48 protein-coding genes, 1 tRNA gene and 2 pseudogenes (1 of these 51 running past the window's edge) are annotated in these 57,671 nt (G+C 72.4%); 31 read left to right on the top strand and 20 right to left on the bottom strand.

Annotated elements, in window-relative coordinates; genetic code table 11:
• From ACZ5Y0_RS21060 to ACZ5Y0_RS21020, 9 genes are all read left to right on the top strand, one after another.
• A protein-coding gene (locus tag ACZ5Y0_RS21060; RefSeq protein ID WP_469130205.1) for a LamG domain-containing protein crosses the window boundary here: on the top strand, positions 1-198 show its final stretch. The gene continues 282 nt to the left of window position 1, outside the view; only the last 198 of its 480 coding nucleotides appear in the window; the start codon falls outside the window, past its left edge; it ends in the stop codon at positions 196-198.
• Positions 199-413: 215 nt separating this feature from the next.
• Positions 414-1,544: an inositol-3-phosphate synthase gene (locus ACZ5Y0_RS21055; RefSeq protein WP_469130204.1), complete on the top strand. Its 1,131-nt coding sequence runs from the start codon at positions 414-416 to the stop codon at positions 1,542-1,544.
• Positions 1,541-2,530, top strand: a complete 990-nt coding sequence (locus ACZ5Y0_RS21050) for an SCO3242 family prenyltransferase (RefSeq protein ID WP_469130203.1) — start codon at positions 1,541-1,543, stop codon at positions 2,528-2,530. Before ACZ5Y0_RS21055 ends, ACZ5Y0_RS21050 begins: the two co-directional genes overlap by 4 nt.
• The gene (locus tag ACZ5Y0_RS21045; protein WP_469130202.1) at positions 2,527-3,615 is read left to right on the top strand and encodes a sugar phosphate isomerase/epimerase family protein; all 1,089 of its coding nucleotides are present in this window, start codon (positions 2,527-2,529) and stop codon (positions 3,613-3,615) included. The genes ACZ5Y0_RS21050 and ACZ5Y0_RS21045 overlap by 4 nt, the downstream gene beginning before the upstream one ends.
• The gene (locus ACZ5Y0_RS21040; RefSeq protein ID WP_469130201.1) at positions 3,612-4,379 is read left to right on the top strand and encodes an EboA domain-containing protein; all 768 of its coding nucleotides are present in this window, start codon (positions 3,612-3,614) and stop codon (positions 4,377-4,379) included. The genes ACZ5Y0_RS21045 and ACZ5Y0_RS21040 overlap by 4 nt, the downstream gene beginning before the upstream one ends.
• The gene (locus ACZ5Y0_RS21035) at positions 4,379-5,227 is read left to right on the top strand and encodes a TatD family hydrolase (RefSeq protein WP_469130200.1); all 849 of its coding nucleotides are present in this window, start codon (positions 4,379-4,381) and stop codon (positions 5,225-5,227) included. The genes ACZ5Y0_RS21040 and ACZ5Y0_RS21035 overlap by 1 nt, the downstream gene beginning before the upstream one ends.
• A gap of 3 nt (positions 5,228-5,230) precedes the next feature.
• Positions 5,231-6,436, top strand: coding sequence for a metabolite traffic protein EboE (gene eboE, locus ACZ5Y0_RS21030; protein ID WP_469130199.1), 1,206 nt, complete (start codon positions 5,231-5,233; stop codon positions 6,434-6,436).
• Positions 6,433-7,881 carry a nucleotide pyrophosphatase/phosphodiesterase family protein gene (locus ACZ5Y0_RS21025; RefSeq protein ID WP_469130198.1) on the top strand — a complete coding sequence of 483 codons (1,449 nt, stop codon included), beginning with the start codon at positions 6,433-6,435 and terminating at the stop codon, positions 7,879-7,881. Before eboE ends, ACZ5Y0_RS21025 begins: the two co-directional genes overlap by 4 nt.
• 101 nt (positions 7,882-7,982) lie before the next feature.
• On the top strand, positions 7,983-9,179 hold the full coding sequence (locus ACZ5Y0_RS21020) for a sugar phosphate isomerase/epimerase family protein (protein WP_469130197.1): 1,197 nt from the start codon (positions 7,983-7,985) through the stop codon (positions 9,177-9,179).
• Between the two features lie 93 nt (positions 9,180-9,272).
• On the opposite strand, the gene ACZ5Y0_RS21015 is transcribed toward ACZ5Y0_RS21020, so the two are convergent.
• The 4 genes from ACZ5Y0_RS21015 to ACZ5Y0_RS21000 all read right to left on the bottom strand — a co-directional run bounded on the left by ACZ5Y0_RS21015 (position 9,273) and on the right by ACZ5Y0_RS21000 (position 15,855).
• Entirely contained in the window at positions 9,273-10,661 is a 1,389-nt protein-coding gene (locus tag ACZ5Y0_RS21015) for an OFA family MFS transporter (protein ID WP_469130196.1), read from the bottom strand.
• Between the two features lie 120 nt (positions 10,662-10,781).
• Positions 10,782-12,926: an acetate--CoA ligase family protein gene (locus ACZ5Y0_RS21010; RefSeq protein WP_469130195.1), complete on the bottom strand. Its 2,145-nt coding sequence runs from the start codon at positions 12,924-12,926 to the stop codon at positions 10,782-10,784.
• Between the two features lie 4 nt (positions 12,927-12,930).
• Entirely contained in the window at positions 12,931-14,160 is a 1,230-nt protein-coding gene (gene frc, locus ACZ5Y0_RS21005) for a formyl-CoA transferase (protein WP_469130194.1), read from the bottom strand.
• 12 nt (positions 14,161-14,172) lie between these two features.
• Positions 14,173-15,855: a thiamine pyrophosphate-binding protein gene (locus ACZ5Y0_RS21000; protein ID WP_469130193.1), complete on the bottom strand. Its 1,683-nt coding sequence runs from the start codon at positions 15,853-15,855 to the stop codon at positions 14,173-14,175.
• A 176-nt stretch (positions 15,856-16,031) separates the two neighbouring features.
• On the opposite strand from ACZ5Y0_RS21000, the gene sucC reads away from it, so the two are divergent.
• From sucC to ACZ5Y0_RS20950, 10 genes are all read left to right on the top strand, one after another.
• Positions 16,032-17,162, top strand: a complete 1,131-nt coding sequence (sucC, locus tag ACZ5Y0_RS20995) for an ADP-forming succinate--CoA ligase subunit beta (RefSeq protein WP_469130192.1) — start codon at positions 16,032-16,034, stop codon at positions 17,160-17,162.
• Between the two features lie 9 nt (positions 17,163-17,171).
• The gene (sucD, locus tag ACZ5Y0_RS20990) at positions 17,172-18,089 is read left to right on the top strand and encodes a succinate--CoA ligase subunit alpha (protein WP_469130191.1); all 918 of its coding nucleotides are present in this window, start codon (positions 17,172-17,174) and stop codon (positions 18,087-18,089) included.
• A 131-nt stretch (positions 18,090-18,220) separates the two neighbouring features.
• Positions 18,221-19,762, top strand: coding sequence for an aldehyde dehydrogenase family protein (locus tag ACZ5Y0_RS20985; RefSeq protein WP_469130190.1), 1,542 nt, complete (start codon positions 18,221-18,223; stop codon positions 19,760-19,762).
• Positions 19,763-20,447: 685 nt separating this feature from the next.
• Positions 20,448-20,532 (top strand) — tRNA-Leu (locus ACZ5Y0_RS20980).
• Between the two features lie 441 nt (positions 20,533-20,973).
• Complete coding sequence (locus ACZ5Y0_RS20975; protein ID WP_469130189.1) at positions 20,974-22,146, top strand: ATP-binding protein; 1,173 nt, start codon at positions 20,974-20,976, stop codon at positions 22,144-22,146.
• Complete coding sequence (locus ACZ5Y0_RS20970) at positions 22,143-22,544, top strand: roadblock/LC7 domain-containing protein (protein WP_469130188.1); 402 nt, start codon at positions 22,143-22,145, stop codon at positions 22,542-22,544. Before ACZ5Y0_RS20975 ends, ACZ5Y0_RS20970 begins: the two co-directional genes overlap by 4 nt.
• The gene (locus tag ACZ5Y0_RS20965) at positions 22,541-22,918 is read left to right on the top strand and encodes a DUF742 domain-containing protein (RefSeq protein WP_469130187.1); all 378 of its coding nucleotides are present in this window, start codon (positions 22,541-22,543) and stop codon (positions 22,916-22,918) included. The genes ACZ5Y0_RS20970 and ACZ5Y0_RS20965 overlap by 4 nt, the downstream gene beginning before the upstream one ends.
• Entirely contained in the window at positions 22,893-23,486 is a 594-nt protein-coding gene (locus ACZ5Y0_RS20960; protein ID WP_469130186.1) for a GTP-binding protein, read from the top strand. Before ACZ5Y0_RS20965 ends, ACZ5Y0_RS20960 begins: the two co-directional genes overlap by 26 nt.
• An 8-nt stretch (positions 23,487-23,494) precedes the next feature.
• Positions 23,495-24,838 carry a cytochrome P450 gene (locus tag ACZ5Y0_RS20955; RefSeq protein ID WP_469130185.1) on the top strand — a complete coding sequence of 448 codons (1,344 nt, stop codon included), beginning with the start codon at positions 23,495-23,497 and terminating at the stop codon, positions 24,836-24,838.
• Positions 24,839-25,144: 306 nt separating this feature from the next.
• Positions 25,145-26,296 (top strand): tryptophan dimethylallyltransferase family protein, encoded by a 1,152-nt coding sequence (locus tag ACZ5Y0_RS20950; protein WP_469130184.1) that lies wholly within the window; start codon positions 25,145-25,147, stop codon positions 26,294-26,296.
• A gap of 237 nt (positions 26,297-26,533) precedes the next feature.
• Here ACZ5Y0_RS20950 and ACZ5Y0_RS20945 read toward each other — a convergent pair whose 3' ends face one another.
• The 8 genes from ACZ5Y0_RS20945 to ACZ5Y0_RS20910 form a co-directional block, all read right to left on the bottom strand.
• Entirely contained in the window at positions 26,534-27,823 is a 1,290-nt protein-coding gene (locus tag ACZ5Y0_RS20945; protein ID WP_469130360.1) for a flavin-containing monooxygenase, read from the bottom strand.
• Between the two features lie 168 nt (positions 27,824-27,991).
• On the bottom strand, positions 27,992-28,690 hold the full coding sequence (locus tag ACZ5Y0_RS20940; protein WP_469130183.1) for a GntR family transcriptional regulator: 699 nt from the start codon (positions 28,688-28,690) through the stop codon (positions 27,992-27,994).
• 114 nt (positions 28,691-28,804) lie between these two features.
• Entirely contained in the window at positions 28,805-29,806 is a 1,002-nt protein-coding gene (locus ACZ5Y0_RS20935) for a proline racemase family protein (protein WP_469130182.1), read from the bottom strand.
• 59 nt (positions 29,807-29,865) lie between these two features.
• Positions 29,866-30,756: a dihydrodipicolinate synthase family protein gene (locus tag ACZ5Y0_RS20930; protein ID WP_469130181.1), complete on the bottom strand. Its 891-nt coding sequence runs from the start codon at positions 30,754-30,756 to the stop codon at positions 29,866-29,868.
• A gap of 123 nt (positions 30,757-30,879) precedes the next feature.
• Positions 30,880-32,325 (bottom strand): FAD-dependent oxidoreductase, encoded by a 1,446-nt coding sequence (locus ACZ5Y0_RS20925; RefSeq protein ID WP_469130180.1) that lies wholly within the window; start codon positions 32,323-32,325, stop codon positions 30,880-30,882.
• Entirely contained in the window at positions 32,318-32,617 is a 300-nt protein-coding gene (locus tag ACZ5Y0_RS20920) for a (2Fe-2S)-binding protein (protein ID WP_469130179.1), read from the bottom strand. Before ACZ5Y0_RS20920 ends, ACZ5Y0_RS20925 begins: the two co-directional genes overlap by 8 nt.
• A complete protein-coding gene (locus ACZ5Y0_RS20915; protein WP_469130359.1) occupies positions 32,614-33,792 on the bottom strand; it encodes an NAD(P)/FAD-dependent oxidoreductase in 1,179 nt (392 codons plus the stop codon). Before ACZ5Y0_RS20915 ends, ACZ5Y0_RS20920 begins: the two co-directional genes overlap by 4 nt.
• 171 nt (positions 33,793-33,963) lie before the next feature.
• Positions 33,964-34,839 (bottom strand): hypothetical protein, encoded by an 876-nt coding sequence (locus tag ACZ5Y0_RS20910; RefSeq protein ID WP_469130358.1) that lies wholly within the window; start codon positions 34,837-34,839, stop codon positions 33,964-33,966.
• Positions 34,840-35,318: 479 nt separating this feature from the next.
• Here ACZ5Y0_RS20910 and ACZ5Y0_RS20905 point away from each other — a divergent pair, with 479 nt between their 5' ends.
• The 6 genes from ACZ5Y0_RS20905 (at position 35,319) to ACZ5Y0_RS20880 (ending at position 43,227) form a co-directional block, all read left to right on the top strand.
• Complete coding sequence (locus ACZ5Y0_RS20905; protein ID WP_469130178.1) at positions 35,319-36,005, top strand: nucleotidyltransferase domain-containing protein; 687 nt, start codon at positions 35,319-35,321, stop codon at positions 36,003-36,005.
• A 380-nt stretch (positions 36,006-36,385) separates the two neighbouring features.
• Positions 36,386-38,431 carry an elongation factor G gene (gene fusA / locus ACZ5Y0_RS20900; protein ID WP_469130177.1) on the top strand — a complete coding sequence of 682 codons (2,046 nt, stop codon included), beginning with the start codon at positions 36,386-36,388 and terminating at the stop codon, positions 38,429-38,431.
• Positions 38,432-38,656: 225 nt separating this feature from the next.
• Positions 38,657-39,976 (top strand): ABC transporter substrate-binding protein, encoded by a 1,320-nt coding sequence (locus tag ACZ5Y0_RS20895; protein WP_469130176.1) that lies wholly within the window; start codon positions 38,657-38,659, stop codon positions 39,974-39,976.
• 5 nt (positions 39,977-39,981) lie between these two features.
• Positions 39,982-40,971, top strand: coding sequence for a carbohydrate ABC transporter permease (locus ACZ5Y0_RS20890; RefSeq protein ID WP_469130175.1), 990 nt, complete (start codon positions 39,982-39,984; stop codon positions 40,969-40,971).
• Between the two features lie 28 nt (positions 40,972-40,999).
• Complete coding sequence (locus ACZ5Y0_RS20885) at positions 41,000-41,839, top strand: carbohydrate ABC transporter permease (protein ID WP_469130357.1); 840 nt, start codon at positions 41,000-41,002, stop codon at positions 41,837-41,839.
• Between the two features lie 29 nt (positions 41,840-41,868).
• On the top strand, positions 41,869-43,227 hold the full coding sequence (locus ACZ5Y0_RS20880; RefSeq protein WP_469130174.1) for a GH1 family beta-glucosidase: 1,359 nt from the start codon (positions 41,869-41,871) through the stop codon (positions 43,225-43,227).
• 177 nt (positions 43,228-43,404) lie between these two features.
• Here the strand turns inward: ACZ5Y0_RS20880 and ACZ5Y0_RS20875 are convergent, their stop codons facing one another.
• Positions 43,405-44,484: a DnaJ-like cysteine-rich domain-containing protein gene (locus tag ACZ5Y0_RS20875; RefSeq protein WP_469130173.1), complete on the bottom strand. Its 1,080-nt coding sequence runs from the start codon at positions 44,482-44,484 to the stop codon at positions 43,405-43,407.
• A 922-nt stretch (positions 44,485-45,406) separates the two neighbouring features.
• Positions 45,407-46,249 (bottom strand): CDP-alcohol phosphatidyltransferase family protein, encoded by an 843-nt coding sequence (locus ACZ5Y0_RS20870; protein ID WP_469130172.1) that lies wholly within the window; start codon positions 46,247-46,249, stop codon positions 45,407-45,409.
• Positions 46,250-46,356: 107 nt separating this feature from the next.
• Here ACZ5Y0_RS20870 and ACZ5Y0_RS20865 point away from each other — a divergent pair, with 107 nt between their 5' ends.
• From ACZ5Y0_RS20865 to ACZ5Y0_RS20845, 5 genes and pseudogenes are all read left to right on the top strand, one after another.
• A complete protein-coding gene (locus tag ACZ5Y0_RS20865) occupies positions 46,357-47,337 on the top strand; it encodes a zinc-dependent alcohol dehydrogenase (RefSeq protein ID WP_469130171.1) in 981 nt (326 codons plus the stop codon).
• A gap of 116 nt (positions 47,338-47,453) precedes the next feature.
• Positions 47,454-47,852: a 6-pyruvoyl trahydropterin synthase family protein gene (locus ACZ5Y0_RS20860; RefSeq protein ID WP_467518441.1), complete on the top strand. Its 399-nt coding sequence runs from the start codon at positions 47,454-47,456 to the stop codon at positions 47,850-47,852.
• Entirely contained in the window at positions 47,849-49,033 is a 1,185-nt protein-coding gene (locus ACZ5Y0_RS20855; RefSeq protein ID WP_469130170.1) for a glycosyltransferase family 4 protein, read from the top strand. Before ACZ5Y0_RS20860 ends, ACZ5Y0_RS20855 begins: the two co-directional genes overlap by 4 nt.
• Positions 49,030-50,052, top strand: coding sequence for a class I SAM-dependent methyltransferase (locus ACZ5Y0_RS20850; RefSeq protein ID WP_469130169.1), 1,023 nt, complete (start codon positions 49,030-49,032; stop codon positions 50,050-50,052). Before ACZ5Y0_RS20855 ends, ACZ5Y0_RS20850 begins: the two co-directional genes overlap by 4 nt.
• Positions 50,052-51,128: pseudogene (locus ACZ5Y0_RS20845) on the top strand (lysylphosphatidylglycerol synthase transmembrane domain-containing protein); the annotation flags it as partial. The gene ACZ5Y0_RS20850 and the pseudogene ACZ5Y0_RS20845, both read left to right, overlap by 1 nt.
• A gap of 125 nt (positions 51,129-51,253) precedes the next feature.
• On the opposite strand, the gene ACZ5Y0_RS20840 reads toward ACZ5Y0_RS20845, so the two are convergent.
• Complete coding sequence (locus ACZ5Y0_RS20840; RefSeq protein ID WP_469130168.1) at positions 51,254-52,039, bottom strand: creatininase family protein; 786 nt, start codon at positions 52,037-52,039, stop codon at positions 51,254-51,256.
• Between the two features lie 38 nt (positions 52,040-52,077).
• Here ACZ5Y0_RS20840 and ribA point away from each other — a divergent pair, with 38 nt between their 5' ends.
• Positions 52,078-52,737, top strand: coding sequence for a GTP cyclohydrolase II (gene ribA / locus ACZ5Y0_RS20835; protein WP_469130167.1), 660 nt, complete (start codon positions 52,078-52,080; stop codon positions 52,735-52,737).
• 167 nt (positions 52,738-52,904) lie between these two features.
• Here the strand turns inward: ribA and ACZ5Y0_RS20830 are convergent, their stop codons facing one another.
• The 5 genes and pseudogenes from ACZ5Y0_RS20830 to ACZ5Y0_RS20810 form a co-directional block, all read right to left on the bottom strand.
• Entirely contained in the window at positions 52,905-54,134 is a 1,230-nt protein-coding gene (locus ACZ5Y0_RS20830; RefSeq protein WP_469130166.1) for a serine hydrolase domain-containing protein, read from the bottom strand.
• A 58-nt stretch (positions 54,135-54,192) separates the two neighbouring features.
• Positions 54,193-55,644, bottom strand: coding sequence for an MFS transporter (locus ACZ5Y0_RS20825; protein ID WP_469130165.1), 1,452 nt, complete (start codon positions 55,642-55,644; stop codon positions 54,193-54,195).
• A complete protein-coding gene (locus tag ACZ5Y0_RS20820; RefSeq protein ID WP_469130164.1) occupies positions 55,641-56,231 on the bottom strand; it encodes a TetR/AcrR family transcriptional regulator in 591 nt (196 codons plus the stop codon). Before ACZ5Y0_RS20820 ends, ACZ5Y0_RS20825 begins: the two co-directional genes overlap by 4 nt.
• Positions 56,232-56,404: 173 nt before the next feature.
• The gene (gene gnd, locus ACZ5Y0_RS20815; RefSeq protein ID WP_469130163.1) at positions 56,405-57,286 is read right to left on the bottom strand and encodes a phosphogluconate dehydrogenase (NAD(+)-dependent, decarboxylating); all 882 of its coding nucleotides are present in this window, start codon (positions 57,284-57,286) and stop codon (positions 56,405-56,407) included.
• Between the two features lies 1 nt (position 57,287).
• A pseudogene (locus ACZ5Y0_RS20810) lies at positions 57,288-57,671 on the bottom strand (glucose-6-phosphate isomerase); the annotation flags it as partial.

The following is a 57,671-nucleotide window of genomic DNA, read 5'->3' as shown; positions in this document are numbered from 1 at the left end:
GGGAACACGTACGTGGTCCGGGCGGAGGGGGAACGCCTGCACGGGTGGCGGAACGGCGTGAAGACCGACGACCGCACCGACACCGGCCCGGTCCGGGATCCGCGCGACGGTCATCCGGGCCGCCACGACCACGGAGCCGACGACCAGGTGTCCTTGTGCGACGCCCGGATCGAGGAACCGCCCGTCAGGGGCTCCTGAACGGCGGCGGGCGGAGGACGCCGGACCTCCGCCCGCCGTCCCCCCTCTCTCCGCCTCTCACTTGCTTCCCTTTCGTTCACCTGTCCGCGTTCACCTGTCCGCGTTCATCTGTCCACCCTCGACCTTCGACGCCGCCCGCCGCTCGCTGCTCCTCGCCCACCTTCTTCGCGTTCACCTCATCGCGCCCGGCTCCGCCCACGACAAGGAGGCCGCACATGTCCGCGTCCCGCCCAGTCCCCCCTCGCGTCGGCGTCTGGCTGATCGGGGCCCGTGGCTCCGTCGCCACCACCGTCGTGGCGGGCTGCGCCGCCCTGACCGCCGGACTGCGCCCGCCGACGGGCCTGGTCACCGAGACCCCCGCCTTCGCCGACAGCGCACTGCCCGCCCTGTCCTCCCTCGTGTTCGGCGGACACGACACGATCGGCTGTCCCTTGCCCAAGCGAGCCGAACAGCTCGTTGCCGGGGGAGTGCTGCCGCCCGGCCTCCCTTCCGCCGTCGGGACCGAACTCGTCGCCGCCGACCGGGAGATCAGACCGGGCGGCCCCCTCCCCGGCGACGCCCGCGACCAGGAGCAGCTGATCACCGCCTTCACCACCGACCTGCGCGACTTCGTGCGACGGCACGGCCTGGCTCGTGCGGTCGTGGTGAACGTGGCCTCCACCGAACCCGTGTCCACCGGCCCCGCCCTTCCCGCCAGCTCCCTCTACGCCGCGGCGGCCCTGCGCGCCGGCTGCCCCTACGTCAACTTCACTCCCTCGACCGGCCTGCACCACCCCGGCCTCGCCACCCTCGCCGCGTCGAGCGGCCTGCCGTACGCCGGCCGCGACGGCAAGACCGGGCAGACCCTCCTGCGGTCCGTCCTCGGGCCGATGTTCGCCCAGCGGGCCCTCGCCGTGCGCGCCTGGTCCGGCACCAATCTCCTGGGCGGCGGTGACGGAGCCGCCCTGGCCGACCCGGCGGCCGCCGCGGCCAAGAACGCCGGCAAGGAACGCGTCCTCGCCGACACGCTCGGCACGGTCCCCGAGGGCCAGGTGCACATCGACGACGTGCCCGCCCTCGGCGACTGGAAGACCGCCTGGGACCACATCGCCTTCGACGGTTTCCTCGGCACCCGCATGGTTCTCCAGACCATCTGGCAGGGATGCGACTCCGCCCTCGCGGCCCCGCTCGTCCTGGACCTGGCCCGCCTCCTCGCCCGCGCCCACGAGCGCGGCCTGTCGGGCCCCCGGCCCGAACTCGCCTTCTTCTTCAAGGACCCCGTGGGAGACGCGCCGGCGTCCCTTGCGGAGCAGTACGCGGAACTGCGGAGGTTCGCCCGACGGCTGAGCGACGAGGACGGACGATGAGCGCAGCACAGGCGGTCACCCACCGTGCCCCCGACCCGCGCGCGTGGGTGGAACTCCTGCGCCTGCCCGCCCTCCTCACCGTGCCCGGTGACGCTCTCGCCGGGGCGGCCGCCACCACCGCCCGTCCCGACCGCCGCACGGTCCTCGCGATCGCCTCCTCCCTCTGTCTCTACGAGGCCGGCATGGCCCTCAACGACTGGGCGGACCGCGCGGAGGACGCCGCCGAGCGCCCGCACCGGCCCTTGCCCTCCGGCCGGGTCCGGCCCGCCGCAGCGCTCGGCGCGGCCTGCGCCCTCACCGCCGCCGGCCTCGCCCTGGCGGCCCGAGCGGGCCGCCCCGCCCTGACGATCGCGGCCCCGCTCGCGGCGACCGTCTGGTCCTACGATCTCTTCCTGAAGCGCACCCCCGCCGGCCCGTTCGCCATGGCCGCCGCGCGCGGCCTGGACCTCCTTCTCGGAGCAGCGGCCACCGGCGGCCGGGTCCGCCCGGCCCTCCCCTCGGCAGCGCTCCTGAGCACGCACACCCTCGCGGTCACGACGGTCTCCCGTCACGAGACCCGCGACGGCACACCCGCCGCCCCCTTCGCCGCCCTGGCCACCACCGGCGTCCTGACCTGGCTGCTGCACCGCCGCCCGCCCCGCGACGGTCGCCCGCCCCGCGACGGTTCACCGCCGCTACGACGGCACCTCCGCCGCCCTGCCGGTGCGAGCACGGGCCGCCCCGCCACCGCGTCCACGGCTCTCCCCGCCGCGACGACCACCGTCCTCACCGTCGCCTACGCCGTGACGGTCGCCCGCCCCTACGTCCACGCCGTCCTCAACCCGTCACCCCCTCTCACCCAACGGGCCGTGGGAGCCGGCATCCGCGCCACGATCCCCCTCCAGTCCGTCCTCGCGGCCCGCGCCGGAGCCACCGTCACAGCGCTGTGCACGGTCGCCCTCGCCCCGGTCGCCCGGTGGTTCGCGAAGCGGGTGAGCGTCACATGAGCGCCCGCCGCCCGGCCCCCGCCGTCCCTGCGGCGGATGTCCCGGAGGGGATCCCACGCCCCCTCCGCTTCGGCTACGGCACCAACGGTCTGGCCGATCTCCGCCTCGACGACGCCCTCGCCCTCCTCGCCGACCTCGGCTACGACGGCGTCGGGCTGACCCTCGACCACATGCACCTCGATCCGCTCGCGTCCGACCTCGCCACCCGCACCCGGCATCTGGCACAGCGGCTGGACGCGCTCGGGCTCGCCGTCACCGTGGAGACCGGAGCCCGCTATGTCCTCGACCCACGCCGCAAGCACGGACCCTCCCTCCTGGACGCCGATCCGGAGGACCGTGCCCGCCGAGTCGACCTCCTGCTCCGCGCCGTCCACATCGCCGCCGACCTCGGCGCCCACGCCGTGCACTGCTTCAGCGGCACCCTGCCGCCCGGCACGGACCGGGACACCGCCTGGCGGCGCCTCGCGGAGGCCCTCGCCCCCGTACTGGAGGCCGCCGCCACCGCCGGCGTGCCCCTGGCCGTCGAACCCGAGCCGGGGCATCTCCTCGCCACCGTCGCCGACTTCCACCGTCTGCGTCTCCTTCTCGGTGATCCCGAGCCGCTCGGCCTCACCCTCGACATCGGTCATTGCCAGTGCCTCGAACCGCTCCCTCCCGCCGACTGTGTGCGTGCCGCGGCGCCCTGGCTGCGCCACGTGCAGATCGAGGACATGCGCCGAGGCGTCCACGAGCACCTCCCCTTCGGGGACGGCGAGATCGACTTCCCGTCCGTCCTCGCCGCGCTCCGCGCCACCGGCTACCGGGGCCTGACGGTCGTCGAGCTGCCCCGGCACTCCCACGCCGGACCCCGGCAGGCCGAACTTTCCCTCCCCTTCCTCCGCCGCGCGGCGACACCCGCCCCACCTGACGGCCGCGCGGCCGAGGCCGGGGAGGTCGGCCACGGCACGTCCGCTCCCGAAGAGGCCGGACACCGCCCCGAGCACAGTGAACCGCCGCCCACTCACTCACCGCGCCTGCCGCCCCCGCCCCTCTCTCCCGTACCACCCGGCGATCCTTCCGCCGTCCAGGAAGGGAGCACTGCATGACCCACCGCCACACCACCCCGGCCACCCCCGAGCGGTCACACCGGGGCACCACCCCCGCCCCCGGCAGGACGTCCCCGGCCCCGGCCCTCACCTCCCTCGACGCCCTCCAGGGCGACCTGGAGTCCGAGCTGCCCGAACCGGCACGCGCCTGGTTCCTCCAAGCCCTCGACGAGGCCGCCGCCCACCCCGGTACCCACGGTCCGATCTCCGCGTGGGAGCTGCGTCTCGCCGAGGCCGGCCGTCGCTGCGGCAGCCGGTACGCGGACGCCGCCCGGATGCTCATCCTGCGCGCCGCCCGCGCCGACCCGGCCGCTCTCAGCCGGGTCTACTTCCAGGGCACCGCCGACGAACGCCGCGCCGTGCTGCACGCTCTGCCGCACCTCGTGTCCGGCCCGGACGCCCTGCCGCTGGTGGAGGACGCCCTGCGCACCAACGACACCCGGCTCCTGACGGCCGCCGTCGGCCCCTACGCCGCCCGCCACCTCGACGCGCACGGTTGGCGCCACGCCGTCCTGAAGTGTCTGTTCACGGGAGTGCCCGTCGACGAGGTGGCGGACCTGGCGCACCGGGCCCGCGGCGACACGGAACTCGCCCGCATGCTCGGCGACTACGCCGCCGAACGCACGGCCGCGGACCGTCCCGTACCCGCTGACCTGCACCGCGTTCTCGCCCTGACCGACTCGGCCGGCCCCGCTGGTCCCGTGCCCCCGCCGCACGCGACGCGTCCCCACGGCACGGGCCACCCCCACGGCAAGGAGTCCTGATGCGCATCTTCGACCCCCACATCCACATGACCTCCCGGACCACCGACGACTACGAGGCCATGTACAGGGCCGGTGTCCGCGCCGTCGTCGAGCCGTCCTTCTGGCTCGGCCAGCCCCGCACCTCGCCCGCCTCCTTCCTCGACTACTTCGACTCCCTCCTCGGCTGGGAACCCTTCCGGGCCGCCCAGTACGGCATCGCCCACCACTGCACCCTCGCCCTCAACCCCAAGGAGGCGAACGACCCGCGCTGCGTCCCCGTCCTCGGCGAACTGCCCCGGTATCTCGTCAAGGACCAGGTCGTGGCCGTCGGCGAGATCGGCTACGACTCGATGACCCCCGCCGAGGACACCGCCCTCGCCGCACAGCTCCAGCTCGCCGCCGACCACGGGCTGCCCGCGCTGGTGCACACCCCGCACCGCGACAAGCTCGCCGGGCTGCGCCGCACCCTCGACGTCGTCCGGGAGTCCGCGCTGCCCGAGGAGCACGTCCTGATCGACCACCTCAACGAGACCACCGTGAAGGAGGCCCGGGACAGCGGCTGCTGGCTGGGCTTCTCCGTGTATCCGGACACCAAGATGGACGAGCGCCGCATGGTGGGGATCCTGCGCGCCCACGGGCCGGAGCGGATCCTGGTGAACTCCGCCGCGGACTGGGGCCGCAGTGATCCCCTCAAGACCCGCCGCGTGGCGGACCTGATGCTCGCCGAGGGCTTCACCGAGGACGACGTCGACCGGGTCCTGTGGCGCAACCCCGTCGCCTTCTACGGCCTCAGCGGCCGGCTGAACGTCGAGGTGAGCGCTCCCGGCGCCACCCACGAGGGCAACTCCGTGCTGCGCGGCGGGGAGTGAACGATGCGCTTCCGCCACCCCGACGGCACCGTCGTCCACCTCGCCTACTGCACGAACGTGCATCCCGCCGAGACCCTCGACGGCGTGCTCGCGCAACTGCGGGACCACTGCGAGCCCGTCCGCCGTCGCCTGGGCCGCGACCGGCTCGGCATCGGCCTCTGGCTCGCCAGGGACGCCGCGCACGCCCTCGACACCGACCCGTCCGCCCTGCGCGGCCTGCGCGCCGAACTCGACCGGCGGGGCCTGGAGGTCGTCACCCTCAACGGCTTCCCCTACGAGGGCTTCGGCGCCCAGCAGGTCAAGTACCGCGTGTACAAGCCCGACTGGGCCGACCGTGAGCGCCTGGACCACACCACGGCCCTGGCCCGTGTCCTCACCGGTCTCCTGCCCGACGACCTCACCGAGGGCAGCATCTCCACCCTGCCCCTCGGCTGGCGCACCGCCTGGAGCCCCGCCCGCGCCGATGCCGCGCACGCCGCCCTGCTCACGCTCGCCGAACGCCTGGACGCCCTCGCCGACCTCACCGGCCACTCCGTCCGCGTCGGCCTCGAACCGGAGCCCGGCTGCATCGTCGAGACCACCGGTGACGCCCTCGCCCCGCTCACCGCCGTCGGCCACCCCCGCATCGGCGTCTGCGTCGACACCTGTCACCTCGCCACCTCCTTCGAAGACCCGCACACGGCCCTGGACGCGCTCACCGCGGCCCACGTCCCCGTCGTCAAGTCCCAGCTGTCGGCAGCCCTGCACGCCGAACACCCCCACCTCCCCGCCGTCCGCGCGGCCCTCGCCGCCTTCGACGAACCCCGGTTCCTGCACCAGACCCGGACCTGCCCCACTCCCCACTCCGCTCGAACGGGAGGGCCGCCCGTCCCCACCGGCCGGCAGGGCACCGACGACCTGGGCGAGGCCCTCGCCGGCGACGTCCTGCCCGACGGCACGCCGTGGCGCGCGCACTTCCACGTCCCGCTGCACGCGCCCCCCGCCGCACCCCTCACCTCCACCCTCCCCGTCCTGAAGGGCGCCCTGACCCGCCTCGTCGGCGGACCGCACCCGCTCACCCGTCACCTCGAGGTCGAGACCTACACCTGGCAGGCACTCCCGCCCGAGCTGCGCCCCCGTGGCCGCGCCCAGCTCGCCGACGGCATTGCCGCCGAACTCGCCCTGGCACGGGACCTGTTGACCGACCTCGGCCTGAAGGAGCTGCCATGACCTTCGCCACCTGGCAGGCCGCCCCGGAGGCGGGCCAGGAGGCCACCGCGGAGGCCGCCGCCGACCCGGAACGACCCGTGCCGCTGCTCGTCCTCGACGTCGTCGGTCTCACCCCCCGTCTCCTCGACCACATGCCTCACCTCAAGTCCCTGGCCTCGAGCGGCTCGCGTGCCCCCCTCGGCACCGTCCTGCCCGCCGTCACCTGCGCCGCCCAGTCCACCTTCCTCACCGGCACGCATCCGTCCGAGCACGGCATCGTCGGCAACGGCTGGTACTTCCGCGAGCTCGGCGACGTCCTCCTGTGGCGCCAGCACAACGGTCTCGTCGCCGGCGACAAGCTGTGGGACGCCGCCCGACGGGCGTATCCCGGCTACACGGTCGCCAACGTCTGCTGGTGGTACGCCATGGGCGCCGACACCGACATCACCGTCACCCCCCGCCCCGTCTACTACGCCGACGGCCGCAAGGAGCCCGACTGCTACACCCGGCCACCGGCCCTGCACGACGAACTCACCGAGAAGCTCGGCACCTTTCCCCTCTTCCACTTCTGGGGCCCCGGCGCGGACCTCGTCTCCAGCCGCTGGATCATCGACGCCACCCGGCACATCCTGCGCACCCGCCGGCCCGACCTGGCCCTGTGCTACCTCCCTCACCTCGACTACGACCTCCAGCGCTTCGGCCCCGACGACCCGCGCTCGTTGCGGGCGGCCTCCGACCTCGACGCCGCCGTGGCACCGCTGCTGGAGGAGGCGCGCGCCGAGGGCCGTACCGTCGTCGCGCTGTCCGAGTACGGCATCACCCCGGTGAGCCGGCCCGTCGACATCAACCGTGCCCTGCGTCGCGCCGGACTGCTGGAGGTGCACACCCAGGACGGCATGGAGTACCTCGACCCGATGGCGTCCCGTGCCTTCGCGGTCGCGGACCACCAGATCGCCCACGTCTACGTGCGCCGCCCCGAGGACCTGGACGCCACCCGTGCAGCCCTCGCCGGCCTACCCGGCATCGGGGAACTCCTCGACGACCAGGGCAAGAAGGCGCACCACCTCGACCATCAGCGCTCGGGCGAACTCGTCGCCGTCGCGGAGCCGGACGCCTGGTTCACCTACTACTACTGGCTCGACGACGCCCGCGCACCCGACTTCGCCCGGCTCGTCGAGATCCACCGCAAACCGGGATACGACCCGGTCGAGCTGTTCATGGACCCGCTCGACCCCTACGTGAAGGTCAAGGCGGCCACCGCCCTGGCGCGCAAGAAGCTGGGCATGCGCTACCGCATGGCGGTCGTGCCCCTCGATCCGTCACCTGTTCGGGGCAGCCACGGCCGCCCACCCGCGAGCGACGACGACGGTCCGCTCCTCATCTGCTCCACCCCCCGCGCCGTCGGTGACCGGGTCGCGGCCACCGATGTCAAGCAACTCCTGCTCCATCTCGCCGGACTCGGCTGACGCACGGCCGCCGAGATCCAGCCGCATTCAGTGAAGCACGCACCACTGACAACGGCCCGCCCCGCGTCCTCGGGGCGGGCCACGACAGAAGGCAGGCATCCGTGACCCCGTACTCCGACACGTCCCGCACCGACGCCACCGAGGGCCCCGACGAGGCCCTGCGCCGCAGCCTGGGTATCGGCCGCCGCCGCTTCCTCAGCACCTGCACCGCTGTCGCCGGCGGGGCGATCGCCGCCCCCGTCCTCGGCGCCTCACCGGCCTTCGCCCAGGACCGGGACGGAGGAACCCACGGCCACGGCGGCCACGGACACGGCCGTGACGCTCTCGTGCCGGCCCACAAGCGCGGCATCATCCTCTACACCGTCCGCGACGCGACCGGCCGAGACCCTCTCTCCACCGACCTGCCCTCGGGCTTCCGCGAGGTCTTCGGGCAACTGGCCCGCTTCGGCTACCGCCAGGTCGAGTTCGCCGGCTACGGCCAGCACCCCGACGCGCCCGGCGGCGCCGCACTGGAGTCCGTGGAGGGCGCCAGGCTCCTGCGGCGCTGGCTGGACGAGTACGGCCTGCGCGCCCAGGGCAACCACGGCTTCATACCGCCCTCCTGGCCGTTGACCACCGCCGACCTGGACACCTTCAAGAAGCACCTGGAGATCGCCAACATCCTGGGCATGGACCACATGGGCACCGGCGCCGACCCCACCAACAGCTCCTACCGGGCGGACTGGGACGTCGCCGCCGACAAGTGGAACGTCCTCGGGAAGATCGCCCACCGCGAGGGCGTCAAGCTCTACACCCACAACCACGACGCCGCCTACGGTTTCCTCCTCGACGGCGGTCCGCTGGACGACCGGGGCCGGCCCACCCGCAGCTCCGGCATCCGCAGGCTGGAGTACTTCCTGAAGGTCACCGACCCGAAGTACGTCTGGCTGGAGATGGACGTCTTCTGGGCGCACGTGGCCCGGTACAAGTTCCACACCTACACCGCGCACGACGGCTCCGTCCGGGAGAAGGTCTTCGACCCCGCCGGTCTGGTCGCCCGACACAACAAGCGCTACCCGCTGTTCCACGCCAAGGACGGCACGGCCAACACCACCAACGGGCAGGGCTACGACATGGTGCCCTTCGGGACGGGCGTCATCGACTACGCCACGTTCTTCTCGCGGGTCGGGGAACGCAACTACCACAACCCGATGGTGGAGCAGGACAACGCGCCCAGCTCCACCGATCCCGGGCAGTCCCTGCGACATGCCAGGACCGGCTACGACAACCTCGCGGCGCTGCGCGAGCGGCGCCGCTGACCGCACCCGCGCACCGAACGGTCCTCCCCGCACCCGCGCACCGGGCGGTCCTCCCCTCTCGGGGGAAGGGCCGCCCGGTCCGTCGCGTCGGGGTCAGGCCGTCTCGTCGCCGAGCGGGTGCGGGTTGGGAACCACGTTCCGGGTCTTCGGCCTGCCCGGCGCCTTCAGGAAGAGGGCCAGGACCGCGGAGGCCAGGCCGATGGACCCCGCGATGACGAACGCCCCCTCGTAGTCCCACGCGGCGACCACGACCGCGCCCATCCCGGAGCCGACCAGGCCCGAGATCAGCTTGGAGCTGTAGACCATCCCGTAGTTGGAGGCGTTGTTGTTCTCGCCGAAGTAGTCCGCCGTCATGGCCGCGAAGAGCGGGAAGATCGCGCCGCCGCCGAAGCCGGAGACCATGGAGCAGAACAGGAAGAAGGGCATGCTGCCCATCTGGCCGGAGACCAGTACCCCGAACTGGGCGGTGCCCAGGACCAGGCAGACGATGATCAGCGTGTGGCGGCGGCCGAACTTGTCGGATATCCAGCCGATCACGCCGCGGCCGGTGCCGTTGACGACGGCCTTCAGGGACATCGCCGTGGCGACGACCCCGCCCGCGAAGCCCATGTCCTTGCCGAAGGGCACCTGGAAGGCGATGCCGAAGATGTTGATGCCGGCGGTGCACAGCAGACAGAACCACATCATCCACAGGACGGGTGTGCGGGCGGCCTCCTTCGGTGTGTACTGCTTGACCGCCGGCGGGTTCTTCTCCAGCGCGCGGCGGATCTTCGGGTCGTCGGTCTGCCGCAGCGGGTCCACGTGCGCGGGCCACCAGTTCTTCGGCGGGTCCTTGAAGAACCAGCCGGCGAAGGCGACGACCGAGCAGCAGGTCAGACCCACCAGCACCAGGACGGTCTCGTAGTTGCCGAGGTCCATGTACGAGGTGAACAGGAACACGAAGGGCACCGAGCCGTAGGCGAAACCGCCGTTGACCATGCCGGTCTTGCCGCCCTTGCGCTCCGGATACCACTTGCCGACCATGTTCACGCAGGTCGCGTAGACGAGGCCGGCGCCGATGCCGCTGAACATGCCGAACCCGATGTAGGCGACGATCACGTGCGGCGCGAACGCCAGCGAGAGATAGCCGCAGACCGTGCCCAGCGCGCCGAGCATCATCGCGTGGCGCGCGGGGAGCCTTCCGCTCTCCCGCAGCTGTCCGGCGGGGAAGGCCACGGCGGCCTGGAAGAAGACCCAGACCCCCATCAGCCAGAAGATGTGCCCGTTGTCCCACAGGTGGGCCTCGTGCAGGGTCTCCTCGGCGGAGGTGAACGCGTACTCCGAGGAGCTGATGCCCAGCATGCCCATCCACGGGAAGAGCACCATGGTCCAGCGTGGTCGCCCCATGATGTCCCGGTCGGTCTCGCCGATCCGGTACAGGCGGCCGTTGCGGTCCGTCACCTCCCGGTACGTGAGGGACCTGGAGAAGTCGGTGGTTGTCATCGTGTCGCACCCCTTGCGTCGAAAGATCTGGCCAGCGCCCCCTGTCCAATGCCTTTCGTGCGCGCACGGGTCCCGGAGCCGGCCGACGCGCACCGTCGGCCGGCCCCGCGCCGGGTCACCTCATGAACCGCCCCCCAGCAACCCGGCCGCCCGCGCCCACCGGTACTTCGCGCCGAGCACCGCCACCGGCTTCTCGGTCGTGTACGGGTAGGCGACGACTCCCCGCTCGTACAGGTACTGGCAGGCCTCCTCTACCTCCACGTCACCCGCGAGCGACGCCACGACGGGCTTCTCGACGCCGCGCGCGCGGAACTCGGCCACCACGCGCGCGGTGAGTTCCGCGAACACCATCGGGGGAGTGACGATGGTGTGCCAGTAGCCGAGGACGAGGGCGTGGATGCGCGGGTCCTCCAGACCGAGCCGGATCGTCGCCTCGTACGTCGACGGCGGCTCGCCGCCGGTGATGTCGACCGGGTTTCCCGCCGCGCCGAAGGGCGGGATGAACTCCCGGAAGGAGGCGTCCAGGTCGGGCGGGATGTCCATCAGCGTCAGGCCGTTGTCGGTCACCGCGTCCGACAGGAGCACCCCGCTGCCGCCGGCCCCGGTGATGATCACGACATTGTCGCCCTTCGGGGTGGGAAGGACCGGCAACGCGCGCGCGTACTCCAGCATCTCGTTCAGTCCGGGAGCCCGGATCACCCCCGCCTGCCGCAGGATGTCGTCGTACACGGCGTCGTCGCCCGCGAGGGCCCCCGTGTGCGAGCCGGCGGCCCTGGCACCGGCCGCCGTACGTCCCGCCTTGAGCACGACGACCGGCTTCTTCGGCACGGTCGCCCGCGCGGCCTCGACGAAGGCGCGCCCGTCCTTGAGGTCCTCCAGGTGCATCGCGATGCACCGGGTGTGCGGATCCTCGCCGAACCAGGTCAGCAGGTCGTCCTCGTCCAGGTCGGCCTTGTTGCCGAGCCCCACGATCGCCGACACACCCGTCTTCGTGGTCCGGGCGAACCCCAGGACGGCCATCCCGATGCCACCGGACTGCGAGGTCAGCGCGACCCCGCCCTTGACGTCGTACGGGGTGCAGAACGTGGCGCACAGGTCCTGCCAGGTCGAGTAGTAGCCGTAGATGTTCGGCCCGAGCAGCCGGACGCCGTGCCGCTCGGCGACGGCCACGATCTCGTCCTGGAGCGCGTGCTCGCCGGTCTCGGCGAACCCGGACGGGATCAGCACGGCGTTGGGGATCCTCTTGCGTCCCACCTCCTCCAGCGCCGAGGCCACGAACTTGGCGGGGATCGCGAAGACCGCCACATCCACCTCACCGGGAACGTCGGTGACACTCTTGTACGCCTTGCGGCCCAGGATGTCATCGGCCCGGGGATTCACCGGGTGGATGTCACCGGCGAAGCCTCCGTCGATGAGGTTGCGCATCACCGAGTTGCCTATCTTTCCCGGCTCGTTGGAGGCGCCGATCACGGCGACCGACACGGGCTCCATCAGCCGCCGCATCGACGTGAGGATCTCCGCGCGCGTGTAGCGCCGGCGTTCCCTCACGGGCGCGTCGGACAGAATCACGCGGATGTCCGCGGCGACCGCGCCCTCCGGGGTGGCGATCACCGGGTTGAGGTCGACCTCCGCGATCTCCGGGAAATCGGCGACCAGTTGGGACACCCGGCGGATCTGCTCGGCGACGGCCCACCGGTCCACGGCCGCCTGTCCACGCACCCCGCGCAGGATCTCCGCCGCCCGGATCGAGTCGAGCATGGACAGGGCCTCGTCGGCGTCCACGGGCGCGAGCCGGAAGGTGACGTCCTTGAACACCTCCACCAGCACCCCGCCCAGCCCGAACGCCACGACCTTGCCGAACGTCGGATCCGTGACCGCGCCGACGATGACCTCCTGCCCCTTCGGCAGCAGCTCCTGGATCTGTACGCCCGTGATGCGCGCGTCGGCGTCGTACGCGCGCGCGTTGGCGACGATCCCGTGGAACGCGGCCCGTACGTCCGCCGCGCCCTGGACACCGACGACCACCCCGCCGGCGTCGGTCTTGTGCAGGATGTCCGGCGAGACGATCTTCATCACGACCGGACCGGGGAAACGCGCCGCGTACGCGACGGCCTCGTCGACGTCGGTCGCCAGTTCCTCGCCCGGTACGGCGATCCCGTAGGCGTCCGCGACCACCTTGCCCTCGGGCGCGGTCAGCGCGGTCCGCCCCTCGGAGCGCACCGCGTCGAGCAGCGCGCGCACCCTCAGTACCCGGTCCTCGGCCATCACGTCAGATCACCCCGTTCGACTTGAGCAGGCGCATTTCCTCGTCACCCAGGCCGAGTTCGCCCACGTACACCTCTTCGTTGTGCTGGCCGAGCAGTGGGGAACCGGTCACCTCGACGGGGGAGTCGGAGAGTTTGAGCGGGCTGCCGACGGTCACGAACTCGCCGCGCTCGGGGTGCGGTACGCGGACGACCATGTCGTTGGCGGCCAGCGACGCGTCCTCGATGATCTCCTTGGTGGACAGGATCGGGCCGCACGGGATGTTGTGGGCGTTGAGCCGCTCCAGCACCTCCCACTTGGGCAGCGTCGAGGACCACTCCTCGATCAGCTGGAACATCTTGCCCAGTTTGGGCAGCCGGGCCTCGGGCGTCGCCCACTCGGGGTCGTCGGCCAGCTCGGGCCGGCCGATCAGCTCGGTGACCGGCTGCCAGCCGACGGGCTGCACGATGACGTAGACGTAGTCGTTCGGTCCGCCCGGCGCGCACCTGACGGCCCAGCCTGGCTGGCCGCCGCCGGACGCGTTTCCGGAGCGGGGAACCTCCTCGCCGAAGTCGTCGTTGGGATATTCGGCGAGCGGACCGTGTGCCAGGCGTTGCTGGTCCCGCAGTTTCACCCGGCACAGGTTGAGTACCGCGTGCTGCATGGCCACGTTGACCCGCTGCCCGCGCCCGGTGTTCTCGCGCTGGTACAAGGCCGCGAGGATCCCCGCCACGGCGTGCACACCCGTCCCCGAATCCCCGATCTGGGCCCCGGTCGCCAGCGGCGGCCCGTCCTCGAAACCGGTGGTCGACATCGACCCGCCCATGGCCTGAGCGACGACTTCGTACGCCTTGAAGTTGGTGTAGGGGCCGTCCCCGAACCCCTTGATGGAGGCATAGACGATCCGCGGGTTGATCTCCTGGACCCGGTCCCAGGTGAAGCCCATCCGGTCCACCGCGCCCGGTCCGAAGTTCTCGACCATGACGTCGGAGCGGCGGATCAGCTCGGTGAGGATCTCCTTGCCGCGCTCGGTCTTGGTGTTGAGGGTGATGCTCCGCTTGTTGCAGTTGAGCATCGTGAAGTAGAGGGAGTCGACGTCCGGGAGGTCGCGCAGCTGCCTGCGCGTGATGTCACCGGAGGGCGCCTCCAGCTTGACGACGTCGGCGCCGAGCCAGGCGAGCAGCTGGGTCGCCGAGGGTCCGGACTGGACGTGCGTCATGTCCAGGACGCGGATGCCTTCGAGTGCCTTGGTCATGACCGGCGCTCCTCACTTGTACATGGTCTGGTTCATGGTTCCGGGGGCGTACGCGTCGGGGTCGACCCAGACGTTGATCAGCGAGGGTTTCCCGGACTCGCGGGCGCGCCGGAGCGCGGGGCCGATGTCGGCGGGGTCGCGGACCTCCTCGCCGTGACCGCCCAGCATCCGGGCGAACTTGTCGTAGTGGACGTCGCCGAGGGTGTTGCCGATCCGCTCGCGCTCCTTGCCGTACTTGGCGGCCTGGCCGTAGCGGATCTGGTTCATGGAGGAGTTGTTGCCGACGATGCCGACGAAGGGGAGGTCGTAGCGGACGAGGGTCTCGAAGTCCCAGCCGGTGAGGGAGAACGCGCCGTCGCCGAAGAGGGCGACGACCTCCTTGTCGGGCCGTGCCTGCTTGGCCGCGAGGACGAAGGGCACGCCGACGCCGAGGGTGCCCAGCGGGCCCGGGTCCATCCAGTGGCCCGGCGACTTGGGCTGCACGACCTGTCCGGAGAAGGTGACGATGTCGCCGCCGTCGCCGATGTAGATCGAGTCCTCGGTGAGGAAGTCGTTGATCTCGCTGACCAGGCGGTAGGGGTGGATGGGTGAGGCGTCCGAGCGCAGTTGCGGAAGCCGCTTCTCCAGGGCGCTCTGTTCGGCGGCACGCAGTTCGTCGAGCCACTCCTTGCGCCGGGACGCGCCCCCGTCGAGGCGTCCCGAGGCCGCCTCGGTCACCGACTTCAGCACCAGGCCGGCGTCGCCGACGATGCCGAGGTCGATGTCGCGGTTCTTGCCGACCGTGCGGTAGTCGAGGTCGATCTGCACGACGGTCGCGTCCGGCGACAGCCGCTTGCCGTAGCCCATGCGGAAGTCGAAGGGCGTGCCGACGATCACGATGACGTCGGCGTTCGAGAAGGCGTAACGACGGGAGAGCTGGAAGTGGTGCGGGTCGCCGGGCGGGAGGGTGCCGCGGCCGGCGCCGTTCATGTACGCCGGTATGTTCAGGGTGCGGACCAGCTCGACGGCGGCCTCCGTGCCACGGGTCGTCCACACCTGGCTGCCCAGCAGGATCGCGGGCTTCTCGGCGTGCGTGAGGAGGTCGGCGAGCTTCTCGACGGCCTCGGGGTCGCCGGGCGAGCGGGTGGAGGCGCGGTAGGCACCGGCCCGCGGCACCCGCGCCTTCGCGGCGGGCACCCTGGCGTCGAGGACGTCGCGCGGGATCTCCAGGAAGGAGGGGCCAGGCGCGCCGTGGTAGCACTCGCGGAACGCCATGGACACCATGTCCGCGGCGCGCGCGGTGTCCGGCACGGTCGCCGAGAACTTGGTGATGGGCGCCATCATGTCGACGTGCGGCAGGTCCTGGAGGGATCCCATCCTGTGCTGGCTGAGCGCCCCCTGGCCCCCGATCAGCAGCATGGGTGACTCGGCCCGGAAGGCGTTGGCGACACCGGTGACGGCGTCGGTGGTGCCGGGGCCGGCCGTGACGACCGCGCAGCCGGGCTTGCCGGTGACGCGGGCGTAGCCGTCGGCGGCGTGGGCGGCGACCTGCTCGTGGCGGACGTCGACGACTTCTATGCCCTCGTCTACGCAGCCGTCGTAGATGTCGATGATGTGGCCGCCGCACAGGGTGTAGATGCGGTCGACGCCCTCGGCCTTGAGCGCCTTGGCAACGAGATGACCACCGGAAATCGCGTCCTGGGTGTCGTCGGGCATGGCGAAGTCCCGTCCCTTCGTAGGGGGTTGGAAAGCTCACGCGGTACATTGCATACAGTCGACGAATACTGTATGAAGCTTGTTATCCCGCATCCGGTGGGTGGTGTCCAGGGGGCGTGCGGCACTTTCAGTCATCGGGGTTCGGCCTCGCGATGACTTCGCAGACAGGAGCCGAGATGGACCTGTACGAACACCAGGCAAGGGAACTCTTCGAGGAACACGGCATCGCGGTACCGCGGGCCGAGGTGACCCGCTCACCCAAGGAGGCGCGCGAGATCGCCCGCCGACTCGGCGGCCGCGCCGTCGTGAAAGCGCAGGTCAAGGCAGGCGGACGCGGCAAGGCGGGCGGCGTCAAGCTCGCGGCGGACCCGGCCGCCGCCGAACTGACCGCCCGCCAGATCCTCGGCATGGACATCAAGGGCCACACGGTCGGCACCGTCATGCTGGCCCAGCCGGTCGACATCGAGAGCGAGTTCTACGTCGCCTACGTCCTCGACCGCGCGGCCGGTCGTTTCCTCGCCGTCGCCTCCGCCGAGGGCGGCATGGAGATCGAGGAGGTCGCCGCCCGTCGCCCGGACGCCGTCGCCCGTATCCCCATCGACCCGGCCGAGGGCGTCACCTCGGCGAAGGCGGGCCAGATCGTCGCCGCGGCCGGTCTGCCGACGCAGGCCGTCGACATGCTGGTCCGGCTCTGGCAGGTGCTGGTCCGCGAGGACGCCCTCCTCGTCGAGGTCAACCCGCTCGTGCGCACCCGGCAGGGCCAACTGATCGCCCTCGACGGCAAGGTCACCCTCGACGACAACGCGTCCTTCCGGCAACCCCGTTGGGGCGATACGGCCGCCGAACACCGCGACCCGCTGGAGGCGGCGGCCGCGGCGAAGGGCCTCAACTACGTCAAGCTGGACGGCGAGGTCGGCATCATAGGCAACGGCGCCGGACTGGTCATGTCGACGCTCGACGTGGTCGCCGGCTGCGGCGCCCGCCCCGCCGACTTCCTCGACATCGGCGGCGGAGCGTCGGCCGCGGTCATGGCCGACGGGCTGGCGGTCGTCCTGTCCGACCCGGCCGTGAAATCGGTCCTCGTCAACGTCTTCGGCGGCATCACCGCCTGCGACGCGGTGGCCGAGGGCATCGTGCGCGCCCTGGACACCGTACGGCTGACCAAGCCGCTCGTCGTCCGTCTCGACGGCAACAACGCCGCCCGGGGCCGCGCCCTCCTCGCCGAGCACCGCCATCCCCTGCTCGAACAGGCCACCACCATGGACGGCGCCGCCCGCCGCGCCGCCCGACTCGCCACCGCAGTCTGAGGAGACACCATGGCCGTTTACCTCACCGAGGAGAGCAAGGTCCTCGTCCAGGGCATGACGGGCGGCGAGGGCATGAAGCACACCCGACGCATGATCGCCGCCGGCACGAACGTCGTCGGCGGCGTCAACCCCCGCAAGGCGGGCCGGACCGTCGACTTCGAGGTCCCCGCGTCCCCGAACGGCCTGGTGGGCGCTCCCCGCTCCGTACCTGTCTTCGGGTCGGTCGCCGACGGTATACGGTCGACCGGCGCCGACGTCACCGTCGTCTTCGTCCCGCCCGCCTTCGCCAAGGCGGCCGTCACCGAGGCCGCCGACGCCGGCATCGGGCTCGCCGTCGTCATCACCGAGGGCATCCCGGTCCACGACTCCGTCGCCTTCACCGCCCACGCCACGGCGCGCGGCACCCGGGTCATCGGCCCCAACTGCCCCGGCCTGATCAGCCCCGGCCTGTCCAACGCGGGCATCATCCCCGCCGACATCACCGGACCCGGCCGCATCGGCCTGGTCTCCAAGTCGGGGACGCTGACGTACCAACTCATGTACGAACTGCGGGACATCGGCTTCTCCACGTGCGTCGGCATCGGCGGCGACCCGGTCGTCGGGACGACCCACATCGACTGCCTCGCCGCCTTCGAGGACGACCCGGGCACCGACCTCGTCGTCCTCATCGGGGAGATCGGCGGCGACGCGGAGGAGCGGGCCGCCGCCTACATCCGCGACCACGTCGCCAAGCCGGTCGTCGGCTACATCGCCGGCTTCACCGCGCCCGAGGGCAAGACCATGGGCCACGCCGGCGCGATCGTCTCCGGCTCCTCGGGGACCGCACAGGCGAAGAAGGAGGCACTGGAGGCGGCCGGGGTGCGGGTGGGAAACACGCCGACCGAGACCGCGAAGCTCGTGCTCGACCTGCTCGGCGACCGGGCCTGACACCCCCGTGCGGGCCCTCACAAGGGCCCGCGCCCGCCCGTTCCGGTGCCCGCCGCGCGGGCGCCCAAGGGCCCGCGCCCTGTCCCCTTCCCCTTTTCCTCTCGACCGTGCACCGAGAGCGGAGCAACCGCATGGCATCCACCCTCACCCTCAAATCCGGCATGTCCTGGGCCGACGCCTGGCGACGCTGCCTCGCCGCCGCCCCCGAGGCCTTCCGCGACGACCGGGTCCTCAACCTCTGGAACGCCTCCTGGCAGGCCGACGGCCGTACCCTTTCCGCCACCAGCCCCGTCGACGGCAGGCCCGTCACCGGACCGCCCCGCCTGGACCGGGCCACCGCCCACCAGGCGGTCCGCGCCTCCTTGGACCAGCACCGGGCCTGGCGCCACCTCCCGCTGGCGGAACGCCGTGCCCGCGTCGCCGCCACCCTCGACGCCCTCACCGCCCACCGCGAACTCCTCGCGCTGCTCCTGGTCTGGGAGATCGGCAAACCCTGGCGGCTCGCGCAGGCGGACGTCGACCGCGCCGTCGACGGAGTCCGCTGGTACGTCGACGGCATCGAACCGATGCTGGCCGGGCGGACCCCGCTGGACGGCCCGGTGTCCAACATCGCGAGCTGGAACTACCCGATGAGCGTGCTCGTGCACGCGGTACTGGTCCAAGCGCTCGCGGGCAACGCGGTCATCGCCAAGACCCCGACCGACGGCGGCGTCGCCTGTCTCACCCTGGCCTGCGCTCTCGCCGCCCGCGAGGGCATCCCGGTCACCCTCGTCAGCGGCAGCGGGGGCGAACTGTCGGAGGCGCTGGTGCGGGCGCCCGAGATCGGCTGCGTCTCCTTCGTCGGCGGCCGCGACACCGGCGCCGCCGTCGCCACCGCCGTGGCGGACCTCGGCAAACGGCACATCCTCGAACAGGAAGGACTCAACACCTGGGGCGTCTGGAACCACTCGGACTGGGACACCCTCGCCGCCCTCGTCCCGAAACTCTTCGACTACGGCAAGCAGCGCTGCACGGCGTACCCGCGCTTCGTCGTCCAGCGCGAGCTGTTCGACGCCTTCCTCGCGGCGTACCTCCCGGCGGTGCGGACGCTGACGGTCGGCCACCCCCTGGCCGTCGAAAACCCGGACGACCCCTACCCGCGACTGGACCTCGGGCCGGTCATCAACGCGGCCAAGGCCAAGGACCTGCACGACCAGGTCGCCGAGGCCGTCGACCGGGGAGCCGTCCCGCTGTACCGCGGGGACCCGAGGGACGCCCGCTTCCTGCCCGGCCAGGACACCTCCGCGTACGTCACTCCGGTCACGCTCCTCAACCCGCCGCCGTCCTCCCCGCTGCACCACGCGGAACCCTTCGGGCCGGTCGACACCATCGTCCTGGTCGACACGGAGGCGGAACTGCTCGCCGCCATGAACGCCTCCAACGGGGCACTGGTCGCCACCCTGTCCACGGACGACCGTGCCACCTTCGAGCGACTGGCCCCGCAGATCCGCGCGTTCAAGGTCGGCCACGGCACACCCCGCTCCCGTGGCGACCGCGACGAACTGTTCGGCGGCTTCGGGGCGTCCTGGCGCGGGGCGTTCGTCGGCGGCGAGCTGCTCGTGCGGGCGGTGACCCGGGGACCGGCGGGGGAGCGGCTGCCGGGGAACTTCCCCGGGTACCGGCTGATGCCCTGAACACCCGCGGGGCGGCGCGGCCGACCGGCGCCCCCGGCTCGCCCCGGGGCGCCGGCCGTCACCCTCGTCGCACGGTCCGTGACCGCCGGCCCCACCCGCGCCCCTGCATGTCCGCTCGGCCGTCTGCTCAGGGGGTCGTCCACGCGGCCCAGCGGACTCACCGCAGAGGTGCTCGCCCCGTACAAGGTGGACGGGCACGGCCCGACGGCCCTCGTCCGGCTCGCCGACCGGGACGTGCCGACGCAGACCGGGGCCGCGGCCCGGCCCGGTGGCGACCCGCACCAGGTCGGTGTCCCTCGTCGACGGACGGCATGATCACGCCTCCCGCTGGAGCGGCGGCGCGGCCCGCACGACCGCCGCCAGAACATCGCCGCGCCGGCTCCGTCGGGCGCGGTGTGCCTGGGCCAGGTGCGACGGGCGCGCGGCGGCGCATCGGTTCCTCGCCCGTCGGACGAGCGGGCGGCGGCCGACCTCCCGCGGCCTCCGCACACGCGGGCCACCGAGGAGGAGCCCCCACCGTGTGTCCGTCACCGTCCGGCCACGCGGTGTGACGCCGGGGACCGCGCCCGGCCCGGACGGCCCCCACAGGCCCCCGGCCAGCGGATACTCGGGTGAAGCGCACTCCGAAAGCTTGGTATTGTTGTCCATGTCGCCGCGGGCAAACACCCACGGCGGCAGACACCTGGTCCGGGTGGCGGAATGGCAGACGCGCTAGCTTGAGGTGCTAGTGCCCTTTATCGGGCGTGGGGGTTCAAGTCCCCCCTCGGACACTTGTCACCTTCCGTGTCGAGCGACTTCCGCTCGGTGAGGAAGGGTTCGTGGAGAACGTCCGCGAAGACATCACCCGCATCCGGGAATCCCGGATGCGGGTTTCGTCGTTTGCCGGTCCGCCGAATCCTGGGAAACCTTGCGAACGCCTCGATTGCCTCCCGAATGCCGCGGAAGCACGTTTATCGGTTGCGTCGCCGACGACTCATCCCCCATTGATTGACGGACCGTCAATGTTCATCTGGGGCACACATGTTGGCGGCCTGTGACCGCTTCGTGTGGTGATACGATCACGGCGCTTGTAGAGCGGGCGGATGGGTGAAGGACGACATCCTCGACTACGGGGACGGTCCGGGCGGTGGTCCCGATGCGGGCGGTCCCGCCGGTCCGCCCGCGTTGACGGGAATTCAGCAACTGGCCGTCAGTCGCCTGAAGAGAGTCTTATGACTGATTACATACAGAACCCGGTACTCTGGGCTCTCCTCGTCGCCGTGCTCGCCGCCGTCGCCCTCATCGTTCGTCAGCGGAGGGTGACGCGGGCGTTGAGGCAGGAGTTCGCAGATCTCAGGGCTCGGCACAGCGAGCTGGAGAACGGGTACGCGAAATCCGTCGAGGCGGCGCAGGAAAGAGCGGACGAGGCAACGAAAACAGTCCTGAAGTCCGCCATGCGGACCCTTCAGGGCCTGGCCGCGGAACAGCAGTTGATCGTTTCCCGGCTCCAGAACAAGTACGGCGAGTCGGTCATCCTCCAGGACCTCTTGGAGATCGACCACACGAACTCCCAGTTCGGTCGACGAGCCCAGTCCATCGCCGTCCTCTGCGACGGCTGGCTGGGACGTCAGCGTGATGTGGCGTCGGTCTACGACGTCGTCCGCAGCGCCCAGGGCAGGATCCGTCATTACCGGCGGGTGGAAATTCTCTCGCAGGTCGATTTCGGTATCACCAGCCGCGCCGTCGAACCGGTCGCACTGGCCCTCGCCGAACTGCTCGACAACGCCACCAGTTATTCCAGCCCGGACACGGTCGTCGAAATCAACATTCGCACCGTGCCCAAGGGCATTTGTATCGTCGTGGACGACGCCGGTGTCGGTATGAACGACGAGGAGCGGACCCGCGCGGAGAGACTCCTCTCCAGTGACCGCGTCTCCGGAGTCTCCGGGCTGGGCAACCCGCCGCAGTTCGGGTTCGCGGTGATCGGCGTGCTCGCCGAGCGCTTCGGCTTCGAGGTGTCCGTCGACTCCAGCTCGCCCTACGGCGGGGTACGCGCGGTCCTCCTCCTGCCGCACGACCTGCTCACCAACGCACCCGAGCAGAGGGAACCGACCCCGGTCGCTCCCGCCGTCGCCGCACCCCCCCGCGGCGGCCCCGAGCCCGCGCCGGCGCCGAGCACCACCGTCGACGGCCTGCCCAAGCGGCGCCGCAAGCGGCCCATGGCCATCGTGCCCGGCAGTGCGCCCACCTCCTCCGCCCCCTCCCGATCGGGTGCGGAGACGGCGGCGATCATGGGCGCCTTCCAGCGCGGCACCCAGTCCGGCCGGCGGGCCACCCCTGCGGACCCCGCGGAACAGTCCAGCAGCACACGTGGCGCAAGCAGTGAAGGGCATGAGTTCTCGTGAACGACGATCTGTCATGGATGCTTGACAGCGCCCTGGAGATTCCCGGGGCCCTGCACGCCGTCCTGATATCCGCCGACGGCCTGCTGATGGCCCGGACGCAGGACTTCGGCAAGGACGACGCGGACCGCGTGGCCGCGGCGATGAGCGGCGTCCAGTCGCTCAGCCGCTCCCTGGCCTTCTTCTGCGAGGACGCCGGCCAGCGGTGGCGGCAGACGCTGGTCGAGTTCGACGGGGGCTGGGTCTTCCTGATCTCCGCCGGCGAGGGTGCCTACCTCGGCGTCTCCGCCTCGCCCGACGTCGACATGGCGGACATCACCTTCCGGATGCAGCAGCTCGTCGGTCAGCTCGGCAAGGCTCTGACCACGCCGCCGCGCGAGAACCTCGGCGCGCGGTCATGACGGGATTCGACGAACTGGAGCCCCAGACAGCGGAGTTAGTGCGTCCGTACGTCATCACCAAGGGACGCGGACTGCCCGACGAGGAGCAGCTCTCCCTCATCACCCTGGTGACGGCGGCAGCCGACCACCAGCAGCGGCCCACCCGGTTGTCCCCGGAGGAGCAGAGCCTGCTCGAGCTGTGCTCGGCCGGCTACCTGTCGGTCGCCGAGATCGCCGGACACACCCAGCTCCCGCTCGGCGTCGTGAAGATCCTCCTCGCCGCCCTCACCGAGGGCGGCTACCTCGTCACCCGCCCGCCCGTGCAGCGGGCCCCCCTCGCCGACCGGGAGATCCTGGAGGAGGTGCTGAATGGTCTCAGGGCCAAGTTTGGATGAGCAGGCGTACGTCCGCGGCGGCGCGACGCAGACGGCGGTGAAGATCCTCGTCGTGGGCCACTTCGCGGTCGGCAAGACGACGTTCATCGGGGCGATCTCCGAGATCGAACCGCTGTCCACCGAGGAGACGATGACGCGCGCCGCCGAGTCGGTCGACGACCTCAAGGGAGTCCAGGGCAAGACCACCACCACGGTCGCCATGGACTTCGGCCGTCTGACCATCAGCGACCGCGTCGTGCTGTACCTGTTCGGAACGCCGGGCCAGCAGCGTTTCGTGCAGATGTGGGAGGACATGGCGCGTGGCGCGCTCGGCGCGCTGGTGCTCGTCGACCCCGAGCGGCTCGCGGACTCCTTCGCCGTGATCGATCTGATCGAGCAGTACGGGCTGGACTACGCCATCGCCGTCAACCACTTCGACGGCTCACCCCTGCGGGACGAGACCGCCCTGCGTGACGCGCTGGACCTGCTCGACGACACCCCCGTCGTCACCTGCGACGCGCGGGACGAGAAGTCGTCGGCCGAAGCGCTCATCACTCTCGTCCGCCACTTGCAGGACCGTGCCCACTAGGAGCAGAAATGGACCAACCCACCGCTCCCGTGCCCCCGCCCGGGTGCCCGGCGCACCACACCGGCGGCAGAGTGCCGCTCCACGGGCCGGAGTTCGCGGCCGACCCGCAGGCCTACTACTCCTACCTGCGCCACTACGGGCCCACCGCGCCCGTCGAGCTCGCCCCGGGAGTGGAGGCCACGCTCGTCACCGACTACGCCACCGCGCTGCAACTCCTCCAGGACTCCGGGTCGTTCCGCAAGGACGCACGCCGCTGGCGGGACTTCAACGAGGGGAAGGTCAGCCCCGACAGTCCCGTCGCCCCGCTGCTGGCGTACCGGCCCAACTGCATGTTCGCCGACGGCGCGGACCATCTGCGGCTGCGTCAGGCGGTCACGGACAGCTTTGCGCGAGTGGACTCGCTGCTGCTCAGCCACAGCACCGAGCGGATCTCCGACTACCTCATCTCGCAGTTCAGCGCCCGTGGCTCGGCCGACCTGCTCGGCGACTACGCCAAGCAGCTGCCGCTGTTCGTGTTCAACGAACTCTTCGGCTGCACCGCCGACATCGGCGACCGGGTCCTCTTCGGCATCTCCGGCATGTTCGACGGCGTCAACGCCGAGAAGGCCACCGAGGTGCTCTTCCAGGCGGTCGGCGAGCTGGTCGCCCTCAAGCGACGCAAGCCCGGCGAGGACGTCACCTCCTGGCTGATGCAGCATCAGGCAAAGCTCAGCGACGAGGAGATGGTCCACCAGCTCGCCCTGCTGCTGGGCGCGGGCGCCGAGCCGCTGCGCAACCTCATCGGCAACACCCTGCACCGGCTGCTCACCCACGACCGGTACGCCTACAAGGGCGGGCTGATCGAGGAGGCGATGGACGACACCCTGTGGGAGAACCCGCCGATGTCGAACTACGCCCCGCACTACCCGGTCGCCGACATGGAGTTCGCCGGACAGAAACTGGCCGCCGGCGACCTGGTGATGGTCAGCTTCGCCGCCGCCAACACCGGCCCCGCGCTGTCGGCGGCACGCCAGGCGGGCAGCAACCGGGCCCACCTCGCGTGGAGCGCCGGCCCGCACGCCTGTCCCTCGAAGGAGCCGGCGCGGCACATCGCCGTCACGGCCATCGAGAACCTCCTCAACCAGCTTCCCGACGTCGAACTCGCCGTCCCGGAGGACAGCCTGACGTGGCGTCCGGGGCCGTTCAACCGGGCCCTGGCCACCCTTCCGGCACGGTTCACCCCCGTCCAGCCGGCGCGCCGGGCGACCCCGCAGACCGGTGCGCAGCCGCCCGCACAGGAAGCCGCCGACACGGCGCGCAGGCCCGAACAGACCGGCGTGTGGAGCAAGTTCCTCACCTGGCTCACGAGGTGATTCACACAACATCCACAGTCTTCGCCTCCTCAGCATGAAGCTTCACCGGCGGGGGTAGTGAGCAACGCGGTATCCATGTTGCTCACGAGAAAATGGAGGTGTCGTGGACCTGGTATCCAGCGGCGCCGCTCTCCTCCGACACCCCGCCCGACGGCCCGAGCCGGGCCCGCACATAACCAGGGGGCGCACGAGCGCCCCCTTCGCCGACGCTCCCGGCAGGACCCCGCTGCACAGACGGCGAGGCAAGATACCCGCCCCATCGGGCGGGTATCTTCTTGCCCGCCCCCGCACGGCGGGGGCGGCCCGGTGAAGCGCACCCCGACCGGCGGCCGCGGTGCACGGGGAGCCCCGACCCTCGGAGCGCTCACCGGCGGCCAGCTGCTGCGGCTGTGCCACGTCACGGGACTGGACCTCACCGACGCCGAGGCCTACGCCACGGTGCTGATCGAGGCGCTCGGGGCCGCGGCCGAACGGCCCCTCGACCTGCCGCCGCCCTCCCGGACCTTCCTCTCCGACGACCACACGCCGGTCGAGTTCTCCCTGTCCTTCCTGCCCGGCGGGTCGCCCTCGCTGCGCGTCCTGCTGGAACCCGGGTGCGCGGCAGGCGGCCTGAAGCGCAACGGACGCGTAGGACTGCGGGTGGTCCGCGAGCTGGCAGAGCGCTGGAAGTTCGCCACCGACCCGCTCGACGAGCTGGAAGACCTGTTCTTCCCGGCCTCCCCCCAGGGCCCCTTCGCCCTGTGGTGCGCGCTCGAGCTCGGGCCCGGCGGCGTACCCAGGATGAAGGTGTACCTGAATCCCAACGCCTCCGGGGAGGAACGTGCCGCCGAGACCGTGCGCAAGGCTCTGCGCCGGCTCGGCCACCGCAAGGCGTTCGCCGCCCTGCCCCCGGCCGACGGACATCCGTTCCTGGCCCTGGACCTGGGCGACTGGGAGGCGCCCCGGGTGAAGGTGTACGTCCGGCACGACGGCCTCGCCGCCGGGGACGCGGCGGGCCTGTCCCGGATGGATCCCGGGCCCGGCCAGGCCGAGATCGAGGAGTTCTTCCGCACCGCGGCCGGCTTCGGCGGCGACGTCTTCGGCGGACGCGGCGACCAGGAGGCCCGGCTCGCCGGCCGGCCCGCGCTGACCTGCCACGCCTTCACCGAGGCCGGGACCGGCCCCACCGGCTTCACCCTGCACATCCCGGTCAGGGAGTACGCGCGGCACGACGGGGAGTCCCTGGCCCGGGCCACGACCCTGCTCGGCCGCTACGGCATGGACACCACCCCGCTGTGGCGGGCCCTGGCCGCCGTCACCTCCCGGCGGCCGGAGGACGGCGTGGGACTCATCGCCTACCTGGCGCTGGCCCACCAGCACGGCCGTCCGCCGCGGGTGACGGCGTACGTCTCCTCGGAGGCGTACCGGGTCCGGCCGCCCGTCGCCTTCCTGCCCGCCCTGGCCGCGACCGGCCGGTAGGACGCACGCGGCAGAACAGCGGGGAAGCCCAGAACCCCGAGGGGAGCCGTACGCCGATGTCGTCGGACCGCTCCCCTCGCGCCGCGGCGGGACCCGCGGCCGGTTCCCCGATGACGCCGACTCGGACGTCCGAGCCGCCCAGACCGCCCGGGCGGCGGCACGACGAAGGGTCCGGCGCGGCGCAGCAGACGCCTGCGGGCACCGAACCCCCGCCCTGTTCAGGGCACGCGGAGCACCTCACTGCTCCTCGCGCAACTCCTCCAGGTACGGCGCCACGTTCACCTGGATCGACGCGCCCTCCGTCTGCCCGTACTGACCGGCGATCCCGCTCAGGTACGCGGAGATCTCCTTGCGCATGACCTCCGCCTCCGGCAGGACCGCCTCGCCCGTGATGATCCGCGCGATCCACCGCGACTGGGCCTCCACGAGCCGGGTGATGGACCCGAGCGGGCGCACCAGGCCGACGAAGTGCAACCCGGGAAGGTCGGGGGCGACGACGCGCTTGTACAGCTCGACCGAACCCTGCGGGCCGATGGGGCAGCCGGCGGGCAGGAACGGGAAGGCCATGCGGTAGCCGGTGCAGTACACGATGGCGTCCGCCTGCACCGACGTGCCGTCGGTGAAGGTCACCCGGCCGCCGTCGACGACGTCGATCGCGGGTTTGGGCGTGACCGCGCCGTGCCGGATGCGGCTGAGGATCTCGTCCGAGATGGTGATGGCCGAGGCGAAGAGCGGGTGGTCCGGCTCGGGCAGGCCGTAGTCGGCGAGCTTGCCGCGCGCGGCGTGCAGCGCCTGCTCGACGAAAGCGCGCTGCTCGGCCAGGGACATGTTCGTCCACCACGACGCCTCGGCGATCTCGTCGAGGGACATGCCGAAGAGCTGCTTGGGCAGGACGTGCAGCCCCCGGCGCACCGAGAGGACGGTCTGCGCGGCGTGCCGGGAGAGGTCCGCGGCGATGTCCACCGCCGAGGCGCCGAGCCCCACCACGACGACGCGCTGCCCCGCGTAGTCGCTGCCGTCGCGGTAGTCCAGGGCGTGGAGGATCGTTCCCGTGAACGTCTCGGAGCCGGGCGGCGGAGCGGGCATGCTCGGTTCCGTGTTGTGCCCGGAGGCGACGATCACGTGCGTGAAGCTCCGAGAGGCGCGTGCACCGCCGGCGTCGCGGCTGACGACCGTCCACGTGCCGCCGGGCTCCGGCCCCACCGACTCGACGGTGGTCCCCAGCTCGATGCGGTCCACCACGTCGGCCCACTCGGCGAACGAGCGCAGATAGGCGGCGACTTCGCTGTGCCGGGGGTAGAGCGGGTACGAGTCCGGCATCGGGTAGTCGGCGTAACCCGTCAGCTGCTTCGCGGTGTTGAGGTGCAGCGACAGATAACCCGGGCCGCGCTCACCGGCCTGCGGTCGCCGCCAGATCCCACCCACGTCCGGCGCCTGCTCCAGGCAGACGAAGTCGATGCCCTTCGACTTCAGGGCGTGGGCCGTGGCCAGCCCCGACAGCCCCGCACCGATCAGACACACCCTCACGGTTTCCCCCACAGGAACGACACCTTCCTTTCACGCCGGGCAGTTGACTGCCCATCCGGCGCACCTGCCACTCCATTCTCACCAGCGACAAGGATCACAGCCGTGCGTCCGGTGGCCGGGTGGCACGGAGAGGCAGGCCGGACCAAGGAGCGTCGCGGGCCGGACCGCCTATGCCCGGGCGGCGGCCCACAACCCCCGCACATGCCCCAGATGCCGAGTCATGACCTCGTGCACGGCCCGCTCGTCGCGCGCCAGCAGGGCGTCCAGGAGTTCCAGGTGCTCCTCGGCGGAAGCCAGCAGACGCCCCGACGCGGAGAGCGCGGTGAGCCCGTAGAGACGGGCCCGGCCGCGCAGGTCGCGGACCACCTCGACGAGGTGTCCGTTGCCGGCCAGGGCGAGCACACCCAGGTGGAAGCGGGTGTCGGCCTCGACGTAGGCGATGAGGTCGCCCGCCACCGCGGCGGTGACGATCTCCCGGGCCGCCGGACGCAGTGCCTCCAGGGACACCGGGTCGGCGGTGGTCGCCAGCGCCACCACCGTGGGGATCTCGATGAGCGCGCGGACGTGCGTGTACTCGTCGAGCTGCCGGTCGGAGACGTCCGTGACGCGGAACCCCTTGTTCGGGACCGCGTCGACCAGCCCCTCCTTCGCCAGGTCCAGCATCGCCTCGCGCACCGGGGTCGCCGAGACGCCGAAGCGGGCGGCCAGGGTCGGCGCCGAGTACACCTCGCCGGGCCGCAGCTCCCCCGCGATCAACGCGGCCCGCAGCGCGTCGGCGACCCGCTCGCGGTAGCTGCTCCGGCGCCCGCCCAGCAGGGGCAGCGCGGGCGCGGCGGGGGAGGGGCTGCTGCTGCGCGGGGCGGCCATGCGGGATCTCCTCGTCACCGGTGTGCCATGTCACGTGCCATGGCATGGACCATCAGTATCCACGGCCTCTGCCGGGCGCACGTGCGGCCCGTGGCCGGCGGCGTGCGCGGAGGCTCAGAGCACGAACCCGGCCGGGAACGGGTCCGTCGGGTCGAGCAGGTACTGGGCCGTGCCGGTGATCCACGCACGGCCCGTGAAGCTGGGCAGCACCGCCGGAACCCCGGCGACCTCCGTCGTGCCGTGCAGCCGGCCGGTGAACCGGGTGCCGATGAAGGACTCGTTCACGAACTCGGTGTGCAGGGGCAGTTCACCGCGGGCGTGCAGCTGCGCCATGCGGGCGCTCGTACCCGTGCCGCAGGGGGAGCGGTCGAACCAGCCCGGGTGGATGGCCATCGCGTGCCGGGAACGGCGAGCGGTGGCACCGGGCGCGTACAGGTGGACGTGGTGGCAGCCGCGGACGGAGGGGTCCTCCGGATGCACCGGCTCTCCCTCGGAGTTGATCGCCTCCATGAGGGACAGCCCGGCTCGCAGGATGTCGTCCTTGCGGGACCGGTCGAAGGGCAGCCCGAACTCCTCCAGCGGCAGGACGGCGTAGAAGTTCCCGCCGTACGCCAGGTCGTAGGTCACCGTGCGGCCGTCGGGCAGGGTGGCCTCGCGGTCCAGGGCGACGGCGAACGACGGGACGTTGTGCAGGGTCACCGCCGTGGCCGCGCCGTCCCGGACCGCCACCTCGGCGACGACCGGCCCGGCCGGGGTGTCCAGACGGATGGTGGTGACCGGTTCGACGACCTCGACCATGCCCGTCTCCACGAGCACGGTCGCCACCCCGATCGTGCCGTGCCCGCACATCGGCAGGCAGCCGGAGACCTCGATGTAGACGACCCCCCAGTCGCAGTCCGGCCGGGTCGGCGGCTGGAGGATCGCGCCGCTCATCGCGGAGTGGCCGCGCGGTTCGTTCATCAACAACTGCCGTACCTCGTCGAGGCGTTCGCGGAAGTGCAGCCGCCGCTCGTTCATCGTCGCCCCCGGGATGGTGCCGATCCCGCCGGTGATCACGCGGGTGGGCATGCCCTCGGTGTGCGAGTCGACGGCGTGCAGGACGAGTTTGCTGCGCATGACATGCCTTCCGTGCTCGGGTGCGGGTGCGGGTGCGTGGTGCCGGCCGGCTCGTGGTGTCAGGCGAGACCCGCGGCGACGGCCTTCTCGGTGGCCGCGCGCACGACCGCCCGCTGCTCCGGAGGCAGCGGCGTGCGCGGCGGCCGGCAGGGCCCGCCGTGCCGGCCGACGATGTCCATCGACAGTTTGATGGCCTGGACGAACTCCACGCGCGAGTCCCAGCGCAGCAGCGGGTGCAACAATCGGTACAGAGGCAGCGCGGAGGTGAGGTCCCCGGCGGCGGCGGCCCGGTACAACTCCACCGAGGCGCGCGGCAGCGCGTTGGGGTAGCCGGCCACCCAGCCCTTGGCGCCCGCCACAGCCAGCTCCAGCAGCACGTCGTCCGCCCCGACCAACAGGTCCAGCTCCGGAGCCAGTTCGGCGATCCGGTAGGCGCGGCGGACATCGCCCGAGAACTCCTTGACGCCGTGGACGAGACCCTCGCCGTGCAGCCGGGCGAGGAGTTCGGGCACGAGGTCGACCTTGGTGTCGACGGGATTGTTGTACGCCACCACCGGCAGGCCCGCCTTCGCGACCTCGGCGTAGTGCGCCACGACGGCGCGCTCGTCGGCGCGGTAGGCGTTGGGCGGCAGCAGCATCACCGCACCGCAGCCCGCCTCGCGCGCCTGCTCGGCCCAGCGGCGGGCCTCGGCCGAGCCGTAGGCCGCGACCCCCGGCATCACGCGCTCCCCGCCGATGGCCGCCACCGCGGTCCGCACCACCTCGGCCCGCTCCTCGGGCGTCAGCACCTGGTACTCGCCGAGCGATCCGTTCGGTACGACGCCGTCACAGCCGTTCGCCACCAGCCAGGCGCAGTGCTCGGCATAGCGGTCGTGGTCGACGGAGAGGTCGTCGCGGAGGGGGAGGGCGGTGGCGACGAGGACGCCGTGCCAGGGGCGAGGGGTGGTCATGGGGGTTTGCCTCTCTCGGACGGGCACACTGGTGTGTGACATGGCATGGCGAGGGTGGGGCGGGCGGTGACGGGCAAGGGCTCACCGGGCCCGGATCGTTCCCGCGTTCGGGCGGGAGCGGTGTCACCGCGGCGGTGTCGAGCCGGCGTCCGGCGGGGGCGGCGCGGCCAGGACGCCGAGGGGGACGGGACGGGCGAGCGACCGTCGGCCGGGGGCGAGGTCGCAGCCCGCGACGCCCGCGACACCCGGCTCGCACATCCTGCCCTGGCACCAGCCCATCCCGGCCCGGGTCAGCAGCTTCACGGTGCGCAGGTCGCCGGCGCCCAGCGAGCCGACGGCCTCGCGGACGGCACCCGCGCTGACCTCCTCGCACCGGCACACCACGGTGGCGTCGGTCACCTCCTCCGCCCACCGCACGGGTGCCGCGTACAGCCGCTCCAGTTCGGCGAAGAACGCCCGCAGCCGGGTCCGGGACCGGGCGGCCCGAGCCCAGCCGCCCGGGTCGGGTGCCGTGCCACGCAGGCGGGCGGCGGCGGAGCGGCCGGCGATGTGGCCCTCGGCGAGCGCCAGTGCCGCGCCGCCGATGCCCGTCGCCTCACCGGCGGCCCACACGCCGGGGACGTCGGTGCGCTGCTCGTCGTCGGTGTGCACGCCCGCCCCGTCCAGGCGGCAGCCGAGTCCTTCCGCGAGGTCGGTGTGCGGCAGCAGGCCGTGGCCGACGGCGAGGGTGTCGCAGACCAGCCGCCGTGCGGAACCCGGCACCGGGTGGCCTTCCGGGTCGAGCGCGGCGACGGTGACCGACTCCAGCCGGTCCCGCCCGTGCGCCTCCACGACCGCGTGGCGCATCCTCAGGGAGACCCGGTGGCGCAGGAGTCGGGCAACGTGGCCGAGGGCCTCGGCCAGCTTCTCCGGCCGCGCGGCCAGGGCGCGGGCGCGGCGTACGACGTGCCCAGGGTCAGCGGACAGACGTACGAGAGCGTTCGGGTCGGCCGACTCGACCAGGGCCGTGACGTGGGCGCCCGCCGTCGCGAGGCCGGTCGCCACGGGGAGCAGCAGCGGGCCCGTGCCGGCGACCACCACGGTGCGGCCGGGCAGGGTCAGCCCGCCCTTGAGCAGGGCCTGGGCGCCGCCCGCGGTGATCACGCCGGGCAGGGTCCAGCCGGGGAAGGGCAGCACCTTCTCGTAACCGCCGGTCGCCAGCACCACCCCGGCGGCGCGTACCGACGCCGCCTCGCGCTGTGCGGGGCCGAGCAGCGCGTGCACGACGAAGCCGCCCGACTCCCGCTCCACGGCCCACACATGGTGGTCGCCCAGGTGCGTGACGCGTCCGGCCGCGAGGTGGGTGGCGAGCCCGTCGCGCAGACGTTCCCAGGTCCGCCACTGGTGGTGCAGGGCCTGCGGGCGGTGGGCGCCGAGGCCGGGGGCGGGCTGACGGTAGAACTGACCGCCCGGCTCGGCGGCAGAGTCGACGAGCACCACGCGCACACCACAAGCGGCGGCCGCCAGGGCGGCGGCGAGGCCCGCCGGACCGGCACCGATCACCGCGAGCACCTGCCGTCGTTCAGCCATCGTGGCCCGTCCCTTCCTGCGTACGGATGTCGGCACCCGGCGTGGCGGGCACCAGGCAGGCGCGCTGGTCGGGCCGGCCGTCCACGGTCACCAGGCAGTCGAAGCAGACGCCGATCCCGCAGAACACCCCCCGCGGGCGCCCCCCTTCGCGGGTGGTGCGCCAGGCGGTGATGCCCGCCGACCACAGCACGGCGGCGACCGTCCTACCCGGCAGTGCCTCGATCTCCCGGCCGTCGAACGTGACGGTGAACGGCGTGCCGGGGCGGGCCCCGGCCAGTTCCAGGGGGTTCACGGCGCGCTCTCCTCGGGGAAGCGGTCGGGACGGAACGGGGTGAGGTCCATCTCGGGGGTCCTCCCGGTCAGCGTCTGCGCGATCAGAAGCCCGGTGCCGGTCGCGAGCCCGATGCCCGCCCCCTCGTGCCCGCAGGCGTGGAACAGGCCCGGCGCCCGCGGGTCGGGGCCGATCGCCGGCAGGTGGTCCGGCAGGTAAGGGCGGAAGCCGAGATACGCGCGCATCGCCCGGACCTGCTCCAGGAACGGGAACAGACGGGTCGCGCCCGCCGCCAGCGCCCGGACGACGGGCAGGGAGAACGACCGGTCGAACCCGACCCGTTCCCGGCTCGCGCCGATCAGCACCGGACCGGCGGCCGTTCCCTCGACGACCGGCGAGGTCTGGAGGGCCGCGGAACCGCTGGCGACGTCGGCCACATAGTCGGCGGCGTACACCTTGTGCCGTACCCGGCGCGGCAACGGCTCCGTGACCAGGACGAATCCGCGACGTGGCAGAACCGGCAGCGAGACGCCCGCGAGTGCGGCGACCTCCGCGCCCCAGGCGCCGGCCGCGTTCACCACGGCCGGCGCGAGGAGGTCGCCCCGGTCGGTCCGCACGCCCCGCACGGCCCCGTCGGCACCGCGCAGCACCCCGGTCACCGTACGGCCGCTCTCCACCCGGGCGCCCGAGGCGCGCAGCAGGCGCGCGGCGGCCAGAGCGGGCATGACCTGGGCGTCCTGGGGATACAGGACACCGCCCGCGAGGCCTGGAGCCAAGTGCGGCTCCAGCTCGCGGAGTCGGTCCGCACCGACGGCGACGGTCTCGACGCCGGCGGCCCGCTGTCCGGCAGCCAGCTCCGTGAGGGCGGTGAGCGCCTCTGACGTGGAGGCGACGACGAGGCCGCCCTTGGGTTCGTACTCGATGTCGCTGCCGTCGACGCAATGGCCGTCGATGTCGCTGCCGAGCTGTCGGGCGGGTGGCCGGTCGTCCTCCGCCCGTCGGTTCCCGCCGGCGATCTCACCCCACAACCGAAGGGACAGCAAAGCCAGTTGCAGCTCCGGTCCCGGCCCCTTGTCGGAGACGAGGAGGTTGCCCTCGCCGGCCCCCGTCGTGCCGCCCGCCACCGGACCGCGGTCCACCACGACGACGTCCAGCCCGGCGCGCGCCGCGTACAGCGCGCAGGCGGCGCCGACCATGCCGGCGCCGACGACCACGACGTCACAGGACGGTTGGTTGGTCACGCCAGTAATATGTCACATGGCGCCCTGGAGGGGAACAGGCCGACGGAGCGCTCCCGTTCAGCCGGCCGGTTCTGGCTGACAGGGCGCTCCGGGTCGGTCGATGCCGTGAGGTCGGGGTGGGGTCGCTCAGTCGAGGTTGCTCGGCGTCGGCGTCGGCGTACGGCCGGCCTGAACCTCCTTGAGCCGCTTGGTGCCCTGCTCCACCGCGGACTTGGTGGTGTCCCCGTCGGCGCCGCCGAGCCCGCCGTTGGTGACGGTGATCGCGTCGTCGCCGACCCGGACGACGGCGACGCTCAGGGTGAGCGTCACCGGGTCGCCGTTCGCGGTGCCCTGCACGGTCACGGTGAGGCCCTGCCGTGCGTCGCCCTCCTCGGGCAGCGAGGCCTCCACCACCTGGACGGTCCGCTCGCCGCCGGCGCCGCCGGTCAGGGTGAACTGGTCGCAGGTCTCGGGCAGCTTCTCGAGCCAGTCCATCGACTTGTCGAGCGCGGCCTTCTGGTAGGCGGCGACCTGGTACAGCAGCCGGGAGTCGCCCTCCTGGAAGCCGTTCAGCGCCGACGCCCCGGACGGGGTGCCGAGCAGGGTCTCGTCGTAGAGCGCGTCGATCAGCCGCTGGCAGTCGGCCGCCTCGGCCTTCCCCGTGAGGAACTGGGCCGTGTCCACCTGCCCGATGACCAGCTTGTCGCGCCAGGTCTGCGGGTCCTTCACCTGGACCCAGTTGTCCTCGATGTCCGCCGCGGTGATCAGGGCGTTCCGGGCGCCGCTCTCCGAGAGGGTGGTGGCCGGCGACGGGGTGGCGGCGGCCGACTTGCTGGTGCTGACCGACGGCGTGGCGGCGGCCGACTTGCTGGCGCTGACCGACGGCGTGGCGGCGGTGGTCCGCGCGGCCACGGGCCGCTCGGCGACGGTGGCGGCGGTCTCCGAGTCGGCCGCCGCACCGTCGTCCCCGCTGGAGCAGGCCGCCGTCGCGAGCAGCGTCCCGGTGGCCAGCGCGGCGGCCAGGACTCGGGCGGGGCGGGCCGCGAGGACCCGACGGCCCGCCGCGCGAGGTACGGCCGTGACGGGTGTGGCCGTACGGGGCGCGGCCGGGTCCGGCGCGGCGGCCGTCTTCGCCGTGCGGGACGGGCGGCCGGTCGGGCGAGGGGTGATCACGTATGCCTCCTGAGGACGGGACGGGTTCCCGGCGCACGTGTGCCCGGGCGGCTCCCCCTTGCCTCCACCGCACCACCGGCCCGCCCGCGCGACCAGTGCAGGGGGTCATACGGGTGAGCGGGCACGCCGGGGGTGCGGCGGGGACGCGCGGGGAGGGCGGGGGTGCGGCGGCGACGCGCGCGAGCGGGACTGCGGTGGGCGTGCGGTGGGAGTACGGCAGCCGGGACCCCGGGCCGGCCGGAAAACCCGAGGTGGCCGGGCCGGTCGCCGGGGCATCATGACGACTCCGCCACCTTCGCGGCGCCGGCCGATCACCACAGGGGGAGTCCGTGACCGTCCAGAACATCCTGCTTTCCGGCGTGGTCGGCTCGACCGCCTACGGGCTCGCGCACGCCGGGTCCGACGTGGATCGCCTCGGCCTGTTCGCGGCGCCCACCGAGGAGCTGCACGGCCTGCACCCGCCGAAGGAGTCCCACGTCGGCACGGCGCCGGACCGGACCCTGCACGAGGCCGCCAAATGGTGCCGGCTGGCACTCGGCGGCAACCCCACCGTCACCGAACTCGTCTGGCTGCCGGACGAGTTGTACGAGACGCGCACCCCGCTCGGTGACGAACTCGTCGGCATCCGTACGACGTTCCTGAGCGCCCGGCGCGTCCGGGACGCCTACCTCGGTTACGCCGCCCAGCAGTTCCGCAGGCTGCTCAGCCGTGGCGACGGTTCGTTCTCGGCGGACACGCGCAAGCGGACCGCCAAGCACGCCCGCCACCTCAAGCGGCTGTGCGGGCAGGGCTACGAGCTGTACACCACAGGGACGTTGAGCATCCGCGTGGACGACCCGGAGAGCTTCCACCGCTTCGGCGAGCAGGTCGCGGACGACCCCGGGACGGCGCTTCCGCTGCTGCGCCGTTACGAGGCGGCGTTCGACGAGGCGCGCAGCGTGCTGCCCGAGCAGCCCGACAAGAGCGCCGCCGAGGCATGGCTGCGGAAGGTGCGGCGGCACTTCTACACGTCCTGAGCGGCCGGCCGAGCCGGCGTTTCCCGACCCTGCGGGAAAAACGCGTGCCGGGCACGGCCGATCGTCCCTACACTCACTCCACCGAGCGCCGCCCACGAACGGGGCCGCGCCGCACCGCGACGAACGAGGGGAGCCGGCCATGCGCGACCACACCACTGCCACCGCTCCCCGTGCCCGCTACGAGGTGATCCTCGTGTCCTTGGCCGTCCGGTGCCCGCGGCGCGGCCGGCACCGGATGGTCTGACGAGACCTCGGCCCTTGCGACCGAGCCGACCCGGCGGCTTCCCGCTGTGGTGGCGGCTCCGTCGTCATGTCGGCTGCCGGCCCGTCGGAAATCGCGCCGCCCCTTTCCCGAGACACACCTCGAAAGGCCACGGGCCGTGCGCAACAACCTCGACCGTCACCTCGCCGCCGTACGCAACCTGGGCATCCTCGCCCACGTCGACGCGGGCAAGACCACCGTCACGGAACGGATCCTCTTCGCCACCGGGACCACCCACAAGCGCGGTGAGGTCCACGACGGCACGACCGTCACCGACTTCGACCCCCAGGAGCGCGACCGTGGGATCACCATCTTCGCCGCGGCCGTCAGCTGCGACTGGCACGGCCACCGCCTCAACCTGATCGACACCCCCGGGCACGTCGACTTCGCCGACGAGGTGGAGCGCTCGCTGCGGGTGCTGGACGGGGCGGTCGCGGTGTTCGACGCCGTCGCGGGTGTGGAGCCCCAGAGCGAGTCCGTGTGGCGGCAGGCCGACCGGCACGGCGTGCCGAGGATCGCGTTCGTCAACAAGATGGACCGGACGGGCGCCGACCTCGACACGGCCGTGGCGTCGATCCGGGAGCGGCTGCACCCCGTCCCGCTCGTCGTCCAGCTGCCGATCGGGACGCAGGAGGCCTTCACCGGCGTCGTCGACCTGCTCCGGATGCGGGCGTCGACCTGGGCCGACGGCGCCGATGCGGCCGTGGAGCGGCCCGTGCCCCAGGAGCTGCGCGAGGAGGCGGTGCGGCGCCGCCGGCTGCTCGAGGAGGCGGTGGCGGAACGGCATCCGGCCGCACTGGAGGAGTTCTGCGACCGGGAGACGGTCTCGGCCGGGACGCTCGCCGCGGCACTGCGCGACCTGACCCGCACCGGCGACGGTGTGGTCGTGCTGTGCGGCTCGGCCTACCGCAACCGCGGGATCGAGCCGTTGCTCGACGCCGTGGTCGCCTATCTGCCGTCGCCACTGGACGTTCCGGCTGTATGCGGTGTGCACGACGGTGTCGACGAGCGACGGCCGGCCGACCCCGCCGCACCGTTCGCGGCCCTCGCGTTCAAGGTCAACGCCACGCCCACCGGCAGGCTCACCTACCTGCGGGTGTACTCCGGGACGATCGGGAAGGGGGACGCGGTGTGGGACGCGACCGCCGGCCGCGGCGAGCGCGTCGGCCGGATCCTGCGGGTCCAGGCCGACCGGCATTCCCAGCTGGATAGGGCGGTCGCCGGGGACATCGTGGCCGTGATCGGGCTGAAGGCGGCCCGCGCCGGCTCGACCCTGTGCGCGCCGGACGCCCCGCTGGTCCTCGAGCCGCCGGGGGTGGCCGATCCCGTCGTCTCGGTGGCGGTCGAGCCACGCCGCGGCACCGACGCCGACCGGCTGGCCTCGGCGCTCGCCCGGCTGGCCGAGGAGGACCCGTCGCTCACGGTGCGCACCGACCCCGAGACCGGGCAGACCGTGCTCTCGGGGATGGGTGAGCTGCACCTGGAGGTGGCGGTGGAGAAGATCCGCCTCACCCTCGGGCTGGAGGTCAACGTCGGCCGGCCGCGCGTCACCTACCGCGAGACGGTGGGTCGCGGCGTGTCCCAACTGGTCTTCCGGCACGTCAAACAGGACGGCGGCGCGGGCCAGTTCGCGCACGTCGTGCTCGATGTCGAACCACTGGACGACGGGTTCGACTTCCGGTCGGCCGTGGTCGGCGGGCGGATTCCGCAGGAATACGTCCGTGCCGTCGAGGCGGGCTGCCGGGACGCCCTCGCCGAGGGTCCCCTCGGCGGGCACGCGGTGACCGGCCTGCGGGTCACGCTGACCGACGGTTCGACGCACGTGAAGGACTCCTCCGAGACGGCCTTCCGCACGGCGGGCCGGCTCGGCCTCCGCGAGGCGCTGCGGGCCTGCGCCATGGTGTTGCTGGAACCGGTGGTGGACGTGACCGTCACCGTGCCCGAGGAGGCCGTGGGCGGGGTCCTCGGCGACCTCGCCGCCCGGCGCGGCCGGGTGACCGGGTCCGAGGTGCGCGGCGGCGCGGCCGTGGTGACCGCCACCGTGCCGCTCGCGGAACTGTTCGGGTACGTCACCCGGCTGCGCAGCCGCACCCAGGGCCGAGGCACCTTCACGGCCCGCCCGACGGGGTACGCCCCGGCGCCGGCGCTGACGGCGACACCGTAGGACCCGTACGCCCCGGGGTTCACCCCTCCGGGGCGTACGCACGACGGCCTCGCCGCGAGGGGAGGAGAAGGCGTCGGCGGGAGGGGGACGGAGGCTGCGACGAAAGCGGCCACGAAACCGCACCCGAGTTGCACGACCCTCGTCGAAACTCTTGACGTGGCTTCTCTTCCGGGGTTTAACTCACGTCCTAAATTAAGCCATGAGGACAGACCCGGGAGCCGACCCATGCGTACCATCCGAGCCGCGGCCGCAGGCGCCGTCGTGATGTCACTCGCCCTGGCCGTGACGGCCTGCGGCGGCGGTTCGTCGACGGACGGAAGCGGGTCCGACGACTCGCCGAAGGAACTGACGTACTGGGCGTCCAACCAGGGCGCCAGCATAGAGATCGACAAGAAGGTCCTCCAGCCGGAGCTGGACAAGTTCGAGAAGGAGACCGGGATCAAGGTGAAGCTGGAGGTCGTGCCCTGGTCCGACCTGCTCAACCGGATCCTCACCGCCACCACCTCCGGGCAGGGCCCCGACGTCCTGAACATCGGCAACACCTGGTCGGCCTCGCTCCAGGCGACCGGCGGGCTGCTGCCCTGGGACGAGGCGAACTTCGCCAAGATCGGCGGCAAGGACCGCTTCGTGGCGTCGGCGCTCGGCTCCACCGGCACACAGGGCAAGGACCCGGCCGCCGTGCCGCTGTACTCGATGGCGTACGCGCTCTACTACAACAAGCAGCTCCTCGCCGACGCGGGGATCTCCCAGCCCCCGGCGACCTGGGACCAGTTGGTCGCCGACGGCAAGAAGATCCAGGCGAAGGGCAAGCAGGTCCTGGGCGCCGAGGGCGCGAACGTCTCCGAGAACGTCCACCACGTCTTCACGTTCGCCAAGCAGCACGGCGCGGACTTCTTCGCCGCCGACGGCAAGCCCGACTTCACCTCCGACGGCGCGGTGAGCGCGGTCAAGCAGTACGTCGACCTGATGGCGAAGGACAAGGCGATCCCGCAGGGCAACGCCGAGTACGCGCAGAACCAGTCCGTCAGCGACTTCGCCAAGGGCAAGACGGCGTTCCTGCTCTGGCAGTCGGCCTCCGCCAACCTCAAGTCGCAGGGCATGGGCGAGGACCAGTACGGCATCGCGCCCGTGCCCGTGCGGTCCGGCACCCCCGGCACCGGCACGCAGGTCAACTCGATGGTGGCCGGCATCAACCTGGCCGTCTTCAAGAACACCGACAACCTCGACGGCGCCACGCAGTTCGTGAAGTTCATGACGAGCGACGAGGAGCAGAAGGTCCTCAACAAGGCCTACAGCTCGATCCCGCCGGTCGCCTCGGCGCAGGCGGACCCGGCCTTCAACACCCCCGCGAACGCCGTCCTGAAGGACACCCTCGCCAAGAGCGCCGCCCCGCTGCCGCAGGTCGCCGACGAGTCGCAGTTCGAGACGGCGGTCGGCACGGCGGTGAAGGAGCTGTTCGCCGACGCGGCCGCCGGACGGGCGGTCACCACCGCGTCGGTGAAGGCCCGCCTGGAGAAGGCCCAGCAGCAGATGCCGACGAAGTGAGCGTGATGACGACCACGGTCACCGAGCAGGCCACCGTGCGCAAGGACTCCCCCGGAGCGGCGGACGGCCCCCGCCGCCGCTCCGGGCGGATCCGCCGTATCGGACTGCCCTACCTGCTGCTCCTGCCCGCCCTGATCCTCGAACTCCTCGTCCACCTGGTGCCGATGGTCATCGGCATCGTGATGAGCTTCAAGGAACTCACCCAGTTCTACATCCGCGACTGGGGCACCGCCCCCTGGGCCGGACTCGACAACTACTCGATGTCCGTCGACTTCAACGCCCCCGTCGGCGAAGCCCTGTTGCACTCGTTCCTCGTCACCGTCGCCTTCACCCTGCTGTCGGTGGGCCTGTGCTGGCTGATCGGCACGACGGCGGCGATCTACATGCAGGACACCTTCCGCGGCCGCGGACTGCTGCGGGCCCTGTTCCTGGTGCCGTACGCGCTGCCGGTCTACGCGGCCGTCATCACCTGGGTGTTCATGTTCCAGCACGACAACGGCCTGGTGAACCACGTCCTGCACGACCAGCTCCACCTCACCGACAAGCCGTCGTTCTGGCTGATCGGCGACAACAGTTTCTACGCACTGCTCACCGTGTCGGTGTGGAAGGGCTGGCCGTTCGCCTTCCTCATCGTGATGGCGGGCCTACAGAACATCCCGCGCGAGCTGTACGAGGCGGCCGCCCTGGACGGCGCCGGCGTGTGGCAGCAGATCCGCAGGATCACGCTGCCGTCGCTGAGCGCCGTCAACCAGGTCCTGGTCCTGGTGCTGTTCCTGTGGACGTTCAACGACTTCAACACGCCCTACGTCCTGTTCGGCAAGGCCGCCCCGGAGGCCGCGGACCTCGTCTCGGTCCACATCTACCAGGCCTCGTTCGTCACCTGGAACTTCGGCGCGGGTTCCGCGATGTCGGTCCTGCTGCTGCTGTTCCTGCTCATCGTGACCGGCGCGTACCTGGCCGTCACCTCGCGCGGACGGAGGCCCGCCGATGCCTGATCCGCACCGGGCACTGCCCAACTCGCCGATGGCCCCGCCGCGTTCGTTCCTGTGGTCGCGGCGCGTCTTCCTCACGCTGCTCGCCGGTTTCGTCCTGGTGCCGGTGTACGTGATGGTCTCCAGCTCCCTGAAGCCGCTCGCGGACGTCTCGGGCACGTTCCGCTGGCTGCCGAGCGACCTGACGATCCGGCCGTACATCGACATCTGGTCGACCGTCCCGCTCGCCGGCTACTTCGTGAACTCGCTGATCGTGGCGGGCGCGGCGACGGTCTGCTCGGTGGTGATCGCCGTGTTCAGCGCCTACGCGGTGAGCCGGTACGACTTCCGCGGCAAACGCACGTTCACGGTGACCGTGCTGTCCACGCAGATGTTCCCCGGCATCCTCTTCCTCCTCCCGCTGTTCCTCCTCTACGTCAACATCGGCAACGCCACCGGCATCGCCCTGTTCGGCTCGCGCGGCGGACTGATCCTGACGTATCTCACCTTCTCCCTGCCCTTCTCCATCTGGATGCTGATCGGCTACTTCGACTCGGTGCCGCGCGATCTGGACGAGGCGGCGCTGGTGGACGGCTGCGGTCCGCTCGGGGCGCTGTTCCGGATCGTCGTGCCGGCCGCGATCCCCGGCATCGTCGCGGTCGCCGTCTACGCCTTCATGACGGCGTGGGGCGAGGTGCTGTTCGCGTCCGTCATGACCAACGACACCACCCGCACCCTCGCCGTCGGACTCCAGGGCTACTCGACCCTCAACGACGTGTACTGGAACCAGATCATGGCCGCCTCGCTGGTCGTCAGCGTGCCCGTGGTGGCCGGCTTCCTCCTCCTCCAGCGCTACCTCGTGGCCGGCCTGACGGCAGGAGCGGTGAAGTGACCAACCTCCGTGATCCCGAAAGGACCTCTGTGACCATCGACCTCGCCGCACTCCCGCACGACTTTCTGTGGGGCACGGCCACCTCGGCATACCAGATCGAGGGAGCCGTGGCGGAGGACGGCCGTTCGCCGTCGATCTGGGACACCTTCTCGCACACCCCCGGAAAGATCGCCGGCGACGACCACGGCGACGTCGCCTGCGACCACTACCACCGCTGGCGCGAGGACATCGCTCTCATGCGCCGGCTCGGCACCAACGCCTACCGGATGTCGATCGCCTGGCCGCGCGTGATGCCGGGCGGCGACGGCCCGGTCAACCCCAAGGGCCTGGCGTTCTACGACGAGTTGGTCGACGCTCTGCTGGCCGCGGGCATCACCCCGTCCGTCACCCTCTACCACTGGGACCTGCCGCAGGTGCTCCAGGACCGCGGCGGCTGGCCCGAACGCGACACGGCCGAGCACTTCGCCGCGTACGCGTCGGCGGTGGCCGGGCGGCTCGGTGACCGGGTCTCCCACTGGACCACCCTCAACGAGCCGCTGTGCTCGGCGTGGATCGGCCACCTCGAAGGCACCATGGCCCCCGGCCTGACCGACCTGACGGCCGCCGTCCGCGCCTCCTACCACCTGCTCCTCGGCCACGGTCTCGCCGTACAGGCCATCCGGGCGGCCGCGCCCGGCGCCGAGGTCGGCATCGTCAACAACCTCTCCACCGTGCATCCCGCCAGCGACCGGCCCGAGGACCTCGCCGCCGCCCGCCGGGTGGACGGCCACACCAACCGCTGGTGGCTCGACCCGGTCCACGGCCGCGGCTTCCCGGCCGACATGCGCGAGGTCTACGGCGTCGAACTCCCCGAGCAGCCGGGCGACCTGGAGACGATCGCCGCACCCCTCGACTGGCTGGGCCTGAACTACTACTTCCCGGCGACCGTCACCGACGACCCGGACGGGCCCGCCCCCTACGCCCGCTCCGTGCGCCGCGACGGCGTCCCGCGCACCGGCATGGACTGGGAGGTCGACCCGAGCGGCATCGAGGCACTGCTGCTGCGCCTCACCGACGAGTACGGCGCCCGCCGCCTGTACGTCACGGAGAACGGTTCCGCCTACCCGGACGTCGTCCGCCCCGACGGCACGGTCGACGACCCCGAGCGCCAGGCGTACCTCGCCGGGCACCTCGCGGCCTGCGCCTCCGCCGCCCGCAAGGGGGCCCCGCTGGCCGGGTACTTCGCCTGGTCACTGCTGGACAACTTCGAGTGGGCGTACGGCTACGACAAGCGGTTCGGTCTGGTCCACGTCGACTACCGCACCCAGTCCCGCACGATCAAGGGCACCGGACACCACTACGCGGACATCATCCGCAGGCACCGGGAGGGGGTGGCGAAGGCGGCCTGACGCGCAAGGAGGGGGTGTGGGTGAGCGGGCCCCGGTGCGGACACGCCGAGGAGCAAGGGCCGGGTCGCCCCGTCGGCACGGCCCCGCGGCCCCGCCCCCGCCGTCCGCAGCCGGCGTCCCGCCGCCGTCCGCACGGTCTCGCCTCTGCGGTGGACGCTTCCCGTGCGGGCGGTCCGGTCAGAGGACCAGGACGAGCACGAGGACGACGAGGGCGACGACCGTCGTCACGGCCAGGGAGGCCTTCCACCGGCCCTCCTCCGACAGCCGCCGCAGGACGCTGAGTCCTCCGTCGGTGCGCCGGAAGACGTAAAACTCCAGGTTTCCGGAGCCGGGCGGCGTCGCCCTGACGACCGTGAGCCGCCGGAGCACGACCTGACGGTCCTTCTCCGACTTCGCCTGACGCAGGTGGGGTGCGAGGGCCGCGCGGTGGTCGGGGGAGAGGTCGTCGGGAAGCGGATCGCCGGCGTCCAGCCGGTTCGTGTGCCAGCCGCCCGAGCCCAGTTCCGAGGCCACCCGCCGGGGCCGCGGGACGGGGGGCGACACGTTCTCGTTCCGCGAGGTCCACTCGATCCGGCCCGCCGTCCAGGACGTCAGGCTCCCGTGTCCCTCACAGGTGGTGCACTCGACGGTGCCCGTACGCCCGCACGGCTTGCAGGGGATGCGCCCGCTCGCCTGGCACTCCTGGCACTTGACCTTCCCCCAGCCCCGGCATCCGGGGCACGCGCTGTCGGGGGTGTGGCAGCCTTCGCAGGTCACCCGCTCGTCGGGGCCGTGGACCCTACCCTGCTTGGGCGGCCGGGGCGGAGTGCCGGGCAGGCCGCCGTGCTTGAGGTGGTGCGTGCACGCGGTGACCCCCTCGCACACGGCGCACACCCGGGCCGGCTCGCACGGGCGGTACTTCATGCCGTCGCAGTCGGCACATCGCCGCCGTCCGTTGCCGCAGTCGCAGGACCTGAGGTGCACCGTGCCGCGCTTGACCAGGTCGAGCGGCTGGTCGAGGGGCGTCTCGTGCGGGCCGAGCTTGTAGTCCCCCAGCACGTCGTAGAGCGGCCGTTCCGCGAGGTCGACGGTGCCGTGCCGGTGCCGTATCTCCTCCGTGCGGCGCTCGACGCGCCGGGTGACGGTGCCCTCGAGGAGGTGCAGGCGGGTGAGGACGAAGTCCGTGGGCGACGGACCGGGACGCCTGTTCCCGCCGCGCGCCAGGAACGCGTCGAGCGCCGCACGCACCTCGTCGTCGGACGGATCGTCTGCTGCCACCCCGAAACCCACTCCCCCCGAGCCGCGCCCCTCCCGCCCGTGAGACGGGCGGGACCGGTGCCGAGCGGCACCAGTGTGACGCGGGCGGGCCCGCCGCGAAAGGGCGCGAAAGGGCGCGGCCGGGACGCCCCACGACGCCATGGCGCCGTGGGGCCGCGAACCGCACCGAGACGGTGCAGAGAACCCACGAGCCACGCGGCCGCAAGCGCCTGAGGATGGAGCCCATGGCTCTGCTGGGGCATTCCGCCGGGCGGACCCCGCCGTGCTGTACGCGTCCGGTCACCAGGAGCGTGTGGCGCGGCTGCTGCTGGTCACGCCCAGCGTGATGGCCGTTCGGATCGAGGTCACGCCGCCCGAGTATCAGGAGTAGTCATCAGTTCCGTGGTACCCGACATCGATGACGTGGCGGGACGTCGATCCGACCACGCATCCGTTCGACTCCGACCAGGCACTCGGCGTGGTGCGTGACGTGGTGTCCCCTCCGGACCCCGACTCGCGTCGGCCACGAGGGCTGTGGTCGACCAATTCGATCGCCCGGGGCCTCGCCGAGCGCCATGGCTCGTGGGCCTTCGGCCGGTACCCCGCCGTGGACGAATCCCCCCACTCAGGGGCGATCATCAACGATCTGCCGACGAGTGGCTTCGGCGTCGGTGACCTGGAGCAGCAGGCGCAGCGGTACACCAGCGCCCTGCCCCGATGGCGCGCCTGGCTCGAGGAACTTGCTTCGCAACCGGCTCCGGGTGCGCTCGCGGATCGCGTGGCACGAGGCCTCGGAAGAACTGGTCGGTCCGGTCCGGGGCACTCGCGACGCCCTCGACGCGGTCGCGAGCGAGGGCGGCGGACACGCTGACCCGATGCGTGGGGCCAGATGCGGGCAGCCGGGCCCGCCCTCCGGGCGGACGACGCCGCTTTCGAACGTGTCCTAGCGTCCGGCCAGTTCCAGTTCCAGCGCCAGGTCCAGATCCGACCCCAGCTTCGGCTCCGACTCCAGCCTTCTCCCCGCCGCCTCGGCTCCCGTCCCCGTCTCCTTCTCCTGCTCCACCACGGTCTTCACCCGCGACTCCCGCCACAGCCACAGCACGTCCCGCCCGAAGGACCACAACAGCAGGACCAGGGCCAGCAGCGCCACCGCGAAGTTGCCGGCGTACGGGAGCAGGTTCGCGCCCGCCCCCAGGAGGCAGATGCCCTGCATCGCGGCGACCGTCTTGCGGGCCGTGCTCGGGGGCAGCGGGGCGTTGAGCCAGGGGGCGACGCGGGCCGCGGCGACGAAGGCGTAGCGCATCGCGCCGATCAGGAGGACCCAGGGGCCCAGGGCCGTCGAGACGTACACGCTGAGCACGAGGATCAGGAACGCGTCGACCTCCATGTCGAAGCGTGCGCCGAGGGCCGTCGAGGTGCCCGTGCGCCGGGCCACCTTGCCGTCCACGCCGTCCAGCAGCAGGGCCACGGCTGTCAGGCCGACGAGCAGGGACACCGGGGGCGCGCTCACGAAGGAGTCCGCCACCAGGGCCGTCACCCCGCCGACCAGGGTGGCCCGGCCGAGGGTGACCCGGTTCGCCGGGCCGAAAGTGCGCAGACCCGAACGGTGCAGTGCCCGTGAGAGCACCGCCCAGGTGGCCGCGGCGAAGACGAGACCGGTCACCCAGCCCGCCGGCCCCATGCCGATCGCCGTGCCGAGCAGGGCCAGTACCAGGATCTGCACGCCCGCTCCCACAGCGGTCTCCTGCTGGACCAGCCTTGCGTCGTAAGTGTTGTTCAGGGCCACCGCACATCCTCCGGCCAGGTGACAGAGTCGATCAAGGCCGCGTACTGTGCGCGACCTGTGCACACCTCGGTACGTGAGCAAGTTCCCGAACGTTCAGGAGGACGCCGATGAACCGCACCGCACGTGCGTTCTGGATCGGTTCGCCGGGCCACGGTGAGATCCGTGACGTGACCCTGCCGGACCCGGCGGTGGGTGAGGTCGTGGTCCGCTCGCTGTACTCCGGGGTCAGCCGCGGCACGGAGACCCTCGTCTTCCGCGGCGGGGTCCCGGAGAGCCAGCACACGGTGATGCGGGCGCCCTTCCAGGAGGGCGACTTCCCGGCACCCGTGAAATACGGCTACCTCAACGTGGGGGTGGTGGAGGAAGGGGCCCGGGAGCTGGTCGGGCGCACCGTCTTCTCCCTGTTCCCGCACCAGACCCGTTTCGTCGTCCCGGCGAGTGCCGTCACCGTCGTACCGGACTCCGTGCCCGCCGGACGGGCCGTCCTGGCCGGCACGGTGGAGACGGCCGTGAACGCGCTGTGGGACGCGGCGCCGCTGGTCGGCGACCGGATCGCGGTGGTCGGCGGAGGCATGGTCGGCTGTTCGGTGACCGCACTGCTGAGCCGCTTCCCGGGCGTGCGTGTGCAGTTGGTGGACGCCGATCCGGCGCGGGCGAAGACCGCCGAGGCGCTGGGCGTCGGCTTCGCCTCCCCGGAGGAGGCGCTGGGCGGCTGCGACCTCGTCGTGCACGCCAGCGCCACCGAGCAGGGCCTCGCCCGCTCCCTGGAACTGCTGACCGCCGAGGGCACGGTCCTCGAACTGAGCTGGTACGGCGACCGCAGGGTCTCCCTGCCGCTCGGCGAGGCCTTCCACTCCCGGCGGCTGGTGATCCGCAGCAGTCAGGTCGGCACCGTCTCCCCGCGCCGCGCGAACCGCAGCTACGCCGACCGGCTCGCCCTCGCCCTGGAACTTCTCGCCGACCCCGCGCTCGACGCCCTCGTCACCGGGGAGAGCGACTTCGACGAGTTGCCGGAGGTGATGCCCCGGCTCACGAGCGGGGCCATTCCGGCCCTGTGTCACCGCGTTCGCTACGACGAGAGCGCCTGACCTGAGAAAAGAGTGAGATCCGGCTGAACACGGGGAAGCCAAGAGCCGTACTACACGGCATCCCCCGGCGGCCGATGGCCGGGGGACCAGACGCGCCGCACCTGGAGGGTCGTCCGTTGTTCAGTGTCACGGTCCGCGATCACATCATGATCGCCCACAGCTTCCGCGGAGAGGTCTTCGGACCCGCTCAGCGCCTGCACGGAGCGACGTTCCTCGTGGACGCCACCTTCCGTCGCGAGCAGTTGGACGACGACAACATCGTCGTCGACATCGGCCTGGCGACCCAGGAACTGGGCGCCGTCGTCAGCGAGCTGAACTACAGAAACCTCGACAACGAGCCCGACTTCGCGGGGGTGAACACCTCCACCGAGTTCCTCGCCAAGGTGATCGCCGACCGGCTCGCCGAGCGGATCCACAAGGGCGCGCTCGGCGAGGGCGCCCGTGGCATCGCCGCCCTCTCCGTCACCCTGCACGAGTCGCACGTCGCCTGGGCGAGTTACGAGCGTGCGCTGTGACCGACGTGACGATGGAAAAGGCCCCGCTCGCCTACCTGCCCGCGCAGCCGGCGAACCCGAGCAAGATCGGGGGCATTGTCCCCATGTCGCTGCGTTCCGTGCACTTCGTCATGCCGGGCGGCGTCGACGACCCGACGAACCCCAGCGGCGGCAACGCCTACGACCGCCGTGTCTGCCTGGACCTCCCCGGCTTCGGCTGGCAGGTCCACCAGCACCGGGTCGCCGGTGAGTGGCCCCGTCCGGCAGCTCCCGCCCGCGCGGAACTCGCCCGCACACTGCGGGAGTTGCCCGACGGCACGGTCGTCCTGCTGGACGGGCTGGTGGCCTGCGGCGTCCCGGAGATCGTCGTACCCGAGGCGGAGCGGCTGCGGCTCGCCGTCCTGGTGCACCTGCCGCTCGGCGACGAGACGGGCCTCGACCCGCTGCTCGCCGCCGAACTCGACGCCCGGGAGCGGGCGGTGCTGCGTGCCGTCCCGGCGGTGATCGCCACCAGCGACTGGGCGGTCCGCCGCCTCGTCTCGCACCACGGCCTCGCTCCGGAGAAGGTGCACGACGCCGCCCCCGGCGCCGACATCGCCCCCCTCGCCCCCGGCACCGACGGCGTCTCGCGCCTGCTGTGCGTGGCCGCGGTGACACCCCGCAAGGGCCAGCACCGGCTGATCGAGGCGCTCGCCGCGGTGTCCGACCTGCCGTGGACCTGCTCCTGCGTGGGCGGCCTCGGCCAGGACCCGGAGTACGTGGCCCACCTGCGCGGCCTGATCGGCAAGTACGGCCTTCAGGACCGACTGGAGCTGACCGGCCCCAAGGCGGGCGCCCAGCTCGACGCCGCGTACGCCTCCGCCGACCTGATGGTCCTCACCTCCTACGCCGAGACGTACGGGATGGCCGTCACCGAGGCCCTCGCGCGCGGCATCCCCGTCCTCGCCACCGACGTGGGCGGCCTGCCCGAGGCGGTCGGTCGTGCCCCCGACGGCGGCGTCCCCGGCATCCTCGTCCCGCCGGAGGACCCCGCCGCCCTCGCCGCCGAACTGCGCGGCTGGTTCGGCGAGGCCGACGTGCGGCGCCGGCTGAAGGCGGCCGCGCGAGGCCGGCGGGCGGCCCTCAACGGCTGGGCGAGCACCGCCCAGCGACTCGCCGGCGTCCTCGGCCGGCTCCCCGGCGAACCCCGGAGGGCGGCATGAGGAAGACCACGGCGACCCCGGCCGATCTGGCACGGCAGGCCGGGCGGATTCCGGCCCAGCCCGGACCTCGGGAGGTGTCCTCGGACATGGAGACGCAGACGACCGGTGTCATCGAGGGCGCCGGCCCGGTGACCCGCCCCGGCGAGCGGCCGACCGTGCGGCTGCGGGACGAGGACGCCGCGACGCAGGAACCGCCCCGCTACGCCCCCGAGTGGCTGCGGCTGCGCGAGCCGGCCGACGCCGCCGCACGGGCCGGCGACCTGCTGGACCCGCTGCGGATGAGGCTGGCCGGGCTGCCCGGCCGCACCGGCGGGCTCGTCGTGCACGACCTGGGCTGCGGCACCGGCTCGATGGGCCGCTGGCTCGCCCCCCGCCTGGACGGTCCCCAGCACTGGATCCTGCACGACCGCGACCCCTACCTGCTGCACTTCGCTGCCGTCGGCTCCCCACGGGTCGCCGCCGACGGCAGCCCGGTCACCGTCGAGACGCGCCGCGGCGACGTCGCCCGGCTGACCCCGGACGCCCTGGCCGGCGCCTCGCTGGTCACCGCGTCGGCACTGCTGGACGTCCTCACCCGCGAGGAGATCGACACCCTCGCCGCGGCCTGCGCGGGCGCCGGCTGCCCCGCCCTGCTGACCCTCTCCGTCGCCGGCCGCGTCGAACTGACCGCCGCGGACCCGATGGACGAGGAGATCGCCGCCGCCTTCAACGACCACCAGCGGCGCGGCGGCCTCCTCGGCCCCGACGCGGTCACCGCGGCCTGCGAGGCGTTCGCCGACCAGGGCGCGACCGTGAAGGTGCACCCCAGCGCCTGGCGGCTCGGCCCCGACGAGGCCGCGCTCACCGCCCAGTGGCTGCGCGGCTGGGTCGGCGCGGCCGTCGAGGAGCGTCCCGGTCTCGCCGCCCGCGCCGAGACCTACCTCGCGGCCCGGCTGGCGGCCTGCGCGGCCGGCGAACTCCACGTCACCGTCCACCACAGCGACCTGCTCGCCCTCACCCGGCCCACGGGCGGCGTCTGATGAGCGCGGAGACGGTGGGCGCGCGCCTCCCGGCGGCGTCGCCGGATCGGCGCGCGCGGACGGCCGTACGAGGGCCCCGGCACGACGGCGCGACACGGGCGGGTACGGCCGTCCCGGCGTCCCGTACCGCGGCCGTGGGTCTCCCGGCGCGTCCCGGCCCCGCCGTCTCCGAGGCCCGTATCGGCGTGACCGGGTCGGGGGCCCCGCGGCCCGCCGCCCGTGCCCGGCTCGCGGCGCTGCGCACCCACGTCGGCACCCTCGCCGGGGTCGTGATCCTCGGCGTCCTGATGTGGCGGACGGGCACCGGCCCCGTGCTGGACGGGGTGCGGCGGATCGACGCCCCCACCCTGCTGCTCGGACTCGGGATCGGCGCCGTCACCACCGTGTTCAGCGCGTGGCGGTGGGCGCTGGTGGCCCGCGCTCTGGGAATCCGGCTGCCCCTCGGGCCCGCCGTCGCCGACTACTACCGTTCGCTGTTCCTCAACGCGGCGCTGCCCGGCGGCATCCTCGGCGACGTGCACCGTGCCGTGCGGCACGGGCAGAGCACCGGCGACCTCGCACGCGGCGTGCGGGCCGTCGTCCTGGAGCGCACGGCGGGACAACTCGTGCTGGCCGTCGCTGGAGTGACGATTCTGCTGATCCTGCCGTCCCCGGTGACGGGCGAGGTACGGCACTTCGCGCCGGCGGCCGGCCTCGCCGCGGTCGGTGCCCTCGCCGTCGTCGTCGCCCTGCGGATGAACTCCTCCGCGTCCCGCCGGGGCGGACGGATGGGCAAGGCGCTGGCCGAGGCACGCGAGGGGCTGCTGTCCCGGCGCAACGGGCCCGGCGTCGCCCTGTCGTCGGCGGTCGTCCTGGCCGGGCACCTGGGGACGTTCGTCGTGGCCGCCCGTGCGGCCGGCTCCGCCGCCCCGGTGCTCACGCTGCTGCCGCTGGCGGTTCTCGCGCTGCTCGCGATGGGCGTGCCGCTGAACGTCGGCGGCTGGGGACCCCGCGAGGGCGTCACCGCCTGGGCGTTCGGCGCGGCCGGACTCGGCGCGAGCACCGGCCTCGCGGTCGCCGTCGTGTACGGGGTGCTCAGCTTCGCGGCCGCGCTGCCGGGCCTGGCCGTCCTCGTCGCCCGCTGGTGCACCGGGAGGGGGAACCGGGACCGGCAGACGGCGTCCGACACCGTCGTACCGGACGGGCAGCCCCGCGACGAGCCTTACGCGGGACCGCCCGTGGAATCCCCGCAGGTGGGCTTCCTCGTCAGTATCGAGAAATACGTCCCGAAGGAATCCGCCAGGCTCGACAGGAGTTCCTTCCCCTTTTCCGCGGACCCCAGGGAGGGACGGCCGATGACGCCCGAATCGGTATAGGCGGACATTCCCAGCGTGAGCAGATGGCGACGGTCGTCCGCGGTGAAATCGGCCGACTCGTGACCGGGCCGGACGAGTTCGGGGTGGGCGTGCAGCAGGATCGAGGTCTCGATCTCCCCGGCGTGCATGTCGGTGAGCAGAGAGGTCGACACCCCGGACCGCTGCCGGGCCGTCTCCCAGTCCTCCGGGGCCGGGAAGAGCGCCATCCGCTCGCCGCGGGCGGAGGACTCCTGCACGGCGTTGCCCAGGACGTAGTTCCCGCCGTGTCCGTTGACCAGCACCAGGGCCTCGACGCCCGAGCGGCGCAGGGAGGCCGCGATGTCCTGTACCACCGCGTGAAGGGTGACGGCGGAGATGCTGACGGTTCCCGGCCAGGCCGCGTGCTCGTGCGAGCAGGCGATGGTCACCGGCGGGAGGAGGCGCACCGGATACGCGGCGGCGATCTCCCGCGCTATCGCGCACGCGACGAGCGTGTCGGTCGCCAACGGCAGGTACGGTCCGTGCTGTTCGAAGCTTCCGACGGGCAGCACCGCCACCCGGACCGGGACGTCCGCGTCGCGCGACCGCACGTCCTCGGTGGTGTCCGCCGGCACGAGTCCGTACGCCGCCGTCCGCATTCCCGAACCACTCATCTTTTCCCGGCCTTTCGTCTCTGCTTAGGAACCAGATCATGACAGACAAATTTGGCGTGCTCGGCAAGAAGTCCCCCCAGCGCACCGGTGTGGAACGCGTGGTGAATGCACCGCTGCCCACCGTGTACGGCAAATTCCAGGCGATCGGTTACCTCGACCACGACCGCGGCGACGAGCAGGTGGCCCTGGTGTACGGCGAGCCGGGCTCCGAGAACGTGCTGACCCGGCTGCATTCGGAATGCCTCACCGGTGACGCGTTCGGCTCCCAGCACTGCGAGTGCGGCGATCAACTCGACTCCGCGTTGCGGGCCGTCGTCGCCGAGGGCGGGGGCATAGTGGTCTACCTGCGGGGGCACGAGGGCCGGGGGATCGGGTTGCTGGGCAAGCTGCGGGCCATGGCGCTCCAGGCGGAGGGTCTGGACACCGTCGAGGCGAACGTCGCGCTGGGCTTCCCCGTGGACGCACGGGACTACAAGGTGGCCGCCGACATTCTGCGCGACCTGGGCGTGCGCTCCGTCCGCCTGATGTCGAACAACCCGCGCAAGCGGGAGGCACTGGTCGACAACGGCATCCAGGTCGCCGAGGAGGTGCCGCTGCTGATCGAGCCGTGCGAGAACAACATCACGTATCTGCGCACCAAGCGTGAGCGGCTGGACCACCGCCTGCCGCATCTGGACGCGGTGGCGCACTGGTCCTGACCCCACGCCTCCTGACCACACGGCCCTGACCCCACGGCGGTCCCTGGCCCCGCAGCCCCGGAACACGCGCTGTGGGCCGCCGTCGCGGTCAGGGGTCACCGCCGACGGCGCCCGGGGCGTACGCCCGCCAGGGCAGGTGGAGGCAGGGCAGGCGGCGGCCCGCCCGGTCAGTCCGTGACCGCTTCGTGGACCAGCCGCTTGAGGTCGGGGTAGAGCTTCAGCGACGTCCTCGGCCGCACCTGGGTGAGGAACTGGACGGTGAGGTCGCGGCTCGGGTCGACCCAGAACGTCGTCGTGGCCACCCCGCTCCAGCCGTACGTGCCGAGCCCGGAGGGGGCCTGGGTGCGGTCCGGGTCGATCACCACGGAGACGCCGAGACCGAAACCGACGCCGTCATTGCCTGGCTCGTCGTGGGCGGGGCGGCTGCCGACCGCGCGCAGGTCGGCGCCGCCCGGCAGATGGTTGCGGGTCATCAGGTCGACGGTCTCCGGCTTCAGCAGCCGCGTCCCGTCGAGTTCGCCGCGGCGGCGCAGCAACTCCATGAACCGGTGGATGTCGTATGCGGTCGCCACCATACCGCCGCTGCCCGACAGGAACCGGGGCCGCCCGAACAGCGGCAGCCCCGGGATCGGCTCGATGCCGCCGGCCTCGGTGCCGCCGTACAGCTCGGCCAGCCGGTCCGCCTGGTCACCGGTGACCTGGAAGCCGGCGTCGGGCATGCCGAGCGGGCGGAAGATCCGTTCGGCGAGGAACTCGTCGAGGGGCCGGCCGGAGACCACCTCGATGATCCGGCCCAGGACGTTCGTGGCCACCGAGTAGTTCCATTGCGTGCCCGGCTCGAACTGGAGCGGCAGCCGCGCGTACGCCTCGACGGTCCCGGCCAGGTCCGAGCCGGGCAGCACCGCCGACTCCAGCCCGGCCTCCCGGTACAGGGCGTCGACGGGGTGGCTGTGGTAAAAGGCGAAGGTCAGGCCCGCGGTGTGGGTCATCAGGTGCCGCACGAGCAGGGGCCGCTCGGCCGGCCGGGTCTCGATGTCCCGGCCGGAGCCGCCGACGTACACGCGCGGATCGGCGAAGGCCGGGAGGTGGGCGGCCACCGGGTCGTCGAGCGAGAGCCGGCCCTCCTCCGTCAATATCAGCGCGGCGACCGAGGTGACCGGCTTGGTCATCGAGTAGATCCGCCACAGGGTGTCGGACTCGACGGGGAGCCCGGCGGCCACGTCGCGGTGGCCGTGCGCGGTGAGGTGCGCGATCCGGCCGCCGCGGGCGACGGCCATCAGGAAGCCGGGCAGCCGGCCCTCGTCGACGTAGTGTGCGGCATGCCGGTCGAGGCGGTGCAGCGCCTTCACGTCCAGCCCGACCTCGGTGGGGTCGACCTCTTGTCGAAGCTGTGCCATCGCTCTCCTCCGGTGCGTTCGATCAAGGTGCGGTCCGGCATACCCCGCCGGAACGACCTCAGACTTCATCGTCGCGCAGGGACGGCCCGGAAGGGCCCCTCGGGACGGCGGGAACGGTGGGCTGTGCGTCGCTGCGACCGGCAGGAACAGGCAGTGGGTGGGCACCGGGAAGGCCGGCCGGAACGTCGGCGGGGAGCCCGGCCGCGTCCGTCCGGGACCGGCCCGGAAGCATCCGGCAGAACGGCAGCACCGCAGCGGCCGCCACGGCGAACACGACGAGCGGCGACCTGGTCCCGGCCGTGTCCATGAGCACCGTCGCCGACGCCACCCCGAGCACCGGTCCCACGTTCATCGCCGTCTGCTGCAACCCGCCCGCCACTCCGGCCGACTCCACGGGAGCCTGCCGTACGACGACATGGGTCGCCGCGACCATCACCGTGCCGAACCCGGCGCCCACCAGGGCGAACCCGGCGCAGAAGGCGGCCGCGCCGGGGGCGGCGGCGAGAACGAGGAGGCCGGCGGCGAGTACGGCGGTCGCCCCGGCGACGGTGGGACGGGCACCGGCCCGGCGCAGCAGGACGGCCGACGCCGGCGCCGCGGCCACCAGGCACGCGGCCAGCGGCAGGCTGACGAGGCCCGTGCGCAGCGGGGTGAGGCCCAGGTCGTCCTGGAGGACGTACACGCAGGCGAAGAGGCCGCCGTTGAGGACCGCCGACGCGGCGACCAGCAGGGCCAGGGCCGCACCGACCGCCGGGGAGCCGACGACGGCGGGCGGCACCAGCGGTGCCGGGGCGCGGCGCTCGTGGCGGACGAAGCCGGCACCGGCGACGGCGGCGGCCACGGCTCCCAGCGTGCCGGCGGTGCCGGAGGGCGCGACGAGGGTGTGCACCAGACAGGCCAGCGCCACCGCGAGCCAGAGGGCGCCGGGCACGTCGAGGGCGGCCGACGAGGGCTGTGGACGTTCCCGCCGCTCCGGGGTGAGGGCGAGCGCGCCGAACGCCAGCGCGGGCAGCACGTTCAGCAGGAACACCGATCGCCATCCGAACGTGGTCGTCAGCGCTCCGCCCAGCACCGGACCGGCCGCTGCCGCCAGCCCGATCGCGGCGGTCCGTGCGGCGATCGGTCGCCGCAGTCCCTCCGGCGGGTAGGCGGAGCGCAGCATGCCGAGCGTCGCGGGCTGCGACAGCGCCCCGAACACCCCCTGCACCACCCGCAGTGCGATCACCCAGCCCACGCCGGGCGCCACCGCGATGCCCGCCGAGGCCGCCCCGAAGCCGAGCATGCCGACGGCGAACGTACGCCGGTGGCCGTAGCGGTCGCCGAGCCTTCCGGCGAACACCAGCAGGCCGGCCACGGCGACGAGATAGCCGGTGCTGGTCCACTGGACCTGGGTGAAGGAGGCGTCCAGGTCGCGTCGCAGGGTGGGCTGGGCGACGGTGAGGACGGTGCCGTCCAGGGCGACGACCATGGCGCCGGCGACACTGCTCGCCAGGGTCAGCGGGCGATTCATCGAGTGGCCTCCGGCCCCAGGTGGGCCTCCAGGGCCGTCCGCAGCAGCGGTACGAAGTCCTCGCCACCGGCGGCGAGTTGGAGGCTTCCCCAGCTCCACAGCTGGGCGATGCCGTGCAGGTTCGCCCACAGTGCCGCCGTGACGGCGCGGGCGTCGGCGTCCGGCCTGACCCGGCCGACCAGCTCCACCAGCAGGCCGAACAGCGGCAGGCTGGTGTCCCGGAGTCCCAGATGACCGCTGGCCAAGAGGTCGTGACGGAACATCAGCTCATACATGCCGGCGTTCTCCAGGGCGAACTCCAGGTAGACGCGCCCGAGTTCGGTGATCTGCTCGCGCGGGGGCGCGCTACCGTCCCCGCACGCCGTCCCCACCCGGCCGGCCAGTTCGGTGAAGCCCCTGCGGGCGATGGCCGACAACAGCTCCAGGTGGGTGGGGAAGTAGCGGCGGGGCGCCCCGTGCGAGACACCCGCCCGGCGGGCGATCTCCCGCAGGGTCAGAGCCCCGACGCCCTCCTGTGCCAGCAGTTCCACGCCGACCTCGACCAGCCGGACCCGCAGCTCCTGCCCGGACCTGTCCTCATCGCTCATGGACAGTGTCTACCAGGCGGACGTAGACAGTGTCTACCGCGCGGGGAGCGCGCCACGGCCGCTCCGGCTGGTGTGCTGCCCCGACATGCTCCGCTCCGTCTCCCCGAGGGGGCCCTCCCAGCGCCCTCAGGCAGTGGGAAGGGTGAACGGGAGGGCCCCCACGGCCAGGCCGCCTACTCCTTCGCCGACTCGACGGCGTGGCCGCCGAACTGGTTGCGCAGGGCGGCGATCATCTTCATCTGCGGCGAGTCCTCCTGGCGCGAGGCGAACCGCGCGAACAGGGACGCCGTGATCGCCGGCAGCGGCACCGCGTTGTCGATGGCCGCCTCGACGGTCCAGCGGCCCTCGCCCGAGTCCTCCGCGTAACCGCGCAGCTTGTCGAGGTGCTCGTCGTCGTCGAGGGCGTTGACGGCCAGGTCGAGGAGCCAGGACCGGATGACGGTCCCCTCCTGCCAGGAGCGGAAGACCTCGCGGACGTCGGTGACCGAGTCGACCTTCTCCAGCAGCTCCCAGCCCTCGGCGTACGCCTGCATCATGGCGTACTCGATGCCGTTGTGGACCATCTTGGAGAAGTGCCCGGCACCGACCTTGCCCGCGTGGACATAGCCGTACGGGCCTTCCGGCTTGAGCGCGTCGAAGATCGGGCGGAGCCGGTCGACGTGCTCCTTCTCGCCGCCGACCATCAGCGCGTAACCGTTCTCCAGGCCCCACACACCGCCGGAGACACCCGCGTCGACGAAGCCGATGCCCTTGGCGCCCAGCTCGGCGGCGTGCTTCTCGTCGTCCGTCCAGCGGGAGTTGCCGCCGTCCACGACGGTGTCGCCGGCCTCCAGGAGGTCGCCCAGCTCGTCGACGACGGACTGCGTCGGGGCACCGGCCGGAACCATCACCCACACCGTGCGCGGCGCTTGGAGGCTCTCGACGAGTTCGGCGAGGCCGCTCACGTCGGACAGGTCGGGGTTGCGGTCGTAGCCGACGACGGTGTGGCCCGCGCGGCGGATGCGCTCGCGCATGTTGCCGCCCATCCTGCCCAGACCGATCAGACCCAGCTGCATGTCAGTGCACTTCCTTCAGTTCACGGTAGGCGGCCACGAGGGCGGTGGTGGAGGCGTCCAGGCCGGGGACGTCGGCGCCCTCGGTCAGGGCGGGTTCGACGCGCTTGGCGAGGACCTTGCCCAGCTCCACGCCCCACTGGTCGAAGGAGTCGATGCCCCAGATCGCGCCCTGGACGAACACCTTGTGCTCGTACAGGGCGATGAGCTGGCCGAGCACCGACGGCGTCAGCTCGGTCGCCAGGACGGTGGTGGTGGGATGGTTCCCCTGGAAGGTGCGGGGCGCGACCTGCTCCTCGGGCACCCCCTCGGCGCGGACCTCGTCCGGGGTCTTGCCGAAGGCCAGCGCCTGCGTCTGTGCGAAGAAGTTCGCCATCAGCAGGTCGTG

The sequence above is a fragment of the Streptomyces sp. NPDC033216 genome (assembly GCF_055577115.1).
The sequence above is the reverse complement of the archived record's forward strand: the minus strand, read 5'-3'. Positions and strand labels throughout refer to the sequence as shown.

Bases quoted from the DNA above. Each gene is read 5' to 3' on its own strand.
- ACZ5Y0_RS21055 (WP_469130204.1), top strand. From the start codon at position 414: ATGTCCGCGTCCCGCCCAGTCCCCCCTCGCGTCGGCGTCTGGCTGATC.
- ACZ5Y0_RS21050 (WP_469130203.1), top strand. From the start codon at position 1,541: ATGAGCGCAGCACAGGCGGTCACCCACCGTGCCCCCGACCCGCGCGCG.
- ACZ5Y0_RS21045 (WP_469130202.1), top strand. From the start codon at position 2,527: ATGAGCGCCCGCCGCCCGGCCCCCGCCGTCCCTGCGGCGGATGTCCCG.
- ACZ5Y0_RS21040 (WP_469130201.1), top strand. From the start codon at position 3,612: ATGACCCACCGCCACACCACCCCGGCCACCCCCGAGCGGTCACACCGG.
- ACZ5Y0_RS21035 (WP_469130200.1), top strand. From the start codon at position 4,379: ATGCGCATCTTCGACCCCCACATCCACATGACCTCCCGGACCACCGAC.
- eboE (WP_469130199.1), top strand. From the start codon at position 5,231: ATGCGCTTCCGCCACCCCGACGGCACCGTCGTCCACCTCGCCTACTGC.
- ACZ5Y0_RS21025 (WP_469130198.1), top strand. From the start codon at position 6,433: ATGACCTTCGCCACCTGGCAGGCCGCCCCGGAGGCGGGCCAGGAGGCC.
- ACZ5Y0_RS21015 (WP_469130196.1), bottom strand. From the start codon at position 10,661: ATGACAACCACCGACTTCTCCAGGTCCCTCACGTACCGGGAGGTGACG.
- ACZ5Y0_RS21010 (WP_469130195.1), bottom strand. From the start codon at position 12,926: ATGGCCGAGGACCGGGTACTGAGGGTGCGCGCGCTGCTCGACGCGGTG.
- frc (WP_469130194.1), bottom strand. From the start codon at position 14,160: ATGACCAAGGCACTCGAAGGCATCCGCGTCCTGGACATGACGCACGTC.
- ACZ5Y0_RS21000 (WP_469130193.1), bottom strand. From the start codon at position 15,855: ATGCCCGACGACACCCAGGACGCGATTTCCGGTGGTCATCTCGTTGCC.
- sucC (WP_469130192.1), top strand. From the start codon at position 16,032: ATGGACCTGTACGAACACCAGGCAAGGGAACTCTTCGAGGAACACGGC.
- sucD (WP_469130191.1), top strand. From the start codon at position 17,172: ATGGCCGTTTACCTCACCGAGGAGAGCAAGGTCCTCGTCCAGGGCATG.
- ACZ5Y0_RS20985 (WP_469130190.1), top strand. From the start codon at position 18,221: ATGGCATCCACCCTCACCCTCAAATCCGGCATGTCCTGGGCCGACGCC.
- ACZ5Y0_RS20975 (WP_469130189.1), top strand. From the start codon at position 20,974: ATGACTGATTACATACAGAACCCGGTACTCTGGGCTCTCCTCGTCGCC.
- ACZ5Y0_RS20965 (WP_469130187.1), top strand. From the start codon at position 22,541: ATGACGGGATTCGACGAACTGGAGCCCCAGACAGCGGAGTTAGTGCGT.
- ACZ5Y0_RS20960 (WP_469130186.1), top strand. From the start codon at position 22,893: ATGGTCTCAGGGCCAAGTTTGGATGAGCAGGCGTACGTCCGCGGCGGC.
- ACZ5Y0_RS20955 (WP_469130185.1), top strand. From the start codon at position 23,495: ATGGACCAACCCACCGCTCCCGTGCCCCCGCCCGGGTGCCCGGCGCAC.
- ACZ5Y0_RS20940 (WP_469130183.1), bottom strand. From the start codon at position 28,690: ATGGCCGCCCCGCGCAGCAGCAGCCCCTCCCCCGCCGCGCCCGCGCTG.
- ACZ5Y0_RS20935 (WP_469130182.1), bottom strand. From the start codon at position 29,806: ATGCGCAGCAAACTCGTCCTGCACGCCGTCGACTCGCACACCGAGGGC.
- ACZ5Y0_RS20930 (WP_469130181.1), bottom strand. From the start codon at position 30,756: ATGACCACCCCTCGCCCCTGGCACGGCGTCCTCGTCGCCACCGCCCTC.
- ACZ5Y0_RS20925 (WP_469130180.1), bottom strand. From the start codon at position 32,325: ATGGCTGAACGACGGCAGGTGCTCGCGGTGATCGGTGCCGGTCCGGCG.
- ACZ5Y0_RS20915 (WP_469130359.1), bottom strand. From the start codon at position 33,792: ATGGTCGGCGCCGCCTGCGCGCTGTACGCGGCGCGCGCCGGGCTGGAC.
- ACZ5Y0_RS20895 (WP_469130176.1), top strand. From the start codon at position 38,657: ATGCGTACCATCCGAGCCGCGGCCGCAGGCGCCGTCGTGATGTCACTC.
- ACZ5Y0_RS20890 (WP_469130175.1), top strand. From the start codon at position 39,982: ATGACGACCACGGTCACCGAGCAGGCCACCGTGCGCAAGGACTCCCCC.
- ACZ5Y0_RS20885 (WP_469130357.1), top strand. From the start codon at position 41,000: ATGGCCCCGCCGCGTTCGTTCCTGTGGTCGCGGCGCGTCTTCCTCACG.
- ACZ5Y0_RS20865 (WP_469130171.1), top strand. From the start codon at position 46,357: ATGAACCGCACCGCACGTGCGTTCTGGATCGGTTCGCCGGGCCACGGT.
- ACZ5Y0_RS20850 (WP_469130169.1), top strand. From the start codon at position 49,030: ATGAGGAAGACCACGGCGACCCCGGCCGATCTGGCACGGCAGGCCGGG.
- ACZ5Y0_RS20840 (WP_469130168.1), bottom strand. From the start codon at position 52,039: ATGAGTGGTTCGGGAATGCGGACGGCGGCGTACGGACTCGTGCCGGCG.
- ribA (WP_469130167.1), top strand. From the start codon at position 52,078: ATGACAGACAAATTTGGCGTGCTCGGCAAGAAGTCCCCCCAGCGCACC.
- ACZ5Y0_RS20830 (WP_469130166.1), bottom strand. From the start codon at position 54,134: ATGGCACAGCTTCGACAAGAGGTCGACCCCACCGAGGTCGGGCTGGAC.
- ACZ5Y0_RS20825 (WP_469130165.1), bottom strand. From the start codon at position 55,644: ATGAATCGCCCGCTGACCCTGGCGAGCAGTGTCGCCGGCGCCATGGTC.
- ACZ5Y0_RS20820 (WP_469130164.1), bottom strand. From the start codon at position 56,231: ATGAGCGATGAGGACAGGTCCGGGCAGGAGCTGCGGGTCCGGCTGGTC.
- gnd (WP_469130163.1), bottom strand. From the start codon at position 57,286: ATGCAGCTGGGTCTGATCGGTCTGGGCAGGATGGGCGGCAACATGCGC.